Origin of the sequence: Dryocola clanedunensis subsp. sulfonylureivorans (genome assembly GCF_016756775.1) — a bacterium.
GTDB classification, from domain to species: Bacteria; Pseudomonadota; Gammaproteobacteria; order Enterobacterales; family Enterobacteriaceae; genus Dryocola; species Dryocola clanedunensis.
The window spans coordinates 57,672-115,342 of record NZ_JAERMU010000006.1 but is presented as its reverse complement, the minus strand read 5'-3'; the positions used below and the strand labels follow the sequence as shown (position 1 = coordinate 115,342).

Here is a 57,671-nt window from a genome sequence, read left to right as displayed (position 1 = left end):
CTTGGCGTTGTGCAGCGCTACCTGCGCCTGCGCGGCAAGGTTCCTGAAAATACCGACAAACTCTTTGTGACCAGCCGCGATAAGACTTTACTGGGTGAGCTGGGGCTGACCACCATTCTGCTTCACTCGCCAGAGACGCCGGTCATTAAGGTGATGGACGATAATCCAACCTGCTTTGCGCCGGAAGATGACGATGAAATTGCAGCGCGCACCTTTGAAAGGGATAACCTGATAAGCGCAGCCGTCATTGACGCGACCGGCAAACTGATGGGGCGTCTGACCATCGATGAGATTGTTGACGTAGTGTATGAGGAAACGGACAACGATCTGCGTCGCATGGGTGGCCTGAGCGCGGAAGAAGATGTTTTTGCGCCGGTAGGCAAAGCCGTGAAGGCTCGCTGGGCCTGGCTTGCGATAAATTTATGTACGGCATTCGTTGCTTCTCGCGTCATCGGTATGTTTGAACACACCATTTCGCAGCTGGTGGCTCTTGCCTCACTGATGCCTATTGTGGCCGGCATTGGCGGCAATACGGGAAATCAGACCATCACTATGATTGTCCGTGCCCTGGCACTACAACATATTCAGGCCGGAAACTACTCGTTCCTGGTTCTGCGTGAGCTGGGCGTCGCGCTGATAAACGGCATTGTCTGGGGCGGGGTAATGGGAACCGTGACCTGGCTGCTGTATGACGATCCCGCGCTGGGGGGAGTCATGACGCTTGCGATGGTGTTAAACCTGCTGGTCGCTGCCATAATGGGTGTACTGATCCCAATGATCATGACCCGACTGGGGAAAGACCCGGCGGTAGGATCGAGCGTGATGATAACAGCCCTTACCGATACCGGCGGCTTCTTTATCTTCCTGGGGCTTGCGACTATTTTTCTGCTTAAGTGAAAAAGCGCTGAATATAATCGATGGGGCTTCGGAGCCCCTTTTAAATGGTTTTTCTGCTGGTTGTTTGTCTTACCCATGCTTCATCATATTTAACATTCCCGCGCATATAGTTCCGTTCAATACATCTGGTTCTAAATTCAACAATCCCCCCAAGTTTGATACGCGTTCCAGATGTCTGTCCTTTTTTCATTTACAGGCATCTTAATACAATCAATCCATATGTGTAATAAGCTAAAATATTATAGTGCGAAAAACGTCCGTAGAAAAATGGGGGTATCATGTGAAAATATTATAAACATAACCAAGAGTACATTGCATATAAATGAAAATTAATTTTTAAAGTAATTCTTTGATATGAAAGTGGCCATCGGCGAGAGGATATTAAAATATTCGATCGCTTCAAAGTATGAGATATACCCTGCTAAAGGTAACGTACCTGCTAATCTGATTCTGGTCACAAAAAATAATATGTTCTGCGGGTGCGAGTTATTACAAGTAAAGTGCTGGAAGTTTAATGGCCGGTAGTTCCAGCCATCGTGGCGTGAATCTCTGGTAAAAATTTCTGACGGCATATCCGCAATATGTTACCTGATAGTTCCTGTTCACATATGGTTTAAGAAAAATAACTGGTATGGTCAGTCAAGCGAAACATTTCATAATATATATAGTCATTTTGAGTTGTAAATGTAATGATCCACCTTACTTAAAAGTTTACTAATATTCATCCTTGAAACCTTGCCTCCTTCTGTAGAATTAAAACCATCATCGGTGAAAATAACTGTAGCATTGCTGTAATTAGGTGAAAAAACGAAGTTATTTTCAAATGCTTTGTCAATTACTCTATTGTTGTAAATGGCAAATAATTTTTTATCATAAAAACTGGAAATGTGAACAAAAACAGTATCAACAGAAATTACAAATTCTGCGTTTTTAACTAATGTAATGGCTGAATCAAATGTACCAAAAGGATCTGTAATAAAGTGATTATTTAAACTGCTGGGTAAATTAGAAAGTTGCTCAGTTGAACCAAGAATAATTGTTATATATTTTTCATTTTTATTAATGTGATTTAATATGTCGGAGCATTGAGTCGGAGATAAGTTCCTCACTTCATTAGATGCAAATGGGCAGAGTACAACTAATTTTTTTTTACCTAATGTTTTACTAACCCATTCGGTAATTTCATACTCGATGTCTGCATCTGGTTTGAGTTGAATGCATTTTATGTTGCTATTATAATGTAATTCTTCTTCTATATATTTGAATCTAGAAGAAAAGTGACTGCGATATTCAGTGTAAGTTATGTTCTTATCATATATATGAGTGTTAAATCCAATTGTATAACTAAAGTCAGAGTTAAGAATTAATCTTATTTTAGCTGCAATTTCATGGGCATTATCATACGGATCAATGAATATATCATACCCTGTAAGATTAATTTTATTTTTTTTTAAAATGACACCATCGACTTCAATCAGTGAATCAAAAATAAAAGCGCATTTAGGTTCGGTGATTACGCTAACTTTATAACCTACGGAACGTAAACTTGAGATTAATTCTGATAATATTAAACAATCCCCTATGCCTTTCCCCATATAAATGACGACTTTTTTTGAGTTAAGGTTTAGCACATTATCTTTTCTTCTTGATTTGTAATAAATTACTTGTATGTTTAAAAACAGCATCCGAAAAAAAGCGTTCCGCCTGTGGTTTAACTTTATCAGAGTTCTCGATAATTTCATTTTCATATCTCCGTTTGGAAATCACAAACTTCACTATTATGTCATGACTAGCACACCCATTGGTGCCATTTGTCAATGCCGTTTTACTACATTTTCTTACCAGATTTCGTTTGTGTGCAGATTGACTTTTCCTGATGTCGTCCTGAGAGCTGTAATCAGCGGGTGTTAAATCTGCAACCATTTTGATGGGGTTATCCCCTGTGTTTTTCCATAAATATAATGGTCAACAAAAAAGCAGCCATAAGAGGCTGCTTTTAAAGGGGATTCTGGTCGGCACGAGAGGATTTGAACCTCCGACCCCCGACACCCCATGACGGTGCGCTACCAGGCTGCGCTACGTGCCGACAACTGGATAAAAATATTACCGCTTTTGTTGGCTATTGCAAGATGCTCCAACGCTAAGTGTTTTATAAATATACAATCAGTTCGCGATAAAGCGCTTCTCGTCGGTCAGAACCTGTAGCAGCAGCCCCAGCTGCGGCTTAGTTTCTTCGATACGCTCACCCTGCAAATCATAGATGCGGTAGTTACCGTTATTATCCAGCACCAGCGTCATCTGCGGCATGGTCACGGCCAGGCTGTTGTTATCTGCACCCACGACCCAGTTATTGCGACGGGTGGCGGCAAATAAGTCCTCACCCTGCGAGTACTCATTCGGCGGCGTTTTAACATGCAGCAGGCGTTGCATCAGGGTTGTCATCACGTCCTGGTGGTCGGTCAGTTTGCCGACGGTTTGCGCCGGCGTACCCGGCCAGTGGATGACCAAAGGTACCTGAATGCGCGAACGTGCCCAGGCGAAGGAATCCCTTTCGCTGCCAAGCGGAACACCGTGACCGGCGGTTAAGATGACTACCGTATTGTCCAGCTTGCCTGAGGCTTTCAGTCCGTCCAGCACACGCTGAATTTGTGCGTCCACATTATGTGCGGCGCGGGTATATCGACGCGTAAAGGCCTGGTTGTTGCTGTCTTCATCGATGCTGGTGCCGTTGAAGGCAATCCAGGAGAACCAGCGGTTATCTTCAGAGGCGTATTGCTTAAGCCAGTTAATCCATTGCGACGCCGTTTCGCTATCCGACTGGCTTTTGGCCGATGGCAAAGAGAAGTCAGAGAGCAGCGCCTGGCGGTACATGGATGAATTAAAACCGTCCGAGGCGAACAGGCCGAGCTGATAGCCCTGCTGGTTCAGCGCGGTAATCAGCGCCGCCGGAATGCGGGCTGAAAGCACGCCGTCCATATAGGCCGGAGAAATACCATAGAACAGGCCGAAGATGCCGTTATCCGTCCCGTTACCTGCGCTCATATGTTGAGTAAAGTTGACGTTGTTTTGCGCAAACTGATTCAGGGCAGGGAGGTCTTTTGCCATGCGGGAGGCGTTCAGGCCATCAACGGTAATCAGCAGGACGTTATGTCCGGTGCCCATATCATTAAACTGCAGATTGCTCAGTGGGTACTGCACCGACACCGCTTCCGGATTACCCTGCTCAACCAGACGACGCTGGTACTCTTTGGCGTCCAGCAGCCCGTGCTTCTCAAGGAAGCGGCGAGCGGTCATCGGGTAGGCGAGCGGCAGGTTTGCACGCTGCATGGTAATCGGGCGATAGAAATTGGCATCTGCCCAGATGTACATCATATGGCTGCTGAAAAAGGCCACAAAGAACAGGGCAACGACAGGTCTGGCAAAGTGTCTGCGGCGTCCCAGGCTGCGCAGTTTCTGCCAGCTCCAGGTCGCAAACAGCATCTCAATAAGCAGGATCACCGGCACGCTAATAAACATCAGCTGCCAGTCACGCGCCATTTCGCTCTGGTCGGGGTTAATCACCAGTTCCCAGACGACAGGGTTGAGATGGAGATGGAAACGGGTAAAGACTTCACTGTCGATGAGCAACAGCGTCAGACCTGCGGTCGCAAAGGCTGCCGACAGGAAACGCATCAGCCGCTGCGACATCACGACAAAGGTGAGCGGGAAAAGTATCAGCAGATACGCCGCAAAGACGATAAAGCTAAAGTGGCCAATAACGCTCAGATACGAATACACGCGCCCGGTGAGCGTCGTTGGCCAGTCGGCAACGAACAGATAGCGGCTACCCAGCAGCGTCGCCAGCAGGATATTAAACAGGGCGAACCAATGTCCCCAGCTGACCATCTGGGAAACTTTTTCGCGGTAGCGCTGACGGTTAGTCACCATAACTCGTAGCTACAATCCCTTAATGAGCTTTGTCTTCACTCACAGATGCCTGTAGCGCCTGCGCGAAAGACTGAGCCAGCGTGCGGCGCTGGGCCGAAGCCACGCTGGTGTTGATAAGATTGGTGACCATATTTCCCAATACCATCAGGGAAAGATCGGTTGGCGCATGGTGTTTTTCCAGTACGCCAGCCAGTTCGGCCAGCAGCTCTTCTACTTGTTCATCACTATAACGGGATATTTGTGGCATAAATTCAGAATCGGTTATGTTCAGGAAAGGGCGTTATCTTACCGTAGGAGCGCCATTTTTTCTGCATTTTTATCTTCTGTTGCACATGGCTTCCGGCAGTGGTTGAATACCGCCCGGTCTTTAAGGAGAGTTTAACATGAGTCTGGATATCAACCAGATTGCCCTGCATCAGCTTATCAAGCGCGGTGAAGAGACGCTTGAGGTGGTGCTGCGCGATTCCCTACTGGCAACAAACGGTGCCGTAGAAGAGATGATGGCTGAGCTACACCGGGTGTATAGCGCCAAAAATAAAGCTTACGGCCTGTTTAGTGATGAGAGCGAGCTGGCGGAAGCACTCCGCTCACAGCGCAGAGGGGACGAGGATTTTCTCGCCTTTAGCCGTGCCGCAACCGGCCGTCTGCGTGACGAACTGGCAAAATATCCCTTTGCGGATGGCGGTATCGTCCTGTTTTGTCACTATCGTTATCTGGCTGTGGAATACCTTCTGGTGGCGGTGCTCAACAATCTGAGCAGTATGCGCGTCAACGAAGAGTTGGATATCAGCTCCACGCATTACCTGGATATTAACCATGCCGATATCGTTGCGCGGGTCGATCTGACCGAATGGGAAACCAATCCGGAGTCCACGCGTTATCTGACCTTCCTGCGAGGTCGCGTTGGCCGCAAGGTATCCGATTTCTTTATGGATTTCCTCGGTGCCAGCGAAGGTCTGAATGCCAAAGCGCAAAACAAAGGTCTGTTACAGGCGCTGGATGACTTCACCAACGAAGCACAGCTAGATAAGAATGAACGTCAGACGGCTCGTCAGCAGGTTTATGCCTACTGTAACGAGCAGCTACAGGCAGGGGAGGAGATCGAACTTTCTTCTCTGGCAGATGAATTGCCGTGGGCTGTCGATGACAAAAACTTCCAGCAGTTCACCGCTGAAAAAGGCTATGAGCTGGAAGAGAGTTTCCCTGGGGATCGCAGCACCCTGCGCCAGCTGACAAAATACGCGGGTAGCGGCGGTGGTTTAACGATTAACTTCGATGCCATGCTGCTCGGTGAACGTATTTTCTGGGATCCGGCCACCGACACCCTGACCATCAAAGGCACCCCGCCAAACCTGCGCGATCAGCTCCAGCGCCGCAGCTCAGGCAAGTAACAGCGTTCGAATTCTGGAATCATTCCCGCATATCCTGAGGCCCGCTACCCGTAGCGGGCTTTTTTATCTGGCAGGCTAAATATCAGATCGCTATTATCATTTATACGAAATTTCGTATATCATGGAGTGATAATGCCTAAGCCAGTCAGTTTCATTGATACAAGCCTTGCAGATTTGCGGCAGTTTCCAATGGATGCAAGAAAAGAGGCCGGGTATCAGCTTGATAAAGTACAGCATGGTTTTGATCCCGATGACTGGCGGCCCTTTACCGCTGTAGGACCAGGAGTAAAGGAGATACGCATCAGGGATGAGCAGGGGATTTATCGCGTAATGTATGTCGCGAAGTTTGAAGAAGCGGTGTACGTGCTTCACTGTTTTCAGAAGAAAACTCAAACCACACGTGGCAAAGATGTTGAGCTGGCGGCGCAGCGATTTCGTGCGCTGCTTGTGGAGAGAAATAAATGAAAATTCAGACCTTCGACAGCGTCTGGGATGCCATCAGCGACACCCCCGAGCAAGCAGAAAACATGAAGGTGCGTGCGCAGCTCATGCAGGCCTTACAGAACTGGATTGAGCGTAAAGAACTTAGCCAGGCGGAGGCCGCAGAAGTGCTGGGGCTTAGCCAGCCTCGCGTATCTGAACTGATGCGTGGAAAAATACAGCTGTTCAGTGTCGACAGGCTTATTACCATCATGGCTGCCGTTGGGATGCATATTAGCAGTATTGAAATCTGCGAAACCGCAGCGGCTTAAAGCAAAAAACCCGCCGAAGCGGGTTTTTTTTCGAGCCTGATTCGCGATTAAGCGCGAACGAAGTCGATGTGAGACAGTTTTGGCTTGAACGGGTGACGCTGAACAGCCTGAACCTTCACTTTTACTTCTTTACCGTCAACAACCAGAGTCAGAACTTCTTCGTAGAAACCTGGTTTAGTTTGCAGGTTCATTACGGAGTCGTGGTCCAGTTCGATAGAGATTGCAGCTTCTTTGCCACCGTAGATGATAGCTGGGAATTTGTTTGCTGCACGCAGGCGGCGGCTCGCACCCTTGCCCTGCTCTTTGCGTTCTTCAACATTGATAGTAAACATTAAATGTTTCTCTCTAAATAAGCCTGCTACAGGCGACCCAGCAACAGGTAAGTTATCTGCTTTGCGGATGCAAAAGCGGGCGGCATTATAGCCATATCTGGCCGGATGGGCAATGCGTATCGCCACTAACCGCGCAATTCATTTGCCCGGCGGTAGCGCCCTTCGTAGTCGAATACCTTTTCCCGAACGTTCCAGAAGCTGCCGTTTTTACGGGCGACGACAAAATCAGGATGGCGCAGGAGCGCCTGCTGGGTGACAACGTCAGCCGCCGTTATCCAGCGCAAGGGGACGCCCGGCGCACGGCTGTGAGGGCGGATAAACAGCTGCTCGAAGGCCATGCGCTGGGCCGGGGTGTGCAGACGGAAGCGCTCGCTTACATCCGCTCCGTCCTCGTCGTAATAGGTGATTTTCAGCCAGTCGCCTTTCGCATCGCCGCCGTGCTGCAGCGCCATACCGCTACAGCGCAGGACCAGCGCATCTTTCAGCTTCAGCGCCGCCTTCAGCATGTCGTCCGGGTCGACAAGCACATGGTCACAGGTGTGGCAGCGGCGGGCGGCAATATCGTTTTCCGCATTGCACTGCGGGCAATTTTTGAAGCGGAAGCGGTAATCGCACTGCTCGCGATGCCCTTCGTCATCTTCAAACCAGCCCTGACAGCGGCGGCCAAAATGCTCAATGAGGGTGCCGTCGACGGTGGTTTTGCCCCAGAAAGTATTGGCAAAGCCGCAGGAGGGGCAAAAAACCTGCACCGGCACGTTGTCACTTTTCCCTTTCGCGTTGCCAACTTCCGGGGTAAAGAGATCGTGCGGGTTACCGGCATAGTCCAGAATCAGGCAGTCGGTTTTGCCAGGCGACAGGCGCAGCCCGCGCCCCACGATCTGTTGGTAAAGACTTACTGATTCCGTTGGTCGCAGAATAGCAATCAAATCCACATGGGGGGCGTCGAAGCCGGTGGTAAGCACCGCCACGTTAACCAAGTAGCGGAACTGCTGTTGTTTGAACGCTTCTATTAAGGTATCCCGAACCGGGCCGGGCGTGTCCGCGGTGATCAGTGCGGCGTCGCTTGCGGGCAGCAGGGCGGTAATTTCTTTCGCATGCTCTACGGTGGCGGCAAAAATCATCACTCCCCGGCGTTCGGCAGCAAATTCAACAATCTGGCTGATGATAAGGGGCGTGATGCGCTTCTGCTGTTTTAGCTCGCGGTTAAGATCGGCTTCGCTGAATAAGCCGTTGGACTGGGCCTGCAGGCGGCTGAAGTCGTACTGCACAACCGGCATGTCGAGCCGTTCGGGCGGCGTCAGATAACCATGTTTGATCATGTAGCGCAGCGGCAGTTCATAAATGCAGTCGCGAAACAGCGCTTTTTCATCGCCCCGTACCATGCCGTGATAATGAAAGTGATAAATCCAGCCCTTGCCCAGACGATAAGGGGTCGCGGTCAGACCGAGCAGGCGCAGCTTTGGATTGGCGGTACGCAGGTGCGAAAGGATTTGCTGATACTGGCTGTCATCGGACTCGCCGATGCGGTGGCATTCATCCACAATCAGCAGTGAAAACTCACCGTGGAACTGGTCAAGATTGCGCGCCACCGACTGGACGCTGCCAAAAACCACTTTGCCATGGCTCTCTTTTCGGGAGAGCCCGGCGGCAAAGATGTCGGCCTCAAGCCCCAGCGCGCAATACTTGGCATGGTTCTGGGCAACCAGCTCTTTAACGTGAGCAAGTACCAACACACGGCCACGGGCAATACGTGCCAGTTCGGCAATGACCAGACTTTTGCCTGCCCCCGTTGGGAGCACGATAACGGCAGGCTCAAGGTGCTTGCGAAAATGGGTGAGGGTGGCATCCACCGCTTCTTGTTGGTACGGACGTAGAGTAAAGGACATCAGAAATCTGGCTTCATTGATTGATTCATTGAATGCTTCAGCGGCGATTATGGCACGAAACGGGGTTTTAGCTTGAGAGAGTTTTCTATCCCGCTATACTGGCAAACTAATTAACAGGCAAACGATTTTGGCCTCAAAATCGGGCAGCAAGGCCCGGCCAGCGAATGATGCTGGTACCTCCATGACACAGGCAAGACTTAATGCGACTCGACAAATTTATCTCTCAGCAACTGGACGTTAGCCGTGCCATTGCTGGCCGTGAAATCCGCGCTCAACGTATCACTATCGACGGTGAAATCGTGCGTGACGCCTCTTTCAAACTGCGCCCTGAACACCAGGTTGAGTTTGACGGCAACCCGTTGAACCAGCAAAACGGCCCACGCTATTTTATGCTTAACAAACCGCAGGGTTACGTGTGCTCAACCGAAGACCCGGATCATCCAACCGTGCTGTATTTCCTGGATGTACCCGTCGCCTATAAGTTACATGCTGCGGGACGCCTGGATATCGACACCACCGGCCTGGTGCTGATGACCGATGACGGCCAGTGGTCGCACCGCATCACATCGCCGCGTCACCACTGCGAGAAAACCTATCTGGTCACGCTTGAATCTCCTGTAGCCGATGATACCGCTGAGCAATTTGCGCAGGGCGTTCAGCTACATAATGAAAAAGACCTGACAAAACCCGCTACCCTTGAAGTGATTACCCCGACCGAAGTGCGCCTGACCATCAGCGAAGGACGCTACCACCAGGTGAAGCGTATGTTTGCTGCGGTAGGAAATCGAGTGATTGGTCTGCACCGCGAGCGTATCGGCGGGATCCGTCTTGACGACGATCTGGAACCGGGTGAATACCGCCCGTTAACAGAAGAAGAGATTGCCAGCGTCGGCATGCCAAAAAGCTAAATTCGGGAGTTACCGTTGAGTATCAAGCAGAACTCGTCTGTCGGAATTGTGGTGATTCTTGGCCTGCTGGCCATGTTAATGCCGCTGTCGATTGATATGTACCTGCCGGCGCTGCCGGTTATCGCCTCTGAGTTTGGCGTGCCTGCGGGCAGCGCGCAAATGACGCTAAGTACTTACATACTTGGCTTTGCTATCGGTCAGTTGTTCTACGGCCCGATGGCGGACAGCATCGGGCGCAAGCCGGTCGTGCTGGGCGGTACGCTGGTGTTTGCCGCAGCGGCAATTGCCTGCGCGCTTTCCCAGACCATTGATCATCTGATCTTCATGCGCTTCCTGCACGGTTTATCCGCAGCGGCGGCGAGCGTGGTGATCAACGCGCTGATGCGCGATATCTATCCGAAAGAAGAGTTCTCCCGCATGATGTCGTTCGTCATGCTGATCACGACCATTGCTCCGCTGGTCGCGCCGATGGTGGGCGGTGCGGTACTGGTGTGGTTCAGCTGGCACGCTATTTTCTGGATCCTGGCTATCGCGGCGCTGCTGGCTTCGGCGATGATTTTCTTCCTCATCCACGAAACGCTGCCCGCTGAACATCGTCAGAAGTTCCACCTGCGCACCACTATCGGCAACTTCGCCACGCTGTTCCGCCACAAGCGTGTGCTGAGCTATATGCTGGCAAGCGGGTTCAGCTTCGCGGGAATGTTCTCGTTCCTGAGCGCCGGACCGTTTGTTTACATAGAGCTTAACCACGTAGCGCCGCAGCACTTTGGCTACTATTTCGCGATTAACATCGTCTTTCTGTTTGTGATGACCATCATTAACAGCCGCTTCGTACGCCGCGTCGGCGCGCTCGCGATGTTCCGCACGGGGCTTTATGTGCAGTTCGCAATGGCTATCTGGCTGGTTGTCAGCACCCAGTTTGATTTCGGTTTCTGGGCGCTGGTGCTTGGGGTGGCTGCTTTTGTTGGCTGTGTGTCGATGGTGTCGTCAAATGCGATGGCGGTCATTCTCGATGAGTTTCCCCATATGGCGGGAACGGCGTCGTCGCTGGCCGGGACATTTCGTTTTGGCATTGGTGCGTTCACCGGCGCGCTGCTGTCTGTGGCAACCTTCAGCACCGCGTGGCCGATGATCTGGTCTATCGCCGTTTGTGCCACCTGTTCGATCCTCTTCTATCTCTACGCAAGCCGTCCACGTAAGACTTTAGCTTAATCCTAAAGGGGCATATTGCATGCCCCTTTCTTAATCCAAATCAACAAAATTTCCCGCCGCAGGCCTACAATTTGTTTCTTGAATGTAAACGGTGCTGCAACAAAAAGTCATCGCTTTGTAGTTAAAAAGGTTGAGTTAGATCGCAGAAAGCGTTACATATAGCGCCGAAATGCGTGCGCTGGCGCACAAATATAGCGTTCGGACTGAAAAATTATATTAATTACTCCATCGGATGTCAGCGGTTTGCCTGGCGCCGATGCGCAATTTGGCAACAATGTGTTAACCTTTATGTAAACTATTTGAGCTCTACATTGTATGAATTTTCTGGGGACACGATTTTGAATACCTTACAGCTTTCCATCGTTCATCGCTTACCGCAGAGCTACCGCTGGTCGGCAGGTTTTGCAGGTTCAAGAGTTGAACCGATTCCGCAGCACGGTCAGAATGCTGAAAACTGCCTTATCGGCCTGAAACTGCTCAGCCAGGACGGCGAAGAAGCCTGGCCAATCATGCACAAGCTCAGCCAGGCGTTAAGCGATATCGAAGTGGTCAGCTCCGTGGTGGAATGTGAGGGCGAGCCCTGCCTGTTTGTGAACCGACAGGATGAATCTGCGGCGACCTGCCGACTGAAAAATTTTGGCGTAGCGATTGCCGAATCCTTCTCCAGCACCAATCCTTTTTGATTCGCCAGCTTCAGGCCAGCGCCAGAAGCTGGCGAGTATATTCCGCCTGCGGTGCTGCAAAGATCTCCTGACATAGCCCCTGCTCAACCACTTCCCCTTGCCTTAGTACAATGACCTGATGGCACAGAGACTTCACTACCTTCAGATCGTGGCTGATGAAAATATAGGCCAGACGGTGCTTTTCCTGTAACGACTTAAGCAGCGCCAGAATTTGCGCCTGAACGGATCGGTCTAAAGATGAGGTTGGCTCATCGAGGATGATCATCTCGGGCTGAAGAATAAGCGCCCGCGCGATGGCAATCCGCTGGCGTTGCCCACCAGAAAACTCTGCCGGGTAGCGGTGGCGCGTATCGGGATCCAGACCGACTTCAGCCATAGCCGCAATGACCCGCTTTTCACGATCCGCAGGGCTGAGGTCCGGGTGGTGAACACGTAGCCCCTCCTCGATAATTTGCAGGACGTCCAGGCGTGGATTCAGCGCTGAATTAGGATCCTGAAACACCACCTGAATACGGTGGCGCAGCGGCAGGAGCTTTTTGCGATTCAGTTCATGAAGAGGATGGCCGTCAAACCAGATAGTACCGCTGGAGTGAATGAGCCGTAGCAGCGCCATGCCGGTAGTACTTTTCCCCGATCCGGACTCACCGACAAGGCCTATGCACTCTCCCGGACGCAGCGAGAAGCTCAATCCTTTGATGCCATAATGATAGCCGATCGTTTTCTTGAGCAGGCCGCGGCGGATGGGGAAGGCAACCTCCAGCGACTCAACTTTTAGCAGCGGCGGCAGGCTTTCATCCAGAGGCCACGGCTCGCCGCTGGGTTCTGCGGCCAGCAGCTGTTGCGTATAAGCATGCTGCGGCGTTTTAAGCAGCGTAGCGGCTTTGTTTTGCTCCACGCACTTGCCGTTACGCATGACGGCGATGTTATCTGCGAGCTGCCTGACGATGCTCAAATTGTGGGTGATAAACAGCAGGCCCATATTCAGCTCCTGCTTTAACTCTTTCAGCAGCTGTAATATTTGCGCCTGAACCGTCACGTCGAGCGCGGTTGTTGGTTCGTCGGCAATCAGCAGCTCAGGGCGAGTAAGGAGCGCCATTGCTATCATCACGCGCTGACGCTCACCGCCGGAGAGCTGGTGGGGGAAATCGCCCAGACGTTTTGCAGCGTTGCGGATCCCCACCCGGTCCAGACAGGTCAACATTTCCGCCCTGGCGGCTTCGCGACGCATGCCACGGTGTAACGACAGCACTTCGTAGAGCTGTTTTTCGATGCTGTGCAGCGGGTTGAGCGAGACCATCGGCTCCTGGAAAATCATCGCGATTTTATTTCCGCGAATTCCCCGCAGCGTGCGTTCCGGCGCCTTTAACAGTTCCTGTCCTTTAAAATAGATCTCCCCGCCGGGATAGACGGCGGGCGGCGAGGGCAGCAGGCGCAGCACGGAAAGCGCCGTTACGCTTTTGCCCGAACCGGATTCACCCACCAACGCCAGCGTCTCTCCGGCCTCTATTTGCAGTGAAAGATCGTCAACCACCAGACGGGTTTCCGTCCCCTGGCTGAAGGCGATGGAGAGGTTATTGATGGAAAGCAGAGGGGGAGTCATGTCAGCGCGCCTTACTCGGGTCAAAGGCGTCACGCACCGCTTCGCCAATAAAAATCAATAACGTTAACAGGATAGACAGATACACAAAGGCGGTAACGCCCAGCCACGGTGCCTGGAGATTATTTTTTCCCTGCAACAGCAGCTCGCCGAGAGATGGCGAGCCGAGCGGCAGGCCAAAGCCCAGGAAATCCAGCGATGTCAGCGTGGTTATCGAGCCGCAGAGGATAAACGGTAAAAATGTCAGCGTGGCGACCATAGCGTTGGGTAGCATGTGGCGAGTCATGATCGCCCAATCACCCACGCCCATCGCCTGTGCCGCGCGAATATAGTCAAAATTACGGGTACGCAGGAATTCGGCCCGCACCACGCCAACCAGGCTCATCCAGCCGAACAGCACGGTAATGCCCAGCAGCCACCAGAAACTGGGCTGTATCACGCTTGATAGCAGGATGATGAGGAACAGGGTTGGCATGCCTGACCACACTTCGATAAAGCGTTGTCCCCATAAATCGACCCGTCCGCCGTAATAACCCTGCGCCGCCCCGGCCAGCACGCCAATCACGCTTGAAAAGATCGTCAGCATCAGGCCAAACAAAATGGAGATGCGCGTCCCGTACAGCAGCCGTGCCAGCACGTCGCCACCGTTTGCATCGGTACCCAGCCAGTTTTGAGCGCTCGGTGGGGAGGGGAAGGGAACGGGAGTGGCATAGTTAATGGCGTTCGCGCCAAAGCGAATCGGAGCCCAAAGCGTCCAGCCATCCCGGCTCAGATGTTCGGCAAGCCACGGATCCTGGTAATCCGCCGCGGTCGCCAGCGGACCGCCAAAGTCGCTTTCGCTGTAGTTAACCAGCGCCGGGAAAAAGAAACTATCCTGATAGTGCACCACCAGCGGCCGGTCGTTGGCCACCAGCTCGGAGCAGAGGCTCAGGGCAAACAGAATAGCGAAGATCCACAGCGACCAGTATCCCCGGCGGTTCTGGCGAAACCGCGCCCAGCGAGCCTGGTTAATCGGGCTTAAACGGCTCATCCTCGCCCCTCAAAATCGATACGCGGGTCAACAAAGGTATAGGTGATATCGCTGAGGATATTCAGCAGCAGGCCAATCAGCGTAAAAATATAGAGCGTGCCAAACATGACCGGATAATCGCGTGAAATGGTGGAGTCATAGCCCAGCAGGCCCAGGCCATTGAGTGAGAAAATGACTTCAATAAGTACCGAGCCGGTAAAGAACATGCTGATAAACGTAGCCGGGAAACCCGCTATCACCAGCAGCATGGCGTTGCGAAAGACATGGCGATAAAGAATTTTCTTTTCATCCAGTCCTTTCGCTCGCGCCGTCACCACATACTGTTTGCGGATCTCATCCAGAAACGAGTTTTTTGTCAGCATCGTGAGCGTGGCAAACCCGCCCACTACCGTTGCCAGCACCGGCAGCGTAATGTGCCACAGGTAATCGGTAATTTTCCCATACCAGGGCAGGGTGTCAAAATTGGTGGAGACCAGGCCACGCAGCGGGAACCAGTCCAGATAGCTGCCGCCTGCGAACAGCACAATCAATAAAATTGCGAACAAAAAGGCCGGAATTGCGTAGCCGATGATGATTAAGGTACTGCTCCAGCCATCGAAGTGGCTGCCGTTGCTGATGGCTTTACGGATGCCCAGCGGAATCGATACCAGATAAATAATCAGCGTACTCCACAGGCCGAGCGAAATGGAGACCGGCAGGCTTTCTTTGATGAGGTTCAGCACGGAAGCACTGCGAAACAGGCTGTCGCCAAAATCAAAGCGCACATAGTCCCAGAGCATTTTGAAGTAGCGTTCGTGAATCGGCTTATCGAAACCGTAGCGATGGGTGATTTCAGCGATGACTTCCGGATCCAGCCCGCGCGCGCCGCGATACTGATTATCGGTGGCGTTATCCACACCCACTCTGGCGTGGCCGCTGCCCATGGTATCAGCGCTGACGCCGGGTATACCGGAACCATGACCAAACTGAATCGCGGCGATGGCCTGGTCTACCGGGCCGCCGGGTGCAATTTGCACGATAAAAAAGTTGATGGTGATAATCGCCCACAGGGTTGGGATTATCAGCAGCAAACGCCTGAATAAATAGTTACCCACAATGCCCCTTATTGCCGCTGTGCCGGCAACCGCGCGGCTTTGTTAACGTCATACCACCAGGTATCGAATCCAGAGGTATACAACGGATGAATGGCTGGTTTTGAGAATTTATTCCACCAGGCAAAACGGTCCGCCGTCATGTACCACATCGGGATCATATAGAAGTTCCAGGTTAGCACACGGTCAAGCGCCCGCCCCAGCGGCAGCAGCTTTTTCTTGTCGCCCTGATTGGCAATGATCTGGTCAATGAGCTTATCGATAACCGGGCTTTTCACGCCGGGGGCGTTATAGGTGGAGTCCACGTACTCAGAGGCCCAGGAGATTTGCACGTCTGCGCTTGGATAAGGCATGGCGCTGTAGAGGGTTGGCATCATGTCATAATCCCTGTTACGCAGACGGTTGGTCAGCTGGGAGTTATCCACCTGGCGGATCTCCATCGTTATCCCGAGTCGCTCAAGATTGTGCTGGAAAGGTAATACCCACTGGGTGTTGCCCGTCGTACCAATCAACAGTTCAAAGGTGAAAGGTTTGCCGGTTTTCACGTTGATCAGTTTTTGATTTTTCAGCTCCCAGCCCGCCTCTTTTAACAGCTCCAGAGCTTTCAGGATGTTGTCACGGTCAAAGCCATCACCTCTGGATTGAGGTGGGGTGTAAACCGTGGTGAATACTTCTGGCGGGAGAGCCTTTTTCATTGGCGCAAGCAGAGTCAACTCGTCGGCATCAGGATAGCTGCGCGCCGCATACTCTGTATTCTGGAAGAAGCTGTTAGCACGGCTATAGGCACTGTAGAACAGCGCCTTGTTCATCCATTCAAAATCAAAAACCAGACCGACGGCCTCACGCACTTTACGATCGGCGAAAATTGGCCGCTGGATATTAAAAGCCAGCCAGCGGGCGTCCTGGGCCGCGTCATTTTCCACTTCTTCTTTGACGATAAAATGATTGGCGAAATTTTTGCCGGTATACCGCGTTGCCCAGTTTTTTGCAGAACTCTCCGCACGGAAATCAAACGCACCGGCTTTGAAAGCTTCAAAGGCGACATTATCGTCGAGGTAATAGTCGTAGCGAATAGAATCGAAATTCCAGCGTCCGCGGTTAACCGGCAGGTTGGTTGCCCAATAGTCCCTTACCCGCGAATAGGTGATGTACTGGCCCATGCGCCAGGCGGTGATTTTATAAGGACCGCTGGCCAGCGGTGGCCGGGAAAGGGGTTCGCTCAGTTTATGATCTTTCCAGAACTTCTCAGGAAAAACCGGCAGAGAAAACAAACCCAGCATTCGCTCTTTGCTGGGCTGAGCCAGCTCAATGCGCACGGTCAGCGGGGCAATAGCCTTCACTTTTGCCCCCTTATAAATCAGCCTGAACTGGGGGACGCCTTCGGTCATAAACTTATTAAAGGTGAAGGCAACGTCTTTGGCGGTAATAGGGGAGCCGTCATGAAAGCGAGCTTTGGGATTTATTTCTATTTCGGCCCAGGCAAAGTTATCGGGATAGCGAGCCATTTCGCCAACTAAGGGATAGTAGCTGCCGGGTTCGTCGTCAGAGGTGGTAAACAGCGGGTCGTATAGCGTTTCCGTTCGTACACCGGGATTACCGCGCAGCGCATAACGGTTGAAGTTATCGAAGGTGCCGATGGCTGAAAGCGTGATATTGCCACCCTTGGGAGCCGCCGGGTTCACGTAATCAAAATGGGTGAAGTTAACGGCGTATTTCGGCTCTCCCAGCACGGCAAAGGAGTAGCTCTCTTTGATGTTTTCCGCCAGGCTCTGGAGGGTGAACAGGCTAAGGCATAGTAAAAGGGATGCGCGTGCAAACATCAATCTGGTCAATCCTTGTTGAAGGGGGTAACCAGCATCGCTTCACTCCCGAAACGACTATCAGGTTAAAACCCACCGTTTTGTATCACCATGAGGCTAAATCATAAGTTAGACGGCAAAGATTGTGAAACTAATGTGCGTTTTTCAGCGCATCGTCATCCTGTCCTGACTGGTGCCAGCTAATAAGCTGGCGGAGCGTTAGCGGACGGCTGAAATAGTAGCCCTGTAAGAAATTGACGCCGCGATCGATGAGCCATTTCGCCTGTTCACGGGTTTCTACCCCCTCAGCGACTGTCGCCATATTCAGGCGTTTTGCCAGCGTAAGCACCGCGTCCAGCACCGGGGCGGTGACGGTCTCAAGGCCGATCGAGTTAACAAAACCCTGGTCTATTTTCAGATATTCAAGCGTGAAACGCTCCAGATAGATGAGCGCGCTATGGCCGGTGCCGAAGTCATCCACGGCCAGTTCAAAGCCCTGGTCGTGCAGCCAGGCAAAGATCCCCACGGCTTCTTTTTCTTTCAGCATATCGCGTTCGGTAATTTCAAAGACAATCTGAAAATGGTCAGGCGGCAGCGAGGCGGCAAAAGCCAGAATATCGTCTTTAAACGACGGGGCATGAAGGTGGCTGGGCGCAAGATTAATCCCAAGCTTTGCCCCGGGCGGAAAGATGTCCTGCAGCTGAGTTGCATCGCGAGCAATCAGTTCAAACAGATGACGGGTCAGTGGCACAATAAGCTGCTGGGCTTCTGCAAAGGCGATAAATGCGTCCGGGGGGATCATCCCGGCGGTGGGGTGTTCCCAACGCATCAGCGCCTCGATGCCCTGCATCTTTAGCGCTTCCGCATCCACGACGGGCTGATAAACCACGTAAAACTGTTCACGTTTGATGCCCGTCAGGATCTCTTTGCCCGGCCGCATGCGAACTGAAAGGAAATAGCTGCACATCACCCCGCTCAACAGACCGAAGATCAGCCCAGCCAGAATAGAGAGCTGAATATCCTCTGAGGGCCAGGCGGTGCCATAGATATAAATTTGAATCGGATAATTACTGAGGCTGGCGATGCGTGTCGGATCCGGGGGGAGCGTGCGCGTAAACTGTAGTTCCGGGGATAGCGTGGTCAGCACTTTGTCCCCAACCACAATCGCCATGGACATTACCTGACTCTGACGGGCGGTAAAAAGAAGGTAAGGGGTAAGATTCACATTCAGCGTGGTGAAAACACCGCGTCCATCGACAGCTGAATTTTTAAACCAGGCCGCGATGGTGGGTTTTCCCGGCATCATCGGCGTGCCGCTCATAATTGCCAGGTCGACATTCTTCGTTAAATCGATATCCGGCATCAGATCTTTCATGGTCATGTGCATCGAGCCGGTGGCCGATGAGCAGTAGGCGATGCCGTCATTAATAAGGAGAAACGCGCGGACGTTGACGTTGAAGGCGGCTCTGGAGGTCAGCTCACCGGTGACCAATTTGCAGTCCGCAACGGTTAACGCCTGAATACCGTCCGCGGTGGCATGAAGGTCCTCAAAAAAATGTCTTAGGTAGCTTCGTATATCCCGTGCCAGCACATCGTAACTGGACTCACGTTTATTATGCAGCACCAGGCTTGTGATGCCGCCAAAAAGCAAAGCGCTCAGCAGGGCAAACAAAATGCTGAATGAGGCAATTTGTCGCGGACTGGAAAAATAGCGGGCAAAGATTTTTTTTGAAGGCATCGGTGCAATGTTCCTGCTGATGCAAGAGACGCATAGTTTGTATGGGATTTTTTCTGACTATAGCGTAAAAGCCGTCATTGAGTCATATAGTTTCGCCACGGAACAATAATTTATATGAATAGTTAGAACGGGCGAGGGCGCTATTGAGTCCTGAAAGAGGCAACAAAAAACGCTGCCGGGGCAGCGTTTTTAGATTTCGTCTCGTCTGGTAGCCAAGGGATTTAACGACCAGTAAGAAAAGAGTTAACTACGGCTTAATACGCGACGTGCTTCGTTGTAACGTTTATTCCAGTAGGGTTCGTTCATATTGGAGATCATCACACCGCTGCTGGTGGATGCATGAACAAACTGGTTGTTCCCAATATAAATCCCTACGTGGCGGCCCGTAGAGCCTGCACGGAACAGCACTAAATCGCCGGTGCGAAGTTTGCTGCGTGACACAGATTTACCCGTATCCTGCTGCTCAGACGTTGAACGAGGCAACTCTAAACCAAACTGCTCACGGAAAGTTCGCTGCACGAATGCGGAACAGTCGATGCCTTTCTTAGTGCTGCCACCCAGACGGTAGCGCACGCCTTTCCAGCTAGCATATTGATCCATGAGACGTGATTTCACATCTACGTTACGGACCATCTCTTCGAATTCATCCTGAGAGGCTTGCAGTAAAAAACCATCTTCATTACTGACTGCATGCGTCTCAGAATGCATATTTGCGGTGTTTGTCGAACTACATGCTGACAGCATCACTGCCACAGCAACAGCGGGGATGGCCCGCAAGATATATCTCAAGATAGGTTGAGATTTGACCATTTTGTTTATTATCCCTTGATGTCCTTAACGATACGAATCGTTATACAAAAATACCAACGTGACGAGACTAATTAGCTAAGCGCCCTGAAACAATTATTACTGAACAGAAATGTGGCTTAACGCACATTTTAATTCACAAGGGAATAATTTAGGTTAGAGGCGCAAAACGCATTTGAGATTAACCGATCGACACAGGCATGGCGAGAGGTTTTCACCAGTTTTTTATAAGAAATTGTGATGTTATAAGAAGAAAAGTCACTTTGCATAATTGTTAGTCAAAAATGCGGTGGTTTCGAGCAAGGCCTTAGTGGCACAGGGCTGAAGGAGAGGTTAAATATTCGCCACTTTCGCGGCCCTGATTAAAAAACGCAGGGAGCCCTGTCGCTCCCTGCTAATTTACCGCAGACTATGTTTATTTACTGTTAATGACTTGTTTTATTTTTGCCTGGCAAATAGCGATCGAAGAGGTTAATTAACCCATCGCTGAGTGGGGTTAATAGCACCCACGGCAGGCCAACCAGCGCAATTGACAGCGACCCAACATACACATCGGTAAACCAGTGGGCGCCGATCATTATCCTTGGCGAGGCGAAAACCAAGAAAATAAGCAGCGCAATAATGAACGCTTTCGGACCAAAATAACGCAGCACGAAACCGGTGAACATCAGCAGCATTAAGCCGTGATCGCCCGGGAAACTGTCGTTCGAGGCATCTTTCGTCGGGAAGTGCAGCAGCTCGCTCACGCGATAAATATCGCTGAAATAAAGCGTAGGGCTCCGATGAGAGACCGGAATTAAATGCCCCAGCTGATTGATGATCACCGCACTAAGCAGCAGCACAATACCCATAATGACCAGGCGTCGGCGTCCTTTTGGCGTTTCACGCCACCAGAACCAGAGGAACAGAGCCCCCATAGCCAGCAGGGAGATGCCGTCAAACACCCGGTTGTTGGTCACCGCCAGCAGGACTGCGAAAGCATGGCTTTTAATCAGCCCGCCATTAAAGAAATGGAAAATACCGGAGTCCAGGTTGAACCAGAAACCATGATTTTCAGGGAGATACCAGCTAAAGAACAGCGTCAGTCCCAGGGCATTAAGTAACAGAATGAGTGGTAAATGTATTTTCATGATGCAGTTTTTCAAAATCTTATGTCGACACGGGAGGGTAGACTTGCGAGCTTAAACGTAGCTTCAACAGGGCGCTTTGCAAGCTGTTCCAGTCAGTATCATGGTCGTTTATTAATTCTATGCGGCTGTCCGGGGGGGCAACGTTCTGCGTTTCGATGTGTAAATCATCGCCCTGGCGGTTGATACGCACCAGGCCTTCAGCAATTCGCACCACGCCTTTTACTCTGCCGACCGGTGCCAGGCGCGCCCATTCAAGAATACCAACGGTGTCAAAAACGGTGTCAGCATCGAAAATCCAGCCGCAGGCCACGTAGCCCTGGCCGCTATTTATGCTGCGTCTCCAGCGCTGGTGTCCGGGTAAATTCAGCGCCGCGAGGCCGCGGTTCGCCGCATGAGCATGGCTATGTTCCTGACTTGCAGGAAGGCGACGCAGATTCTGCCGCGGCTTATCCAGCAGGCTGATATCTATCTGACCATTTTGCGTCGGGATGACGCTGCGCTCATCAGCAAACTGCCGTTGCCACTGTTCCAGCGCCTCTTGACTTTCATCCGTCCCCCGGTCGCGTTTATTCGCGATAATAATATCTGCGGCGGCGAGCTGATCGCGGAAGTTGTCATTATTGACGCTCCGCTCATCGAGCAGCTGGCGAGCATCAAGCAGACACAGCGTTGCCCGCAGGTCAATCCAGGGCTGGTAGACATCGGCGGTCAGCATATCGAGGATCTGTTTAGGATGGCCCAGGCCGGTTGGCTCAATCAGCAGGCGGTCTGGTTTTCCCTGGCGCAGCAGCGTATTCAGACCCACCTGCATAGGCAGACCGTTGACGCAGCACATACAACCGCCGGGGATCTCTTTGAGCAGGGCGCCGCTGTCGGCAAGCAGGGCGCCATCTATGCCTACTTCGCCAAATTCATTGACCAGTACGGCCCATTTTTCGTCACCGGGCTTATTCGCCAGCAGATGAAGAAGAGTGGTGGTTTTTCCACTGCCAAGAAAACCGGTAATCAGATTGGTTTTGGTCACAGTTGCTCCGGAGGCGTTAAGATCAGCCTGTATCCTGAACAACATTGGGGAAAAAAAGAAGTCCTAAAAGGGCCTGTAGCTAAACAAGGCCGCTTTAAGGGCATGGATCGTTAATTAAACCAGATTTGCCACGGCCTGTTTTGCACCTCTGGCCTGCAATTCGTCCCAGGCTGCACCTACGCACTGTACAAATCTTTCATCGTTGGGAAGGTCTTGACCAAAGATCTCATGAAGGGAAAGCAGGGCGGCAACACGTTCATTTTCAGAGCTTTGCTCGACAAGCCCTCTGATTTTTTGCGCCAGCGGGTCGCGAATATCGATAGCATTGCCTGCATCATCCACACCGCTGACATAACGCATCCAGCCCGCAATACCCAGTGCCAGACAGGACCACTCAGTGCCCTGTTGCAGATGCCAGCGTACGCTATCCAGCATACGCTGCGGGAGCTTCTGGCTGCCATCCATCGCTATCTGCCAGGTGCGATGCTGCAAGGCAGGGTTACTGAATCGCTCAAGAAGGCTGTTGGCATACTGCTGAAGGTCGACGCCTTTGACGCGCAGGGTGGGAGCCTGCTCTTGCATCATGAGCTGATGAGCGGCACGTTTGAAATGCTCATCGGCCATGCAGTCATTAATATGCTGATAGCCTGCCAGATAGCCGAGGTACGCCAGGAACGAGTGGCTGCCGTTAAGCATGCGCAGCTTCATCTGCTCCCAGGGCATCACGTCGTCCACCATCTCCACGCCGGCCACTTCCCACGCCGGGCGTCCGGCAACGAAATTATCTTCAATTACCCACTGGATAAACGGCTCGCCTGAAATCGCACACGGATCTTCTACGCCGAGCACGTCAGTAATCTCCTGCAAAGATTCTTCGGTAGCGGCAGGTACGATACGGTCAACCATCGTGCTAGGGAAAGTCACGTGTTCACGTATCCAGTCGGCCAGCGGCTGGCTGCGCTTTTCCGCCATGCCGATGACGGCGTTTCGCACGACGTGACCGTTGTCCGGGATGTTATCGCAGGAGAGAACGGTAAACGGAGGCAGGCCGCGTTCACGGCGGCGGTTCAGCGCCTCCACCAGAATGCCGGGGGCAGAGTGAGGTTCAGCAGGGTTTTGCAGGTCGTGCATGATGCGTTCGTTGGCGGCGTCCAGCTTGCCCGTCGCCGGATCGATGCAGTAGCCCTTTTCCGTCACGGTCAGCGAGACAATAGCGACCTGCGGCTCGCAGAATTTTTCAATAATTGCGTCCATGCCGTCGAGCTTTGCGTTCAGGCATTCGTTAACCGCGCCGACAATAATCGCCTGGTTCCCCTCCGGCCCTTTCTCCAGCACGGTATAAAGGTGATCCTGCGCGCGCAGGGCGCTCATCAACTTATCGCCGCTAAACAGGCTGATCTCGCAGATCCCCCAGTCACCGCCCCGAGCGTTAAGAACCCGGTCGGTAAGCAGCGCCTGGTGCGCCCGGTGAAACGCGCCGAAGCCGAAATGGACGATGCGGGTTTTCAGCGCCTGGCGGTCGTAGCCCGGCTGACGGACGCCTTCTGGCAGGGTGACGGAAGCGATTGTATTCATAAATGCAAATCCTGATTAACGTAATGATAACAATTGCAGTCTAAAGTTATATGACAGCAAATTAAATTGGTGTGCAGGGTTTATCCCTTTAATGTGAGCTTGATCAACCAATGTTGCCCGGTAAATTGACGATAAGCCGGATTGCGGTATGGTAGTCGTCATCATCTTTTCGTAGAATTGGTATGACAACTTTAAACTGAGGAACTGGTAATGGAACAAACCTGGCGTTGGTATGGCCCGAAAGACCCTGTATCACTGGATGATGTGCGCCAGGCGGGCGCGACTGGTGTGGTCACCGCTTTGCACCACATTCCTAACGGTGAAGTCTGGCCGGTCGAGGATATTAAACAGCGTCAGGCTGAGCTTGCGGCGAAAGGGCTGACCTGGTCCGTCGTCGAAAGTATCCCCGTTCACGAAGAGATCAAGACCCACAGCGGCGAGTACGACAAACATATCGCTAACTATCAGCAAAGCATCCGTAACCTGGCGGAATGCGGGATTGATACCGTCTGCTACAACTTTATGCCGATTCTCGACTGGACGCGTACCGATCTGGAATATGAACTGCCGGACGGTTCGCGAGCGCTGCGTTTTGACCAGATTGCCTTCGCGGCGTTTGAGCTGCACATCCTGAAGCGCAAAGGCGCCGAGGCAGACTACAGCGAAGAAGAGCAGCGTCAGGCGCAGGACTACTTCAATAACATGTCCGAAGCCGAAGTTGAGAAGCTGACCCGCAACATCATCGCGGGGCTGCCGGGAGCGGAAGAGGGCTATACGCTGGATCAATTCCGTGCGCGTCTTGCGGAATACGACGGCATTAACAAAGCACAGCTGCGCGAAAACATGGCTTACTTCCTGCGAGCGATCGTCGCCGTGGCCGATGAAGTCGGCGTACGTCTTGCCGTTCACCCCGACGATCCACCGCGTCCAATCCTCGGCCTGCCGCGCATTGTCTCTACCATCGAAGATATGCAGTGGCTGAAAGAGACCGTAGACAGCATCAACAATGGCTTCACCATGTGTACCGGCTCCTACGGCGTGCGTGCGGATAACGACCTGGTCCGCATGATAGAAACATTCGGCGACCGCATTCACTTCACCCACCTGCGCGCCACCTGCCGTGAAGATAACCCAAAAACCTTCCATGAAGGCGCGCACCTGCAGGGCGATGTGGATATGGTTGCGGTAGTGAAGGCGATTCTGACGGAGGAGCAGCGCCGTAAAGCGAGCGGTGATTTACGCCCGATTCCGATGCGCCCCGATCACGGCCACCAGATGCTGGACGATCTGCACAAGAAAACCAACCCGGGCTATTCGGCGATAGGCCGCCTGAAAGGGCTGGCAGAGGTGCGCGGCGTAGAGCTGGCGCTGAAGCAGATTATGTTCCCGGACCTGCTGAAATAAGCTGAACGGAGATAAAAAAACGCGCCTCAGGCGCGTTCAGACTGATGACAAACCTAAAGCGAATGCGTTTCGCAAAGATCTCACCGAATAAATAACAAGGAAAATCAATTCATTGATTTTCGCCTGCTTACCACAAAGAAGGAAAAACCACGCTTTTTCCTTCTTTGTCAGCAATCTAAACGCGCCTGAAGGCGCGTTTTTTTTGGTCGCAGGCCGGATAAGCCTGCGCCATCCGACATTTTAATTAATCAGCACGGCCCATAGAGCGCTTCTCAGCGATATGAATGCGGATCTTCTCGCCGGTCACCATGTATTCAGGAACCTGAATCACCAGGCCGGTGGACATAGTGGCGGGCTTGGTGCGGGAGCTTGCAGACGCGCCTTTGATGCCAGGGGCGGTTTCAACGATTTCCAGATCCACGGTCTGCGGCAGCTCCAGCGCCAGCAGCTGGCCGTCCCAGGTCAGCACCTGCATGTCAGGCATGCCGCTTTCCGGGATGAACTGCAGCTCGTCTTCGATCTGGTCTTTGGTGAAGATGTACGGCGTGTAATCTTCTTTATCCATGAACACGTATTCGTTGCCGTCGATATAAGAGAAATCAACGAAACGACGGGTCAGGGTAATGGTATCGACGATATCGTCACCTTTGAAACGCTCTTCCACCTTCTGCCCGGTACGGACGTCGGAAAAACGCATCTTATAAAGGGTAGCCGCGCCGCGTGCGCTCGGTGACTGGATATCGATATCTTTAACAATCAGCAGCTTGCCGTTGTGGTTAAGGACCATACCCTTTTTGATTTCGTTAGCTCTTGCCATCGGTGTTTCCTGTAAAATTTGAGAGGCGAAAATATTGCGACAAATTACTCGCGAGGGGCAGTTCAGGCAAGCGGATTTCATCGCTGGTGAGACAAAGTATAAATGTGCGTAGTAAAGGCGGAGCGGGGCTGCTACAGTCCGCCCACTTAGCCAGCCCACCGGAGTAATGCTGATGGACTGTCGTCCTGATTGCGGCGCCTGTTGCACCGCACCTTCCGTATCCAGCCCGATACCCGGCATGCCCAACGGCAAACCGGCAAATACTCCCTGCGTTCAGCTCGGCGACGATATGCGCTGCAAAATCTTTCTTTCGCCGCTGAGGCCAAAGGTTTGCGCCAGCCTGCAGGCCAGCCGCGAAATGTGCGGCACAACGCGGGCGCAGGCGATGGATTATCTCATCTGGCTTGAGGCCGCAACGGTCCCCTAAACGTCTTTGATGCGCAGCAGGCAGTAAGCCGTAATGACTACCATGCCCAGCGCAATAAAGAACACGGTGTGATAGCTCCAGATTTCAGCCACCACTCCGGCCATTGAGCCAGCAATAATCCAGCCCACGCGCGTGGTGTTGGTATACAGCGTAGTGGCCGCGCCCGCCTGTCCCGGCATCAAATCCTGGAAGTAGAGCATGCCAATCCCCGCCAGAATGCCGATGAAAATCGCGTTCAGCAGCTGTAGCCCCAGCAGCATCATCTCGTTGTGCAGCGTCAGCATGCCGATATAGAACAGCAGGCCAGCAACCAGCGAGATACGCATCAGGAAGCGTTTCCCAAAGCGTTTTGCGTAGTAGCCCGCAATCAGCATGGTGGGGATTTCAAGGCCCGCCGCCGTTCCCATCATCACCCCCGCCAGCTTCTCCGGCAGATGCAGTTCGTTAATGATATAGAGCGGCATATTAATGATGTACAGGCTGTTGCAGCCCCACATCATGGTGCAGGCCACGAACAGCAGCAGCGCATCGCGGCGGTTGCGGCGAGGGGCTTCCAGCTTGCCGGTCGCCGCAGCGGGCGCTTTACGCATCGACGGCAGGAATAGCCAGACCATCAGGCTGCACACCACAAAGGCAAAGGCGGCGCTCAGATACATGGTGGTGAAGCCAAAGCCCAGCGCCAGCGCGTAGGCGATTGGCGGGCCGATAACCCAGGCCAGGGAAACCTGCGCGCGTAAAATCGAGCTGAACATCACGGCTTCGCGGCCGGTGCGGTCCGCGTGCTCGCGGGCCAGGGCGAACATCTGCGGGTTCGCGGTAGAGCCGAAGCTGCTCAGGAACACCCCAACGAACAGCAAAACAAAGTAGTTGCGGTTCCACGCAAACAGCAGGCAGGCCAGCGCGCCGAGCAGGCAGCAGACAAAAATCAGCGCCTTGCGATCCCCTTTACGGTCTGAACGTCCCGCCAGGAACTGGCTGACCAGAATGCCGATAACCGCGCTGCCGGTAAAAAAGAAGCCAACCAGCGCCGGACGGACGTGGACTTCCGTCGCCAGAAACAGGCTCAGGGTAGGCGTTTGCAGCGCGCCTGCAATACCGGTTAAAAAAGCTACAATCAAGAAGGCGGATGACGTCAGATCGAGGGGCTTGCGGGCCGCGGCCACTGGGGTGTTTTGCATGGGGTCAGGGTCGTTGATGAGTGAACGCGCGGAGTTTACGCGCCTTGTGAGCGAATAAACAGCGCTTCAAATCAAAAGGGACACAAAAAGTCAAAACGGCGTTCTGATTAAGTTTTGCTAAAGCTGAAGTTTGCTGAAGCTTAAAAGAAGGCCGGGCTTTATTTCAGCTCTGACGTTTTGGTGAGCATAAAAATGTGCGTAACCTCAAAATTCCAGTAAACAAATCGCAACAGTGCTTGCCTGATTTGCGGGAAATACACACACTCATTGAAACGTTTCAGCGTCGTCTTGTTGCCATTGTCACACCAGAGGGCGCTTTTTTTCTCATAACAGCTGAATCGTTTCAATTCAGCAGAAGAGAGGATCCATGTTCCAGTTATCTGTTCAGGACATCCATCCTGGCCAAAGCGCCGGGAGTAAAGAAGAGGCCATCCGTCAGGTTGCCGCTGCACTTGTGCAGGCGGGTAACGTGGCCGAAGGCTACGTCGACGGCATGCTTGCGCGCGAGCAGCAGACCGCAACCTATCTGGGCAACGGCATCGCCATCCCGCACGGCACTACCGATACGCGCGACCTGGTGCTGAAAACCGGCGTTCAGGTCTTCCAGTTCCCGCAGGGCATTGAGTGGGCGGAAGGGCAGAAAGCCTATGTGGCAATCGGTATTGCCGCCAGCTCCGACGAACACCTGGGGCTGCTGCGCCAGCTGACGCATGTGTTAAGCGATGACGCCGTAGCTGAACAGCTGCGCACCGCTTCGACTGCAGAAGAAGTGCGTGCCCTGCTGATGGGCGAAAAACAAAGCGCCGCGCTGCTGTTTGACAACTCCCTGCTGGCGCTGGACGTCACCGCAAGCGATCTCATGACATTACAGGCGCTGAACGCTGGCCGCATCAAACAGGCTGGCGCGGCGGATGCCTCCTTTGTCAGCAACGTCGTTTCCAACAGGCCGCTGTATCTCGGTCAGGGTATCTGGCTCAGCGACAGCACCGAAGGCAACCTTGCCAGCGCGGTGGCTATCAGCCGTCCGTCCGCTGCTTTTGAAGCGGAAGGCGAGCCGGTCTCCATGCTGATGACCGTAGCCGTCGCCGACGACCAGCCGCTACAGGTACTGAATCGCCTTAGCGACCTGCTGATCAACAATAAAGCAGAGCACCTGCTGAACGCGGATGCGCCGACTTTGCTGACGCTGCTGACCAGCGATGCCGCACCGGCTGAAAACGTGCTGACGGAAGAGTTCACCATCCGCAACGAACACGGCCTGCATGCCCGTCCGGGTACGATGCTGGTGAATACCATCAAGCAGTTCAGCAGTGATATCACCGTGACCAATCTCGACGGTTCCGGTAAACCCGCTAACGGCCGCAGCCTGATGAAGGTTGTCGCGCTGGGCGTGAAAAAAGGCCACCGTCTGCGCTTTACCGCCCAGGGCGATGACGCACAGCAGGCATTACAGGCTATCGGCGAAGCTATCGCCGCCGGTCTGGGCGAGGGGGCCGCATGACCAGACGTGTCGCAACAATTACGCTGAACCCGGCCTATGACCTGGTTGGCTATACCCCGGAAGTTGAACGCGGTGAAGTGAACCTCGTTCGCACGACGGGCCTGCACGCAGCGGGAAAAGGCATCAACGTCGCCAAAGTCCTTAAAGACCTGGGCATTGACGTCACCGTGGGCGGTTTCCTGGGCAAAGATAACCAGGACGGCTTCCAGCAGCTGTTCAGCGAGCTGGGCATCGCCAACCGTTTTCAGGTGGTGCAGGGCCGTACCCGCATCAACGTCAAGCTGACCGAGAAAGACGGCGAAGTCACCGACTTTAACTTCTCCGGCTTTGAAGTGACGCCGTCCGACTGGGAGCGCTTCGTTGCCGACTCCCTGAGCTGGCTGGGCCAGTTCGATATGGTTTGCGTCAGCGGCAGCCTGCCTGCGGGCGTGACGCCGGAAGCCTTCACCGACTGGATGACCCGTCTGCGCAGCCAGTGTCCGTGCATCATCTTTGACAGCAGCCGTGAGGCGCTGGTAGCCGGGCTGAAGGCCGCTCCGTGGCTGGTCAAACCAAACCGCCGCGAGCTGGAAATCTGGGCTGGCCGCAAGCTTCCTGAAATGAAAGACGTGATCGAAGCCGCGCACGCCCTGCGCGAGCAGGGCATCGCACACGTTGTTATCTCCCTGGGTGCCGAAGGCGCGCTGTGGGTGAACGCGTCGGGCGAATGGATTGCCAAACCGCCTGCCTGCGAAGTTGTCAGCACCGTGGGCGCCGGGGATTCCATGGTTGGCGGTCTGATTTACGGCCTGCTGATGCGTGAATCCAGCGAGCATACCCTGCGCCTGGCCACAGCCGTTGCGGCGCTGGCGGTGAGCCAGAGCAACGTTGGCATTACCGATCGCACCCAGCTGGCCGCCATGATGGCCCGCGTCGATCTGCAACCTTTTAACTAACAGCAGGAGAGGAATAATGAAAACGCTGCTGATTATCGATCCTACGCTTGGCCAGGCGCGCGCTTACCTCGCGAAAACCCTGCTGAGCTCCGCGGCTGCCAAAGCGCATCTGACAATTATCGACAACCCGAACGAGGCTGAACTGGCGATCGTGGTGGGCACCTCCGTCCCTGCTGACACCGCCCTGAACGGCAAAAATGTCTTCCTGGGCGATATCGACCGTGCGGTGCTGCACCCTGAGCTGTTCTTAAGCGAAGCAAAAGGCAAAGCCAAACCGTATACCGCGCCAGCTGTCGCTGCGGCACCGGCTGCGGCTGCCAAAGGCCCGAAACGTATTGTTGCCGTCACCGCCTGCCCGACCGGCGTGGCGCACACCTTTATGGCGGCTGAAGCCATCGAAACCGAAGCGAAAAAGCGCGGCTGGTGGGTGAAGGTTGAAACGCGTGGTTCCGTCGGTGCAGGCAATGCCATCACGCCGGAAGAAGTAGCCGAGGCCGATCTGGTGATCGTGGCGGCCGACATCGAAGTGGATCTGGCGAAGTTTGCCGGTAAGCCGATGTACCGCACCTCAACCGGTCTTGCGCTGAAGAAAACGGCTCAGGAGCTGGATAAGGCGCAGACCGAAGCGACCATCTTTGAAGCCAAAGGCCAGAGCGCCGCGTCTGCAAAAGAAGGCAAGAAAGAGGGGGCCGGAGCTTACCGTCACCTGCTGACCGGCGTTTCTTACATGCTGCCGATGGTTGTTGCTGGCGGCCTGTGTATCGCGCTCTCCTTCGCCTTTGGTATCGAAGCTTTCAAAGAGCCTGGCACGCTGGCTGCCGCACTGATGCAAATTGGTGGAGGTTCCGCCTTTGCGCTGATGGTGCCGGTACTGGCGGGTTACATTGCGTTCTCCATTGCTGACCGTCCTGGCCTGACGCCGGGTCTTATCGGCGGTATGCTGGCCGTGAGCACCGGCGCGGGTTTCATCGGCGGGATCATTGCCGGTTTCCTTGCGGGCTACGTGGCGAAAGCGATCAGCACTAAGCTGAAGCTGCCGCCAAGCATGGAAGCGCTGAAGCCGATCCTGATTATTCCGCTGATTTCCAGCCTGGTGGTTGGCCTGGCGATGATCTACCTGATCGGTACGCCGGTTGCTAAAATTCTTGAAGGTCTGACCCACTGGCTGCAAACCATGGGCACCGCAAACGCGGTACTGCTTGGCGCGATCCTCGGCGGTATGATGTGCACCGATATGGGCGGCCCGGTGAACAAAGCGGCTTACGCTTTCGGTGTTGGCCTGCTGAGTACCCAGACGTACGCACCAATGGCGGCGATTATGGCTGCGGGCATGGTGCCACCGCTGGCGCTGGGCCTGGCTACGCTGGTTGCTCGCCGTAAGTTCGCTAAATCCGAGCAGGAAGGCGGTAAAGCGGCGCTGGTGCTTGGCCTGTGCTTCATTACTGAAGGGGCGATTCCGTTCGCGGCCCGTGACCCGATGCGCGTTCTGCCTTGCTGTATCGTGGGTGGCGCGGTAACAGGGGCTATCTCCATGGCGGTTGGCGCGAAGCTGATGGCACCGCACGGCGGTCTGTTCGTTCTGCTGATCCCTGGTGCGATTACGCCGGTGCTGGGTTATCTGATTGCGATTGTGGCGGGCACGTTGCTGGCAGGTTTGTCTTACGCCTTCCTGAAACGTCCGGATGCCGAGCTGGCTGCTAAAGCCGCTTAATCTCCGCATTAACAGTAAGTTGACCCCAACGCCTCCGGTTGCCACCGGGGGCGTTTTTAGTTTCCACTTCCGGCAAGCCTTGCTTACAACGTCATTTGTTACCTGAATGTTGCTAAATGAACCATATGGTTCAATTATTAAGGCTCTCCCACACGGTTGCCGAGGAAAGTATGCAGCGTTCAATTGCCACAGTTTGTCTTGCCGGTACGTTACCCGAAAAACTTCACGCCATTGCCAGAGCAGGCTTTAGCGGGGTGGAAATCTTTGAACCCGATCTCCAGGCTTATCAGGGCAGCGCTCGCGATGTAGCGAAGCTCGCCGGCAGCCTGGGCTTAGAGATTTTGTTGTACCAGCCGTTTCGTGACTTCGAAGGCATGCCGGAAGCGCTGATGGAGACAAACCTCGAGCGGGCGCGCAGAATGTTCGAGACGATGAATCAGCTGGGCTGCGAAAAGCTATTGCTGTGCAGCAACGTAGACGAGCAGTGCGACGCGAGCCGGGATAAGCAGATTAGCGACCTGGGCAGGATAGCCGAGCTTGCCCGCCAGCACGGTGTGAAAGTGGGCTATGAGGCGCTGGCCTGGGGCAGGCATGTCAACCGCTATCAGCAGTCGTGGGACCGGGTAAAAGCCGTTAACAGCGCGTCTTTGGGGATAGTGCTGGACAGCTTCCACGTGCTGGCCCTGGGGGATGAACTCAATCTGGCAAACATCCCGCTGGAGAAAATCTTTTTTGTCCAGCTGGCGGATGCGCCGCGTAAAGATCTGGATGTGCTGCAATGGAGCCGCCACTACCGCTGCGTGCCCGGCATGGGCGAGCTGCCGGTGCTGGCGTTCGCCAGAACGCTGGTGGACAAAGGCTATCGGGGGCCGTGGTCGCTGGAGATTTTTAATGATGAGTATCAGCAGGCAGAGCCGGGCAAGATCGCGAAAGCAGGATTTGAGTCGCTGCGGTGGCTGGAAGAGAATTTAAGCGAGCGTTTAGTGAAGTTTGCCTGAAAGTTACCGGCGGATGACGTTAACGCTTATCCGCCCAACGAAAATGGGTGTAGGGCGGATAAGCGCCAGCGTCATCCGCCGTAATAAAATTATGCCACAGCGGCTTCGTGCTGCTGGGCTTTCAGCCAGGCGATCTCTTCGGCCCAGATATCCGGATTGGTCGTTTCCAGAATCAGCGGGATGCCGTCGAAGCGGCTGTCGCGCATCAGCCACGCAAAAGGCGTATGGCCAATATTACCTGCGCCCAGGCTGTTGTGGCGGTCAACCCGGCTGCCGAATTCGCTTTTGGCATCGTTCAGGTGCATGCCGCGTAAATACTGGAAGCCGACGATGCGTTCGAATTCGCTGAACGTTTTCTCGCAGTCCTCTTCGGTCCGCAGATCGTAGCCCGCCGCAAACGCGTGGCAGGTGTCAATGCAGACGCCAACGCGGGATTTGTCCTCCACGCCGTCGATAATCGCCGCCAGATGCTCAAAGCGGAAGCCCAGATTGCTGCCCTGGCCCGCGGTGTTTTCGATAACCGCCACCACGTCTTTGGTTTTATCCAGCGCGATGTTGATGGACTGGGCGATTTTCGCCAGGCACTCTTCTTCAGGTATTTGCTTCAGGTGGCTGCCTGGGTGGAAGTTCAGCAGCGTCAGCCCGAGCTGTTCGCAGCGCTGCATCTCATCCAGAAAGGCCTCGCGGGATTTTTCCAGCGCCTCTTCAACCGGATGGCCCAGGTTAATCAGATAGCTGTCGTGAGGCAGGATCTGGCCCGGCCCGTAGCTGTACTTTTCGCAGGCGCGTTTGAAGTTGCTGATGACTTCATCGGTGAGCGGCGCGGCCCGCCATTGACGCTGGTTTTTAGTAAACAGGGCAAAAGCGGTAGCGTCCAGTTCGTGGGCGCGAACGGCGGCGTTTTCTAATCCGCCCGAGGCGCTGACGTGCGCTCCAATAAACTTCATCTTTGTTTCTCCTGTCAAAACCCGCTACCGGGAAAACGCAATGATAGCGGGTTAGCAGGTAAATTTCTCTCATCAGGCCATTAAATGGTGGATGCCCAGGTTAATGGCCGCACCGCCGACGATAAGCCAGATGAACAGCACCAGCGCCATCAGCAGAGGACGCACCCCGGCTTTCTTCAGTGCGCCAATGTGGGTGGTCAGGCCCAGCGCCGCCATCGCCATTGCCAGCAGGAAGGTATCCAGCGTTACCAGCGCGTTCACCAGGCTTACGGGCAGCAGGTGGAGAGAGTTGAAGATGGCGACCACGATGAACAGCACGGCGAACCACGGGATGGTGATTTTGCTCGCCTGTGCCGCACCAGCCGGAGCAAGCTGCTTAACGCGCGCCGCAAGGAAAATCAGGAACGGTGCCAGCATCATGACGCGCAGCATTTTGGCGATCACCGCCGCGTTCTCCGTTTCCGGGCTGATGGCATGGCCTGCCGCCACAACCTGCGCAACTTCATGCATGGTCGAGCCGGTATAAATCCCGAAGGTTTCAGGCGTAAACCACTGGGTGACAAACGGATAAATCATCGGGTAGATGAATATCGCCAGCGTCCCGAAGATAACCACGGTCGCTACGGCCACGGTGACTTTGCTGGCCTCCGCTTTGACTACGGGTTCGGTGGCCAGAATCGCTGCCGCACCGCAGATGCTGCTGCCCGCGCCAATCAGCCAGCTGGTTTGTTTATCCAGCCCAAACACCTTCTGTCCAAGCCAGCAGGCGAGGGTAAAGGTGCTTGTTAGGGTCAGAATGTCGATGATAATACCGCTGGCGCCGACGTCGGCGATTTGCGAAAACGTCAGGCGGAAGCCATAAAGAATAATCCCCAGGCGCAGCAGATGCTGCTTAGCGAACAGCACGCCGCCGTCGCACTGCTGCCAGATTTTTGGGTACAGGGTATTACCGACGACCATGCCGCATAAAATAGCCAGCGTCAGCGCGCCCAGCCCAAGCCCGGTAACGGACGGGATATTGCCCATCCACAGAGCAAATGCAGTAATGATACCGGTCAGCGCCAGCCCTGGCAGGAAATGCCGCAGGGTGTGACGCGGTGCGGGAATAGTGTGTGCAGTCATAGCCTTCTCCTTTGTGATGGCAAAAGGATAGGGCGGGCTGGCTTAAAAATAAAATTGATTATATATTTATAATCAATCGAAATAAGTGTTAAGGCGAAAGGCAATGCACATCACGCTGCGGCAGTTAGAAGTTTTTGCTGAGGTATTAAAAAGCGGCTCTACCACCCAGGCCTCGCAGATGCTGGCCCTGTCGCAGTCCGCCGTCAGCGCGGCGCTGGCGGATCTGGAAGGGCAGCTCGGCGTTCAGCTGTTTGACCGCGTGGGCAAGCGGCTGGTGGTGAACGAGCACGGAAGGCTGCTTTACCCGCGCGTGGTGGGCCTGCTCGAACAAGCAGGAGAAATAGAACAGCTCTTCCGCGAAGCCAACGGCGCGATTCGCGTCTACGCCAGCAGCACCATCGGCAACTATATTCTGCCGGAGATGATCGCCCGCTATCGCCGTGATTTCCCCGCGCTGCCGCTGGAGATGAGCGTCGGCAACAGCCAGGACGTGATCAATGCGGTGGCGGATTTCCGCGTCGATATCGGCCTTATCGAAGGCCCAAGCCATATGACGGAGCTGGTCACCGAGCCCTGGCTGGAGGACGAGCTGGTCGTCTTTGCGGCACCTTCAGCCCCCTTGCTGAAAGAGCCTGTAACCCTCGAGTCGCTGGCAAAGCAGCAGTGGATCCTGCGTGAGAAAGGTTCAGGCACGCGTGAAATCGTTGACTACCTGCTGCTCTCCCATCTGCCGCAGTTCCATCTGGGCATGGAGCTGGGCAACTCGGAGGCCATCAAACACGCGGTGCGCCACGGCCTTGGCATCAGCTGTTTGTCCCGCCGGGTAATCCAGGAGCAGCTGGAAACCGGCTCGCTGGTGGAGGTCGAGGTGCCATTGCCCAAACTTAAGCGCACGCTTTACCGCATTCATCATCGCCAGAAGCATATCTCGAATGCTTTGCAGCGTTTTTTGCGCTATTGCGAGGAATCGGTTTAACCCCCATCCGGTGAAGCCTCGCGCTCCTTCGTCGGCAGCGTGAAGCTGAAACAGCTGCCGTGGGGAGCGTTCGGCTGCGCCGTCAGCCTGCCCTGGTGCCGTTCGATAATGGAATGGCTGATGGTCAGCCCCATCCCCATGCCCTGCGCCTTAGTGGTGTAAAACGAATCAAAAACCCGCTCCCGGACTTCAGGAGGCAGGCCCGTGCCGTTGTCCGTAACGTGCAGGGCCACCGAGGCCTCATCAGGGTTACCGGTGACTATGCGCAGCGTGCGGGTGCGGCCGGTGACATCGGCCATCGCCTCCACGGCGTTGATCACCAGGTTGATGAGCACCTGCTGGATCTGCACGCTGTCGGCAAAAATAAAGCTCCTGTCGGCCTTCAGTTCGTACTCCACGGCCACCCTTCGTTGTTCAATTTCGCTGCGCGACAGCGTCATAATGTGGCGCACCAGGTAGTGCAGGTCGATACGGCAGAAGTGGGATTCCCGCTTGCGCGTCAGGGCCTGGATGCTGCGGATTATCTCCCCCGCGCGCTGGCCTTCCGCGACGATTTCCTCCAGTCCGGCGCGAATATTATCGTGTCTTACCGGATCGTGATTCAGCCAGCGCAGGCTGGCCCCCGCGTTCGAGACTATCGACATCAGAGGCTGATTAATCTCGTGGGCGATGGAAGAGGTAAGCTGGCCGACGGTGGTCGCGCGGGACACGCGGGCCAGCTCCGCCTGGGCCACCCTGACGGCATCTTCCGCCTGCCGCTGCGTGGTGATATCGGTGATGGTGCCGTAATATTCGTAGATCTCGGTGCCCACCCCCACCGGGCTGCCGATGCCCAGAATGTAGCGCATGCTTCCCTGGGCATTCACGATGCGGAATTCTGCCTGTAGCGTCAGCCCGTCGCGCACCCCGTCGGTGACCACTTCGCTGACGCGCAGATAGTCGTCCGGGTGGACGAAGGTCAGAAATTCCGCCATGGAAATCATCTTCTGCTTCTCCGGCAGGCCGAGGATGCGGGCATACTCTTCGGACATGAACATCAGGTCCTGCTCAATCTCCCAGCGCCAGCTGCCGGTATGGCTGATCTGCTCCCCCAGCATCAGCGAGGTCTGGCTTGCGCGCAGCTCTTTTTCCACCCGGCGGCGCTGAATGTTCTCCTCCAGCAGCTCGGCATACAGCCGGGCCGTTTCAAGAGAGACGGCGGCGTGTGCCCCGAGCAGGCTGACGACCTTAGAGTGCTCGGCGGTAAAGACCTCGGGCATCAGGCGATTTTCCAGATACAGCACCCCGACCAGGCGTGCGCCCTTAAACATCGGCACGCAGAGCACCGCTGCGCCGGAGGTCACCAGATAGGGGTCCTGCGAGAAGGGGCTGAACTCTTCGGGTTTTCCGGTGCGGATCTCCTGCCCGGTACGGATCACCGCCGCCAGCACCGACAGCGGCATATCGCTCGCCATCGGCATATCCCTGAGGATGCGCACCCGCACGCCGTCGCTGCTGGTCAGCGCGCTCGCTTCTACCTGGGGAATATTGTTGTCCAGCACGCGAATCAGCAGCCCGCGCTGTGCTCCGGCCCGCTCCAGCAGCATGGTCATCAGGATCTCAATTAATCGTTCAAGATTGATCTCCTCCGAGAGCGCGCGGGAGGCTTTGATCACGCTTTGCAGATCGCGAATCTCTTCGTTCTGGGCGAAGGCGATGGTGTCGTAGGGGGTCGCTGGCGCCACGGAAACCAGGTGGGGATAAGCCTGCATGAGCTGGTTCACCTTCGCCTGCGCGCCGATGCGCCCCCAGGCCGCCATCGCGCCGCGAAAATGCGCGTCCGCCGCCGTGTGGTAGCCGCAGCTTGAGGCAAAGCGTCCGGCAAGCTCGTGCGCCAGCGCGTTGCCGGGGTTGAATCCCGCTTCACGGGAGAGCCGCACGGCTTTTTCGTACTGTTCCAGGGCAATGCTGTTCATGCCGTCAAGACGAACAATCTCCGCGTAGACCAGCGCTTCTTTATCGGCGAACGTCTCGGGGTTAATGCGCGCCCAGAGGGCAATCTTGTGGTGGTGGGTTTCCAGCCTGCGCCGGTGTTTCGCGGTGAAGGTTTCCGGCGTCAGCTGAACGGTGAGGGTCAGGGCGCTGTAGAGGTGCAAATCCAGCTGGTGGATGTGTCCGGGAGCCGACCAGGCGAAAGAAGCGGCCTGGTCCAGCGCGGTCTGCGCCTGCGGGTAGCTGCCGGAGATGAAGTGCGCCATGCCACGGTACAGCCAGAACCAGAAGATCAGCGTCGACATCTGCTGCGGAGCCTGTTCGGGCGCCACGGGCAGCAGGCTGTCGGGCAGCGCCTCCGCGCTTTCCCAGCTGCCCACCGGCGGTTTTCTGAGGTAGTCCACGTAGTGGCGCTGAAGCAAAAGGATGCGCTCCACGTCCTGGAACTGGGTTTTGCGCACGAAGGCCAGCCCGCGCTCGATGCTGGTCAGCACGTTATCCAGGTGATCGCCACGGCTTAAAAAGTTGATCACCTGATGGCAGGCGGCAAACGAGGCGATGGTTAAATCGCCGTGGGTGACCGCCGCCGTGAAGCAGGCTTTCGCGCATTCGGTGGTATAGGAGAGCGGCTGCGTCCAGACGCTGAGCTGGTCAAGCGGCAGCAGGGTTTTGGCTTCGCAGGCGCTGAAGCCGTGGCGCTCGACTAATTCACGGGCCTGCCGGGCATACCTGAAGCCCAGCCGGTACTCGGCGTAGCGTTCGCCAATCAGCACGCCGAACCAGCCCATTGCGGAGGTTGAAGCTCCGGTCACGCCGCGCTCAAGCGTAAGGTGCAGCATCTGGCACAGCAGCATGAAGTGCAGGTGCGGGTTGCTGAAGCTGGCGAAGATGCTGGCGCTGGACAGCAGGTTCATCACCGCTTCCGTTTCGGGATGGGCCATCTCCGGCAGGTGGGCAAACACCGCCGCCGGGTTATCGCCGATGCGATTGTTGAGCGCCTCCCAGGCGGCGTTGCACCCGCTGGCATCAGGATAGCGGTCAATGGAAATCCCGGAAACGGACAGCCAGCACAGGGTGGTTTCCAGCGCCAGCTGGTTGTCGGACTGGCGCATGTGAATTTCCGCCAGCAGGTTGGCGGCGGCGACTTTCTCCGTCATCCCGCCGGGGGAGCCCAGCAGCCGGTCGCAAAGCTGGCGGGCGGCGGCGAGGTTGCCGAGTAAAAACTCGCACTCGGCTTCCTCCAGCTCCAGCCGCAGGTCGGCAGCGTTTTCGGCAGCGCCGCCCTCCAGCGCCCTTGCGGTCTGCAGATAGCGCAGCGCCGACAGGTAATCGCCGGTCCGCCTGGCCCGCTGCGCCGCCAGCATGCTCAGCTCGCGGAACATTTTGCGCTGCGCGGGCGGCTGAACGCAGTCTATCGCCGCCGACACGTGGTGGATGGCGCGGAACAGCATTTCGTTGCCCGCGGCCAGCCGGGAGGCCTCCGCCATAATGCTGGCGGTGGTGAGATGCAGACGGCCTTTTTCAGCGCTGTCCAGCAGGGCAAAAGCCGCCTCCTGCACCTTGTCGTGGGTAAAGGCCCAGCCGTCCGTCGACAGGGTAAGCAGCTGCGCCGTGACGGCAGGATGTAGCTGATAGCGGATATCGGCATCGGAGATGCTCAGCACGCGGCTGACGGTATCCAGCTCGCCCCGGCTGCCCAGGCAGGCGAGGCTTCCCAGCAGCCTGCGGGTCTCCGGCGGCATTTTCTCCAGCTGCTGAAGCACCAGGCTGACGACGTTTTCGGTGTAATGGCGCGCCCGGATCGCCGCCAGATCGTAGTGCCATTTCCCCTGGTATTTGCTGTGGGTAACCAGCCCGTCCTCCACGATACGCTTGAAGAACTCGTGCAAAAAGAGCGGATTACCGCCTGTTTTCTCATGGATCAGTCTGGCAAGGTCCGGGGTGTCCGCCGAGCGCTGCTGGAAAACGTCCGCCAGCCAGCGGGCGATGGCCTTCACCGACAGCGGGGCTGGGGCAATCGCCTTTAGCCGCTGCGCGGCGCCGGACAGCTGTTCCAGCGCGCCGGAAACTCCGCTCTTGTCGGGCGTCGCGCCGTCCCGCAGGGCTATGACCATCAGCAGCGGCAGCGCGGCGCTGTTTTTCAGGATAAACGTCAGGACGTGCAGGCTGGCGGTGTCAATCCAGTGCAGATCGTCTATCAGCAGGATCAGCGGGCAGCCCGGCGTGGCAAAGGAAGTGACCAGGTTTAGCACCATGTGATCAAATCTCGCCCTGGCATCCGTCGACAGCGGATCGGGCGCGCGGTGGGACCTCGCGTCAATCAGCAGCCCAAGCTCGGGAACAAGATTAATCGCCAGCCCTTCGTAACCTTCAAGGGCGCGCGAAAGGCGCATCTTCCATACCGCAACTTCTTCAGCGGGCAGGCCGAGCAGGGTCAGCGTCAGCGAACGGAACGCAGAAGTCAGCACGCCGTAAGGCAGCGAAGCGGAAAACTGATCGACCTTGCCTATGGCGAGCAGAGCATGCCTGTTCTGCAGCTCCTTCAGGGCCGAGGCAATCAGGGAGGATTTACCGATCCCGGACGGACCGCCGATCGCCACCAGCAGGTGATTACCGCTTTGATTAACCTCGTCGAAGGCCGCGACAAGCTCCCGCGACTGTGGATGAGCGGTGTACAGCGTGTCGGTGAGATGCACCTCAGGGGAAAGATCCTGTAAGCCCGGCGTAAAAGGCGGGATGTCGCTGTTTTCGTCGAGCGTGGCCTGACAGCGGCGCAAATCCGCCACCAGGCCATCCACGGTCTGGTAACGGTTATCCGGCGACTTGGCGAGCAGGCGCAGAATGATGCCGGAAAGCATCACCGGAATCGTATTTCTGACGAGATGCGGCGGGCGGGGTTCAGAGGCGATGTGATGATGCGCCCACTCCGCCAGTCCCCCGGCGCTTAAGTCGAAGGGCAGCGTCCCCGTCAGCAGCTCGTACAGCACAATGCCGAGGCTATAAAGATCGCTGCGGCTGTCCACCGGCCGCTGGGTGCGGTTGGTGTGCTCCGGTGACATATAGGCAAGCGTGCCGCCGGAAAAAGCGAGCCGGGCCTGTTTCAGCTCTTTCGAGGTGCCGGTGGTCAGGCCGAAGCCCGCGAGGCGGCAGGCGGCGTCGCCGTTCAGAAAGATATGGCCGGGCTTGATGTCGCCGTGAATCAGGTTGCGCATGTGCATCAGGCGCAGCGGATGGCAAATGCGGATGGCCAGCGCCAGGAAGCTGGCGATACAGCTCATCGGCTGGCCCGTCACCCGCGTCAGCGGTTCGAAGGAGAAGGTCGGATAAACCAGGGCGTAGCGGCCGCGATACTGGGTGCAGGCTGCGGGCTTTACGGCCCAGGCGCTGGACAACCAGGGGCGCAGCGCAAACTCATTTTTTAGCAGCTGCGTCGCGTCCGGCTCCGCCTCATCGCTCACGGCGGTAGCCAGAATAAAGGCTCCGTCTGAAAAGGGGTGTCTGCCGTTCATCCAGGCGATGCTGCCCTCCCTGATAAGCGGCGTAAAAATCACGTCGTCCCTGAAGGAAAATAGCTGCCCTTCCTGAAGGTCGGCAAGAACGGCACGGTCGGACGGGGTCGGCTTGTTATTCATTAGGGGGTCTCACGCGATGCGTTCTTATTATGTTTTACCGGATCTTAGCTCGTTCTGAATATGGTTCAGCAGCTGCTCAATGTCGATGGGCTTACGTAAAAAAGCAGCGGCGCCCCGATCAAGCGCGTACCGCTGCATCTGCTCGTCGCCGTGGCCGGAGATAAAAATGACCGGCGCAGCGGAGGCGGCGTGATTTTTTATATGGTTGAAGAGTTCGAAGCCGCTCATGCCTTTTAGCTTGATATCAATCACGAGCAGCGCGGCGTCCGTCAGCGCGCCGGGATCGGCCAGCAGCGCCTCGGCGGAGGCAAAGCAGACCGTTGAATAGCCGTCGGAGCGCAGCAGATTGCTCAACCCGCTGCGTACGGAAGGTTCGTCATCGACAATGGCAATACGCTGCGGCAGCGTCATCGGGTCATTCCTCTCACCGGTCATCGCTGGAGCTTGCGGCCCTCGGCGTCTGACGTGGCGACTGCGGGCGGCGGGGTGCCGCTGATTTTGGGCACGCATTCGTGGCGGAACCAGGCGAGGGTCAGCGGCTGGCGGCTGAAAAGCCTGCGGGCTATCGGGATAATTTGCTCCCCAACCAGCATGCCGAATAAGCCGAGCAGGGCGATAACCGGCGGTGCCGGTGAATGAATATCCGCCGCGGCGTAAAGCGCGCCGGCCAGCAGGCCAACGGCCAGAGAAACAAGCCATGTCTTCATCATTTACCTCTTTTCGGCGCAGGTAGCGGACGGCAGCTGACAGTTATGCTGCGCCGCCGTCTGTACCGGTCTGAGCATTTCGGAAGTCAGATGCTCACCGGCCAGCATGCCCAGCAGGCCCACCAGCGCGACGGCGGGCGGAGCCGGTGAACGGACCTTCAGCAGGGCGTACAGCAGGCCAATCACTACGCCCGCGAACAGGGACAGCAGTCCTGCACTCATCTTAATTCTCCACAGGGCAGGCTGACCGGTTTGCTGCCGGTCAGCGGAGCGGATTAGCGCGCGGCTACCGCAGCGAGAGTGGTGTGCTCACTCTTCTGGCGGGAAGGGGCTTTGTGCACCATGGTATAGGCATAATCAACGCCCATACCGTAAGCGCCGGAGTGTTCGCGAACGATGTCCATCACGGCGTTGTAGGTCTCTTTGTGCGCCCAGTCGCGCTGCCACTCCAGCATCACCTGCTGCCAGGTTACCGGGATCACGCCGGCCTGGATCATGCGCTGCATAGCGTAATCATGGGCTTCTTTGGAGGTGCCGCCGGAGGCGTCCGCCACCATGTAAATTTCATAGTCGCCTTCCAGCATGGCGCACAGGGCGAAGCTGTTGTTGCACACTTCCGTCCACAGGCCGGAAACCACGACTTTCTTCTTGCCGTTTGCCGCCAGCGCGTCGCGGACCTTCTGGTCGTCCCAGGAGTTCATTGAGGTGCGCTCAAGGATATCCTTGCCGGGGAACACGTCCAGCAGCTCGGGATAGGTATTGCCCGAGAAGCTCTCGGTTTCAACGGTGGTAATAATCGTCGGAATATTAAAGACCTTAGCGGCCTTCGCCAGGGCGACGGTGTTGTTTTTCAGCACCTGGCGGTCGATGGACTGCACGCCAAAGGCCATCTGGGGCTGCTGATCGATAAAAATCATCTGACAGTTGGCAGGCGTGAGGACTTCAAGCTTAGAGGTTGTCATAAAATTACCCGTTGGTAAGAGGTTAAAGGTATCAAAACCGCCGCGCTTCTGGCGCAGCGACAGCCGGGACAGCCGCCGGGAATGAAGGCTATCGACGGGCTGAATGGTAGGTCGGCCAGCCGGGTAAAACTATTATCTGATGGTATAACTATCCTCAGGTATAACTATACTTTGGTATAACTATCCCTTTGTATAACTAGTCTTTTCTGACCCTCATTCACATACTCACCTCCATTCACGTGGCCCGTTGCGGCCCGTATTCTTCTCCGGGAGGGCGGCTGCCCGAACCGGAAACCTGAGAGTGGAGGATGTATGGTTGCGCTGGGCAAAGCTGATTTAATTCTGGTTAACGGGCAGTTTCACACCGTCGACCGCGAAAACCCGCTGGCGGAAGCGGTGGCGATCCGCGACGGAAAGTTCATTGAAGTGGGCACCACCGCCGAGGTGATGCAGCACCACGACGAAGGGACGAAGGTAGTCGACCTGAAGGGGCACGCGGCCATTCCGGGGCTTAACGATTCGCACCTGCACCTGATTCGCGGCGGCCTGAATTACAACCTTGAGCTGCGCTGGGAGGGCGTGCCGTCGCTGGCCGACGCGCTGCGGATGCTGAAAGAGCAGGCGCTGCGCACGCCTTCACCGCAGTGGGTTCGCGTGGTGGGCGGCTGGACGGAATTCCAGTTTGCCGAACGCCGCATGCCGACGCTGGATGAAATTAACGAGGCCGCGCCGGAGACGCCCGTTTTCATTCTGCATCTCTATGACCGTGCGCTGCTGAACCGCGCGGCGCTGAAGGTTGTGGGCTACACCAAAGACACGCCTAACCCGCCGGGCGGGGAAATCCAGCGCGACGGCAACGGCAACCCGACCGGGATGCTGATTGCCCGCCCTAACGCGATGATCCTTTACTCCACCTTAGCCAAAGGGCCGAAGCTGCCGCTGGAGCAGCAGATTAACTCCACCCGCCAGTTTATGCGCGAGCTGAACCGCCTGGGGCTGACCAGCGCCATCGACGCGGGCGGCGGCTTCCAGAACTACCCGGAAGATTACGAGGTGATAGCCGAACTTCACCAGAAGAAGCAGATGACCCTGCGCATCGCCTATAACCTGTTTACCCAGCGCCCCGGCCACGAGCTGGAAGATTTCGAAAAGTGGACCGACATGCTGACGCCAGGCCAGGGCAGCGACTACTTCCGCCACAACGGCGCGGGCGAGATGCTGGTCTTTTCCGCCGCCGACTTCGAAGATTTCCTCGAGCCACGCCCGGATCTTGCGCCGGGTATGGAGGACGAGCTGGAGCGCGTAGTGCGCCATCTGGTGGAACACCGCTGGCCGTTCCGCCTGCACGCCACCTACGACGAATCCATCAGCCGCATGCTGGACGTGTTTGAAAAGGTTAACCGCGATATTCCGTTTAACGGCCTGCACTGGTTCTTTGACCACGCCGAGACCGTCACCCAGAAAAATATCGACCGTATTAAGGAGCTGGGCGGAGGGATTGCCGTCCAGCACCGCATGGCCTTCCAGGGCGAATATTTCGCCGAGCGTTACGGTATCGAAGCGACCCGCCACACGCCGCCGGTTGCCCGCATGCTGGAAACCGGCGTGCCGGTGGGGCTGGGAACGGATGCTACCCGCGTAGCAAGCTATAACCCGTGGACGGCGCTGTACTGGCTGGTGTCCGGCCGCACCGTCGGCGGCATGCAGATGTATGACGTCAACGCGCGGCTGGATCGCGAAACCGCGCTGATGCTCTGGACCCAGGGCAGCGCGTGGTTCTCCAGCGAACAGGGCAAAAAAGGGCAGATCAAAAAAGGGCAGCTGGCGGACATGGCGGTGCTCAGCCAGGACTATTTCCGCGTCCGCGAAGAAGAGATCAAAGGCATCGAATCCGTGCTGACGGTCGTTGACGGCAATATTGTCTATGCCGCAGGCGCGTTCGGGCCGCTGTCGCCGCCGTCGATTCCGGTCCTGCCGGAGTGGTCGCCGGTGGTTAACGTCCCGGGGCACTATCGCGCCGCGCCGCCTGTGGCGAGCCGGGCTGGCATGATGCCTCAGGCGCACCACTGTTCCGGCCCGTGCGGCGTGCATACTCATAATCACGATCTCGCCCGCGGCGCAGGCGTACCCGTTGCGGATGATTCTGCATTCTGGGGCGCGCTCGGCTGCAGCTGCTTTGCGTTTTAATCATGAAGAGTTCATCGAACGTCTCTTTCCCGCCCCGGATCGACCTGGGGCTGTTCTTCCTGCGCCTGGCGGGGAGCCTGCTGCTGCTTTACGTGCACGGGCTGCCGAAGGTGTTTCACTTCAGCGAAGAGCTGACGCGCATCGAGGATCCCTTTGGCATGGGGCCGTACATGAGCCTGCTGCCCGCCATCTTCGCCGAGGTCATCTGCCCGCTGTTTATTATCGTCGGCTACCGGGCGCGCCTGGCCTGCCTGCCGATCATCGCCGTGCTGCTGGTGGCGATGCTGGTGGTGCATCCCGGCTGGAGCGTTGCCGAAGGGCAGTTCGGCTGGCTGCTGCTGATCATCTTTACCACGCTTGCGCTAACCGGACCGGGAGGCTGGCGTATTGGCGCGGACAGACGACAGGAGTGGCGGTATGGCAACGGTAAATGAGGTTCACCACGTCAGCGCCGAGGCGCTGAAGGAGGCGGGTGGAGCAACCGGCTCCCCCTGGCAGCCGCTGCGCCAGCGGGTGTTCCGCATGCTGTGGATAGCCACGGTAGTCTCCAACATCGGTTCATGGATGAACGATGTGGGCATGAACTGGACGATGCTCACGCTCAGCGCCGACCCGCTGTCCGTGGCGATGATCCAGGCGGCCAGCAGCCTGCCAATGTTTCTCTTCGCGCTGCCGTCCGGGGTGATGGCGGATATTGTTGACCGACGTAAATACCTGCTGTTTTCCCAGCTGTGGACCTTAATCGCCGCCGTCGGGCTGACGCTGCTGTCGGTGGCGGGGCTGGTGACGCCTGCCGTACTGCTGATCGCCGCCTTTCTGATGAGCACCGGGGCGGCCATGAGCTCCCCGCCTTTTCAGGCGATTGTGCCGGATCTGGTGAGCAAACAGGATTTGGGCGCGGCCATCGCGCTGAACTCGCTGGGGATTAACATCAGCCGCGCCATCGGCCCGGCGCTGGGCGGGCTGATCCTCTCTTTTGCCGGAGCCTGGGTCGTGTTCGCCCTGAACGCGGTGTCGGTGCTGGGCGTGGCCTGGGTGCTGTACCGCTGGAAAACCGAACCCGCCGTCCAGCGGCTGCCCGCGGAAAATTTTTTCTCCGCCGTGCGCGCCGGGGTGCGCTACGTTCACGCCGCGCCGGTGTTGCGTAACGTGCTGGCCCGCACCGTCGCCTTTTTCCTGTTTGGCAGCGCGGGCTGGGCGCTGTTGCCGCTGGTTGCACGCCGCGAGCTGGGCCTTGGCCCCGGCGGCTACGGCATCATGCTGGCCTCTATCGGGCTGGGAGCGATTTTCGGCGCGGTGATGCTGCCGCATTTGCGCAAGCATTTTAATCCTGACCGTCTGATGGTGCTGGCAAGCCTGATGTTTGCCGCCACCATGCTCGCTCTGGCCTTCGTGCGGCATTTCTGGCTGCTTAACGCCTGCGAGTTTTTTACCGGATTTTCCTGGATTGCGGTGCTCTCGACGCTCAACCTCGGCGCCCAGCGCAGCGCGGCTAAGTGGGTGAAGGCCCGCGCGCTGGCGGTTTATCTCACCGTCTTCTTCGGGTCGATGACCCTGGGCAGCGCCCTGTGGGGCCAGATCGCCTCCCACTACGGCATCTCGGTTTCGCTTTGCGCGGCGGCCCTGGGCATGGTGCTCGGCAGCGCCACCGTCCTTCGCTGGCGGCTGAATAAAGACCCGGATCTTAATCTTGAGGCCAGCAGCGACAGCCTGGCGGCAATCGAGCTGGACGTCCGCCTGGATCGCGGTCCGGTGATGGTGAGCTACGAATATCTCATCAGGCCGGAAGACGCCCGTGGCTTTACGGTCTGCATGCAGGATATGCGCCGCGTGCGGCGGCGGGGCGGGGCGATGAGCTGGTCGGTGTATGAGGACATTCTGCAGCCGGGCATCTTCGTCGAAACCTTTCTGGTCGGCTCGTGGGTTGAGCACCTGCGCCAGGAAGAGCGCTACACCATGAACGACCGGAAAATTGAACGCCGCGTCCAGCTTTATCACCAGGGCGAAGCTCGTCCCGTGGTGCGTTATCTGGTGGCTCCGGCCTGACTCGCCGGGGCGCCGACCTGTTCACAACACACACCAACATAGGGGTACACCATGAGCACCATCAAAACCAAAGACGGCACGCAGATTTATTACAAAGACTGGGGAACGGGAAAGCCGGTGCTGTTCAGCCACGGCTGGCCGCTGGATGCGGATATGTGGGACAGCCAGCTTAACTATCTGGCCGAGCGGGGCTACCGCGTTATCGCCTTCGACCGCCGTGGCTTTGGTCGTTCAGAGCAGCCGTGGACGGGCTATGACTACGATACGTTCGCGTCTGATATTAACGACCTCATCACCCAGCTCGATCTGCGAGAGGTGACGCTGGTCGGCTTCTCCATGGGCGGCGGGGACGTGGCGCGCTATATCGGCCGCTACGGCAACGAGCGCCTTGCGGGCCTGGTACTGCTGGGGGCGGTGACGCCGGTATTTGGTAAAAGCGCCGCCAACCCGAACGGCGTTGACCTTTCGGTGTTCGAGGGTATCCGCGACGGGTTACGCAAAGACCGCGCGCAGTTTATCAGCGACTTTGCCGCGCCGTTTTACGGCACCAACGCGGGCCAGACGGTGTCCGAGGGCGTGCTGACCCAGACGCTGAATATCGCGCTTCTGGCCTCCCTGAAGGGGACGATTGACTGCGTCACGGCGTTCTCGGAAACCGACTTCCGCGACGATCTGGCTAAAGTAGACGTGCCGACGCTGGTGATCCACGGCAGCCACGATCAGATCGTGCCGTTCGAGACGACGGGCAGGGCGGCGGCCGAGGCGATTCGCGGAGCGGAGCTGAAGGTGTACGAGAATGCGCCGCACGGCTTCGCGGTGACGCACCAGGAGCAGCTAAATCAGGATCTGCTGGCCTTCCTGCAGGCGCGTTAATCAGAATGAGGGCAGGGCGCACGAGGCCCTGCTTAGCTTGCTGACAAAGAAGGAAAAAGCGTGGTTTTTCCTTCTTTGTGATTAGCAGCCGAAAATCAATGAATTGATTTTCCTGTTTATTTTCGTGGTGAGATCTATTCGTTTGTTAAACGTTTTATGTTTGTCATCAATCTGATTTAGCTCAGGAAGCTTTGGCTTTATTGATATTCAGGCGTTCGGCGTGGCGCACTAAATCAGCCAGCGAACGCACCTGCATTTTATCCATCACCCTGCGGCGATGGACCTTCACCGTGATTTCGCTTACCCCCAGCTCGGCGGCAATCTGCTTGTTCAGCAGCCCCTGAATCGTCAGCGCCAGCACCTCCTGTTCGCGCGGGGTGAGGGTCAGATGGCGCTGCTTAAGGCTGTGGAAATCCCGCAGCCGATCCGAGTTTTCCGCCGCCAGCGTAAGCGCTTCCTGCACCGCGCGGAGTAGATCGTCGGCGTTGACCGGCTTGGTCAGAAACTCACAGGCTCCGGCTTTCATCGCCTGCACCGAGAGGGGAATGGTGCCGTAGCCGGTGAGAAAGATGATCGGCATTTCCCGCCCGCAGGCCTTCAGCGCCTCTACTACCTCAAGCCCGTCCCTGTCGGGCATCTGCATATCTAAAATCACGCAGCCGGGCAGGTCGGCGAAGGGGTGGGCAAGAAAGGCGTCGGCGGAGGCGAAATCAGCGGCGCTGTAGTCCGCCGAGTCCAGCAGCCGGACAATCGATTGCCTGACCGACTGGTCATCATCAACGACATATACGATGTGGTCCATAATCTTCCTCAGTGGCCAGGCCTGGCAGGCGCTGCTGCGCAAACTGCGGGCACAGCATCAATCAGTCTGACCGCATGGGGTGACTGAAATGATTAATGTCATGAATGTATTATAATAACATAAGAATTATCATTACCAACTAAATCAGCAGGATATATCCGATCGGATTAACAGGCGTTGCTAAGTTATATCAGCGGCTTTGCTGCGATCCGCTTTTTTGCACCGGGCTCAGAATAAGCAGGAAAGGATGTCAAAAATAAGACAGCCCTGAAGCCGCGCGAGGCCGCTGTCTAAAAGATAGCCAGAAACACGGGTAAAGCCACCGATAAGTGCTTTACTTATAATCCGCCGTCGATCATGAAGCTCTCTTATAACCCGTCATTTACGCTATATGTCGCGGGTTGTTTTGCTACAATCTCGCCTCATTTTTTGGATGGACCGCAATATTCTATGGTTTCTCAAGATAAAACCACACAAGCGCCTGGCTTACGTCGTGAGCTAAAAGCGCGCCACCTGACGATGATCGCCATTGGCGGCTCCATCGGCACGGGGCTTTTTGTCGCCTCTGGGGCGACCATTTCTCAGGCGGGCCCCGGCGGCGCGCTGTTGTCCTACATGCTCATTGGCCTGATGGTCTACTTCCTGATGACCAGCCTGGGCGAACTGGCTGCCTATATGCCGGTCTCCGGCTCCTTTGCCACCTACGGCCAGCAGTACGTTGAAGAAGGCTTCGGCTTCGCGCTGGGCTGGAACTACTGGTACAACTGGGCGGTGACCATCGCCGTTGACCTCGTGGCCTCGCAGCTGGTGATGAACTACTGGTTCCCGGACACGCCGGGCTGGATCTGGAGCGCGCTGTTCCTGGGCATCATGTTCCTGCTGAACTACATCTCCGTAAAAGGTTTTGGCGAAGCGGAATACTGGTTCTCACTGATTAAAGTGACCACCGTCATCATCTTTATCGTGGTTGGCGTGCTGATGATCTTCGGCATTTTCAAAGGCGAGCAGCCTGCGGGCTGGAGCAACTGGACGATTGGCGACGGGCCGTTCGCGGGGGGCTTTTCGGCGATGATAGGCGTGGCGATGATCGTCGGCTTCTCCTTCCAGGGTACCGAGCTGATTGGCGTTGCTGCCGGTGAATCTGAAGATCCGGGTAAGAACATTCCTCGCGCGGTGCGCCAGGTGTTCTGGCGTATCCTGCTGTTCTATGTGTTTGCCATCCTGATTGTCAGCCTGATCATTCCTTATACCGATCCGAGCCTGCTGCGTAACGACGTTAAAGACATCGGCGTTAGCCCGTTCACCCTGGTCTTCCAGCATGCTGGCCTGCTGTCTGCGGCGGCGGTGATGAACGCCGTCATCCTGACTGCCGTGCTGTCTGCGGGTAACTCCGGGATGTATGCTTCTACCCGTATGCTTTACACCCTGGCGTGCGATGGCAAAGCTCCGCGCATCTTCTCTAAGCTTTCTAAAGGTGGCGTACCGCGCAACGCGCTGTATGCAACCACCGTGATTGCCGCGCTGTGCTTCCTGACCTCCATGTTCGGCAACCAGACCGTTTACCTGTGGCTGCTTAACACCTCGGGGATGACCGGCTTCATCGCCTGGCTGGGCATCGCTATCAGCCACTACCGTTTCCGTCGTGGCTATATCAAGCAGGGTTACGATCTGAAAGATCTGCCTTACGTGTCCGGGTTCTTCCCGCTGGGACCAATGTTCGCCTTTGCGCTGTGTTTAATCATCACGCTGGGTCAGAACTACGAAGCGTTCCTGGCTGATACCATTGACTGGGGCGGTGTGATGGCGACCTATATCGGTATCCCACTGTTCCTGGCCATCTGGTTCGGTTACAAAATTGCTAAGGGCACCCATTTCGTGAAGTACAGCGAAATGACCTTCCCGGCAAGCGTTAAGAAGTAGTTCAAAAAGGGCGCGATTATCGCGCCCTTAGTTTTTTATGTTGGATGACTGTCGTGCCGGATGGCGCTGCGCTTATCCGGCCTACGGAAAAGTCAGGCGTAAGTGGTTGCTCAAGGCTTCAGCCTTCACAACACAAAAAAGAACTTAAAGAGATCCTTTTCGGTTATTGATCGGGTGTACCGTCAGTCAGTGCTCCCCCGGCTTACCGTATTTTTCTTTCAGCCGGGAAACGATCCGGTCCATTGCCCCGCGTTCCCTTGCAAAGCTTTGTGCATAGCGCGCTTTTCCCTGCAGCCCCAGCATTGGCCGCCAGACCTGCGGGGGGTTATGTTCCGCCCCTTTGTTGACCGGATCGTCTGCAGCCGGCTGACAGGCCGCGACCACCTCCGCCGGCCATACCGGAATTTTACTGGTCGCCATCACCAGCCTGCGTGTAATACTGATAAGAAAAACCAAAGGAAACAATGGCAGATTAAAAATCAATCCCTGCCAGACATATTGTTTGTAGAGGTAGAATAGCCCGAACAACCAGCCTTCCTTCTGTTTTTCCACCGGCGGGCACCAGTGAATGGTATCCACCAGATCCGGGAGGTACTCATCCCTCTCTTCCATATAGCAGCGGATAAACTCCCAGTACATGGTCAGGTCTTCGGGATCCCAGTCTAAATTGATTGGAAGAGGAAATGTCCCGATGACTGCATCACCATCATCCTCTGTGATACAGCCCACAATGGTCCATTCCGTGGCTGTGAATACCTTTCCACCGGTCAGAACAAAGTGAATATCCCGCCATGGAACGGACAGCACCGTTCCACCGGACTGATAGACATACACCATCCTGTTTATACGGTTAAAGCGGATGGGATAGTAGGTACTGAAAAATGCCTCAGAGGCCATAATTCGGTATGTTACCCATGAGAGCGGAAGTGATATTAAGCACCAGATCACAATCAAATATATCCAGGTCTGAAGCGGATATCCGCCCTCCCAGAGCATGGGAACTATCAATGAGAGAAAGGTGCCAATAAATACCAGACAAAAAAAGAAAGCCCCGGCCAACGTCCATGTACCGCGCCATCTGTAATTCCGATCAACCAGCTCCAGATAGGTCGAGTTCAGCCGCACCACGCTGTCGAACCCGGAAATTCCTTTGACATCCGGGTCACCCGTTTTCTGCGAATAAATCCTGGAAATACGCTTATCACTGAGGAGGAGAAACATTTTATCGAACTGTATTGACGGATCTGCAGGCAGCCGTTTAAAGAGATTAAACATGCGTACCTCCCTGTGCGTTCAGGGCCATATAGCCGTCCTTTTCCATGTGTTCATTCGGATAAATAGCCGGGATATCTTCTTCGTCTGGCGGAATCCGCCGCATCCTGACAAAAATTCCTTCAACCCGTTTTCTCCTGCCTGCCGTATTTTTCTTTCAGCCGGGAAACGATCCGGTCCATTGCCCCGCGTTCCCTTGCAAAGCTTTGTGCATAGCGCGCTTTTCCCTGCAACCCCAGCATTGGTCGCCAGACCTGTGGGGGGTTATGTTCCGCCCCTTTGTTGACCGGATCGTCTGCAGCCGGCTGACAGGCCACGACCACCTCCGCTGGCCACACAGGAATTTTACTGGTCGCCATAATCAGCCTGCGTGTAATACTGATAAGAAAAACCAAAGGAAACAATGGCAGATTAAAAATCAATCCCTGCCAGACATATTGTTTGTAGAGGTAGAATAGCCCGAACAACCAGCCTTCCTTCTGTTTTTCCACCGGCGGGCACCAGGGAATGGTATCCACCAGATCCGGGAGGTACTCATCCCTCTCTTCCATATAACAACGGATAAATTCCCAGAACATATCCAGCGATTCCGCCCCCAGATTCAAATTTACAGGAAGAGGAAATCCCTGCGTAACCGTATCGCCGTCCTCTGCTATAAGACAACCAAAAATAGTCCACTCAGTGGAGGTAAATATCTTCCCACTAGAGAGAACAAAGCGAAGGTCCTGCCACGGAACGGATAACACTTCACCTCCGGACTGATATACATACACCATCCTATTTTTACGGTTAAAGCGGATTGGATAATAGGTACTGAAAAACAACTCAGAGATCATCATTCGGTATGTGAGTAAAGAGACCGGCAACGTAATAGCCCAGATTAAAATGGTTCCAAACCAGAAACCAAAATTGTACCCCTCCCGCACCTGCATCACTCCGATGGAGTTATAGCAAAACAAACCCAAGGACAGACAAAAAAAGATTACCCCGGCCAGCGTCCACCCTCCACGCCATCTGTAATTCCGATCAACCAGCTCCAGATAGGTCGAGTTCAGCCGCACCACGCTGTCGAACCCGGAAATTCCTTTGACATCCGGGTCACCCGTTTTCTGCGAATAAATCCTGGAAATACGCTTATCACTGAGGAAGAGAAACATTTTATCGAACTGTTTTGACGGGTCTGCAGGCAGCCGTTTAAAGGGATTAAACATGCGTACCTCTCTGTGGGTTCAGGGCCGTATAGCCGTCCTTTTCCATACGTTCATTCGGATAGATAGCCGGGATATCGCTCTCACCCGACGGTACCCGCCGCCACTGCGTACTGAGCAGCCAGTTCTGTATATCGTTCCGGGTATGACTTAGCAGCCAGGCTCCGGCACCCAGAACCAGTAGCATTCCGACAAATACCCCCGCCGGCCCCAGGAAGAACGCCGCCAGTTCCGAACCTACCAGAGTAGCTTGCGAGATTCGAATAATTGAAAGCATTGCGACCGTGATATTACGGCTACCCCCCACGGTCATCATCCCGACACCGAGGGCATTTATCAGATGCGCGATCCCGATATCTGTTTTTCCGTTTTCTAACGCCTCCTTTCCACTCAGCACCTCAGTCGTGGCGTAAAGCAATCCACCGACATACCCGGCCATCCCCCACAGAGGAGAACTGACAACCGTCATGGCACCGTTCCTGATTACCGATAAGGCCGATGGCAGCGCCAGCCGCATCAGCGGCGTCATCGCCAGCTTCAGCGCCTCCGCCGTAGAGGCCACTGCCATACCGGCGTTGGCCCCGAACACCGTCGCCGCTTTCCCTTTAACCGGCAGGCCGCTCTCTTTCACACCGTAACTCAGCACCATCCACTGGAAGTACGCCGAGAACACCGTCCCGCCAAACGTCATGCCTTTCGCCGCCATCTCCGTCGCCAGCGTGCCGGGTTTCATCCCGCTCAGCTTCGCCACCGATGAATTCAGTGAGGTCGGGAACAGCATCCGCGCCAGCTCATCCTCCGTGAGCATCGCCGTACTGAGCTTCGCCAGCCGTTCTTTGACCGGCAGTGCCGCCAGCGCTTTTGCCGCCGTCACATCCAGGATGCGCGGCAGCTGTATCTGCCCACCCGCGCTCTCCGGGAGGTCTTTCACCAGCCGCTCAGCCAGCTTACGCATTGCGCTGTACAGCTGACCGCCGCTTTTCCCGCTCATTTCCAGCATCCTGGCCATTCCGCGGGTCATCGCCCCAACAAAGTTTTTCGTCCCCGGCTGCACACTGACTGCCGAGAACGCCTTGCCCTGCATTGCCAGTATCCCGATGGCAAAGCGTACCGGCGTGCCTTTCACCATCAGGTCTACCGATTTCATCATCGCCTCAGACCACAGCAGGCTGAGCTTTTCCAGCCCCGTCAGGATGGCACCGGCATAGTTGCCGCTGTACTCCCTGGCCCCGTCTGCCAGACGATCCCAGCTCATCCCCAGCCACCAGTCCGGGCCGCCGGTTTTCAGCTGCGCCTCCACCTGTGCTATCCACGCATCGTGATTAAAAAACGCCGCCCGCTGCAGAAAGTTCTCCGGGGTCAGCGGGGTCTGGTTCAGCTGCCGGTCGATGTGGGTAATTACTCCTCCTTTGTCACTCATCCCCGCCAGCACTTTTGCTACTGCCTGGATATAGCGCCCGCCACTGTGCGCACAGGTCGGGTCAAAATGCTGCACAAAGTAATCGGCCATCACCGGACCCTGTATCCAGGTCAGATACATCCGAGTAATGGGAACCACCACAGTGTCATCGTACTCAGTCAGCCAGTCTTTCAGGGTCTGGCTGAATGCCTGCTCCTGTGTCCGGTCGATGTATTTTTCATAGCCGCTCTGCCACGCCTCATCCACCCGGTCGGCCCGGGTTGCATCGTTCAGCGTGTGCATCCGGTCAGCCACGACCGGGGCCGGGAAATGCGGTCCTGCCGGGCTGTCCCAGCCGTAGCGCATCTGCTGCTCAACATGCGCATCGCCGGTTTCTGCAGACAGATAAAAATGATTACGCATCGCCAGCTCAACGCTGCCGAGCATGGTCTGCAGCGCAATCCCCCGGCTAAGCGCCGGATTCGTGGCAATGGCCTGCTGCATTTGGTAACGTGCCAGCGCTGAAATCTCCGTCGCTACCCCGACCGGATCAGAAAGCACCAGAATCACGCCGTTATCGGCGTTCAGGGTATCGGCAGCCTGCTTCAGGTCGGTAGGGGAGTGGCTGTTGACCGTTTTGAGGGGAGACGGTGTCCAGCTTTTAAGGGTGCTGCTGCGCAGCCCTGGACTGTACTCTGCCACGCTGCTGAGCTGGCTGAACGGTAGCGCCTGCTGTCCGCTGTGGCTGGCAAGCCACGCATCCATATCAAATGGCTGCATGTACCGGCGGCGGAAAGTCGCCTCTTCATGCTGCTGGCGAACCGCCGGTGTCCACTGCTCTTCTGACCAGGCAAACCAGTACACCCCGTTCAGCATACCCGCCGGTTTCACCGGTAGCGTCACCAGCGACGCGGTGGCCAGCTCTGCCGGCTGGGTGATACAGGGTTTCATCTCGCCGTTTGCCACGCGTGGCGGTACGCTGCCATCTTCCGGCAGAGGGTAAAAATAACCGTCGCCGGTCGCGTAATAGTTAATCCAGCGCTGTGAACGTTCTACCAGAATATACAGATAGCCCTGGCGCATCAGCCGGGCGGTATAGTCTGCTCCGCCTTCCGCCACCACCGGCACAGTGATGCTACCGGGGAGTACCGGTAGCCGGTCGCCTTTTTCCATGATCGCCGGACGAACCGGTAAAACAGGTAAACCGTAACGCCGGCAGAATGTGCAACCCTTTTCGTTGCTCATAAAGAAGGATTCCTTTTCCTGTCAGAGGGAGACCCAACCGGCTGCCCGGAAAGCCTTCACCCTGTTTTTATGATGGTTATTTTCCCATCATACACTGTACGGACCGCAACCAAAATTCCCTTAAAGGAATACAAAGAGTTTTTCAAAAATCAAAGGGCGCGATTATCGCGTCCTCAGACTGATGACAAACCTATAGCGAATGCGTTTCGCAAAGATCTCACCGAATAAATAACAAGGAAAATCAATTCATTGATTTTCGCCTGCTAACCACAAAGAAGGAAAAACCACGCTTTTTCCTTCTTTGTCAGCAATCTAAGGGCGCGATTATCGCGCCCTTTTCTTTACCCCTCTCCCCATCATTCCCCTCGACTTAGTAAATTTTAACAATTCAATTGATAATCATTATCACTTAATTTATGGTGTCGCCAGAATTTTGCAGCACCGCAGCCGCCCGCCAAAGTAGCGGATGGCGCAGCAAGGAATGTGAGCGCATTCATTGTAAGCCTTTGTTGTAGTTACCTCATGGAGAGAAAGGAATGTTAAGGTTGAATCCCATCGTCCGGGGAGGACTGTGCGCGTCTGTCATCACAATGGCGCTTCCTGTTGCAGCGGCCGAGCGCGAAGAAAATCGTGAAGATACCGTTGTAGTAACCGCTTCAGCGACCGAACAAAATCTCAAAGATGCCCCCGCCAGTATCAGCGTGATCACGCAGGAAGACCTGCAAAAGAAACCGATTCAGAACCTGAAAGACGTGCTTCAGGAAGTGCCCGGCGTGCAGCTGACCAACGAGGGCGATAACCGCCAGGGCGTCAGCATTCGCGGTCTGAGCAGCAGCTATACGCTGATCCTGGTGGACGGCAAGCGGGTCAACTCCCGCAACGCCGTCTTCCGACATAACGACTTCGACCTCAACTGGATCCCGGTGGATGCCATTGAGCGCATCGAAGTGGTGCGCGGCCCGATGTCCTCCCTCTACGGTTCCGATGCGCTGGGCGGCGTGGTGAATATTATCACCCGCAAAGTAGGCAAGGCGTGGCACGGCACTGTTTCTCTGGATTCAACCATTCAGGAAGACCGCGATCGCGGTGACTCTTACAACGGCAACTTCTTCACCAGCGGCCCAATTATCGACGATCTCCTTGGCGTGAAGGTGTACGGCAACCTCGGCAAGCGCGAAAAAGATAAGCAGGAACCTTCCAGCACCAGCAAGACTGGCGAAACGCCGCGCATTGAAGGTTACACCACGCGCGGGGCCAGCACGGAGTTCACGCTGACGCCAACGGATAATCAGGAGGTTCTTTTTGGCTACGGCTTCGATCGCCAGGACCGCGATTCTGATTCGCTGGATAAAAACCGCATGGAGCGCCAGGACTACTCCATTTCTCACAATGGCCGCTGGGATTACGGCAACACCGAACTGCGCTTCTACGGCGATAAGGTCGATAACCTCAACCCCGGCAACAGCGACGCAATCACCTCCCGCAACAACAGCATTGACGGCAAGCTGACCCTGCCGCTAGGGGAAATCAACCAGCTGCTGACCTTTGGTGGGGAGTGGCGTCACGACAAGCTCAGCGATCCGGTTAATCTTACCGGCGGCAGCAGTGCTGATACCTCCGCCAGCCAGTACGCGCTGTTTGTCGAAGATGAG

Annotated in this window: 48 protein-coding genes and 1 tRNA gene (2 of these 49 cut by a window edge); 20 read left to right on the top strand and 29 right to left on the bottom strand. The window is 55.7% G+C overall.

The genetic code is table 11. The features are described from left to right. Window positions 1-897 carry the 3' portion of a magnesium transporter gene (gene mgtE, locus HYQ67_RS07720; protein ID WP_202303012.1) on the top strand. 534 nt of this gene lie to the left of the window's left edge, so 897 of the gene's 1,431 nt are visible here — the last part of the coding sequence; its start codon lies off the left edge, out of view; its stop codon occupies window positions 895-897. Window positions 898-1,565: 668 nt separating this feature from the next. On the opposite strand, the gene HYQ67_RS07715 is transcribed toward mgtE, so the two are convergent. The 5 genes from HYQ67_RS07715 to HYQ67_RS07695 all read right to left on the bottom strand — a co-directional run bounded on the left by HYQ67_RS07715 (window position 1,566) and on the right by HYQ67_RS07695 (window position 5,071). Next, the gene (locus tag HYQ67_RS07715; protein WP_202303010.1) at window positions 1,566-2,528 is read right to left on the bottom strand and encodes a glycosyltransferase family 9 protein; all 963 of its coding nucleotides are present in this window, start codon (window positions 2,526-2,528) and stop codon (window positions 1,566-1,568) included. A gap of 1 nt (window position 2,529) precedes the next feature. Beyond that, window positions 2,530-2,820, bottom strand: a complete 291-nt coding sequence (locus HYQ67_RS07710) for a hypothetical protein (protein WP_202303008.1) — start codon at window positions 2,818-2,820, stop codon at window positions 2,530-2,532. An 86-nt stretch (window positions 2,821-2,906) separates the two neighbouring features. Further along, a tRNA-Pro gene (locus tag HYQ67_RS07705) sits at window positions 2,907-2,983 on the bottom strand. 77 nt (window positions 2,984-3,060) lie between these two features. After that, window positions 3,061-4,824 (bottom strand): LPS biosynthesis-modulating metalloenzyme YejM, encoded by a 1,764-nt coding sequence (gene yejM, locus HYQ67_RS07700; RefSeq protein ID WP_202303006.1) that lies wholly within the window; start codon window positions 4,822-4,824, stop codon window positions 3,061-3,063. A 19-nt stretch (window positions 4,825-4,843) separates the two neighbouring features. Then, window positions 4,844-5,071, bottom strand: a complete 228-nt coding sequence (locus HYQ67_RS07695) for a YejL family protein (protein ID WP_202303004.1) — start codon at window positions 5,069-5,071, stop codon at window positions 4,844-4,846. A gap of 136 nt (window positions 5,072-5,207) precedes the next feature. On the opposite strand from HYQ67_RS07695, the gene yejK reads away from it, so the two are divergent. The 3 genes from yejK (at window position 5,208) to HYQ67_RS07680 (ending at window position 6,967) form a co-directional block, all read left to right on the top strand. Further along, on the top strand, window positions 5,208-6,215 hold the full coding sequence (yejK, locus tag HYQ67_RS07690) for a nucleoid-associated protein YejK (protein WP_202303002.1): 1,008 nt from the start codon (window positions 5,208-5,210) through the stop codon (window positions 6,213-6,215). Between the two features lie 132 nt (window positions 6,216-6,347). Then, window positions 6,348-6,680, top strand: a complete 333-nt coding sequence (locus tag HYQ67_RS07685) for a type II toxin-antitoxin system RelE/ParE family toxin (protein WP_202303000.1) — start codon at window positions 6,348-6,350, stop codon at window positions 6,678-6,680. Beyond that, window positions 6,677-6,967 (top strand): helix-turn-helix domain-containing protein, encoded by a 291-nt coding sequence (locus HYQ67_RS07680; protein WP_202302998.1) that lies wholly within the window; start codon window positions 6,677-6,679, stop codon window positions 6,965-6,967. Before HYQ67_RS07685 ends, HYQ67_RS07680 begins: the two co-directional genes overlap by 4 nt. A 47-nt stretch (window positions 6,968-7,014) precedes the next feature. Here the strand turns inward: HYQ67_RS07680 and rplY are convergent, their stop codons facing one another. Further along, window positions 7,015-7,299, bottom strand: coding sequence for a 50S ribosomal protein L25 (rplY, locus tag HYQ67_RS07675; RefSeq protein WP_202302996.1), 285 nt, complete (start codon window positions 7,297-7,299; stop codon window positions 7,015-7,017). 125 nt (window positions 7,300-7,424) lie between these two features. Next, window positions 7,425-9,185 (bottom strand): DNA repair helicase RadD, encoded by a 1,761-nt coding sequence (radD, locus tag HYQ67_RS07670; protein WP_202302994.1) that lies wholly within the window; start codon window positions 9,183-9,185, stop codon window positions 7,425-7,427. A 200-nt stretch (window positions 9,186-9,385) separates the two neighbouring features. On the opposite strand from radD, the gene rsuA reads away from it, so the two are divergent. The 3 genes from rsuA (at window position 9,386) to HYQ67_RS07655 (ending at window position 11,988) form a co-directional block, all read left to right on the top strand. Beyond that, the gene (gene rsuA / locus HYQ67_RS07665; RefSeq protein ID WP_202302993.1) at window positions 9,386-10,093 is read left to right on the top strand and encodes a 16S rRNA pseudouridine(516) synthase RsuA; all 708 of its coding nucleotides are present in this window, start codon (window positions 9,386-9,388) and stop codon (window positions 10,091-10,093) included. 15 nt (window positions 10,094-10,108) lie between these two features. Continuing rightward, the gene (locus HYQ67_RS07660) at window positions 10,109-11,305 is read left to right on the top strand and encodes a Bcr/CflA family multidrug efflux MFS transporter (protein WP_202302991.1); all 1,197 of its coding nucleotides are present in this window, start codon (window positions 10,109-10,111) and stop codon (window positions 11,303-11,305) included. Window positions 11,306-11,643: 338 nt separating this feature from the next. Then, a complete protein-coding gene (locus HYQ67_RS07655) occupies window positions 11,644-11,988 on the top strand; it encodes a YejG family protein (RefSeq protein ID WP_202302989.1) in 345 nt (114 codons plus the stop codon). 10 nt (window positions 11,989-11,998) lie between these two features. Here the strand turns inward: HYQ67_RS07655 and yejF are convergent, their stop codons facing one another. The 9 genes from yejF to HYQ67_RS07610 all read right to left on the bottom strand — a co-directional run bounded on the left by yejF (window position 11,999) and on the right by HYQ67_RS07610 (window position 23,779). Beyond that, window positions 11,999-13,588 carry a microcin C ABC transporter ATP-binding protein YejF gene (gene yejF / locus HYQ67_RS07650; protein ID WP_202302987.1) on the bottom strand — a complete coding sequence of 530 codons (1,590 nt, stop codon included), beginning with the start codon at window positions 13,586-13,588 and terminating at the stop codon, window positions 11,999-12,001. A 1-nt stretch (window position 13,589) separates the two neighbouring features. Continuing rightward, on the bottom strand, window positions 13,590-14,615 hold the full coding sequence (locus HYQ67_RS07645) for a microcin C ABC transporter permease (protein WP_202302986.1): 1,026 nt from the start codon (window positions 14,613-14,615) through the stop codon (window positions 13,590-13,592). Beyond that, complete coding sequence (locus HYQ67_RS07640; protein WP_202302984.1) at window positions 14,612-15,709, bottom strand: microcin C ABC transporter permease YejB; 1,098 nt, start codon at window positions 15,707-15,709, stop codon at window positions 14,612-14,614. Before HYQ67_RS07640 ends, HYQ67_RS07645 begins: the two co-directional genes overlap by 4 nt. Window positions 15,710-15,717: 8 nt before the next feature. Beyond that, window positions 15,718-17,526 carry an extracellular solute-binding protein gene (locus tag HYQ67_RS07635; protein ID WP_202302982.1) on the bottom strand — a complete coding sequence of 603 codons (1,809 nt, stop codon included), beginning with the start codon at window positions 17,524-17,526 and terminating at the stop codon, window positions 15,718-15,720. A gap of 130 nt (window positions 17,527-17,656) precedes the next feature. Further along, entirely contained in the window at window positions 17,657-19,243 is a 1,587-nt protein-coding gene (locus tag HYQ67_RS07630) for a cyclic di-GMP phosphodiesterase (protein WP_202302980.1), read from the bottom strand. Window positions 19,244-19,486: 243 nt separating this feature from the next. After that, on the bottom strand, window positions 19,487-20,053 hold the full coding sequence (gene mepS / locus HYQ67_RS07625) for a bifunctional murein DD-endopeptidase/murein LD-carboxypeptidase (protein WP_202302978.1): 567 nt from the start codon (window positions 20,051-20,053) through the stop codon (window positions 19,487-19,489). A 422-nt stretch (window positions 20,054-20,475) separates the two neighbouring features. Beyond that, the gene (locus tag HYQ67_RS07620; RefSeq protein WP_202302976.1) at window positions 20,476-21,180 is read right to left on the bottom strand and encodes a phosphatase PAP2 family protein; all 705 of its coding nucleotides are present in this window, start codon (window positions 21,178-21,180) and stop codon (window positions 20,476-20,478) included. A gap of 19 nt (window positions 21,181-21,199) precedes the next feature. Then, on the bottom strand, window positions 21,200-22,204 hold the full coding sequence (locus tag HYQ67_RS07615; RefSeq protein ID WP_202302974.1) for a GTP-binding protein: 1,005 nt from the start codon (window positions 22,202-22,204) through the stop codon (window positions 21,200-21,202). 114 nt (window positions 22,205-22,318) lie between these two features. Then, window positions 22,319-23,779, bottom strand: coding sequence for a mannitol dehydrogenase family protein (locus tag HYQ67_RS07610; protein WP_202302972.1), 1,461 nt, complete (start codon window positions 23,777-23,779; stop codon window positions 22,319-22,321). Between the two features lie 210 nt (window positions 23,780-23,989). On the opposite strand from HYQ67_RS07610, the gene uxuA reads away from it, so the two are divergent. Beyond that, window positions 23,990-25,183: a mannonate dehydratase gene (gene uxuA / locus HYQ67_RS07605; protein WP_202302970.1), complete on the top strand. Its 1,194-nt coding sequence runs from the start codon at window positions 23,990-23,992 to the stop codon at window positions 25,181-25,183. A 244-nt stretch (window positions 25,184-25,427) separates the two neighbouring features. Here the strand turns inward: uxuA and yeiP are convergent, their stop codons facing one another. After that, complete coding sequence (yeiP, locus tag HYQ67_RS07600; RefSeq protein WP_202302968.1) at window positions 25,428-26,000, bottom strand: elongation factor P-like protein YeiP; 573 nt, start codon at window positions 25,998-26,000, stop codon at window positions 25,428-25,430. 172 nt (window positions 26,001-26,172) lie between these two features. Here yeiP and HYQ67_RS07595 point away from each other — a divergent pair, with 172 nt between their 5' ends. Further along, entirely contained in the window at window positions 26,173-26,427 is a 255-nt protein-coding gene (locus HYQ67_RS07595) for a YkgJ family cysteine cluster protein (RefSeq protein ID WP_202302966.1), read from the top strand. Here HYQ67_RS07595 and setB read toward each other — a convergent pair. After that, window positions 26,424-27,605, bottom strand: coding sequence for a sugar efflux transporter SetB (gene setB, locus HYQ67_RS07590; RefSeq protein ID WP_202302964.1), 1,182 nt, complete (start codon window positions 27,603-27,605; stop codon window positions 26,424-26,426). The genes HYQ67_RS07595 and setB overlap by 4 nt on opposite strands. Before the next feature lie 367 nt (window positions 27,606-27,972). Between setB and fruB the strand changes: the two genes are divergently transcribed. The 4 genes from fruB to HYQ67_RS07570 all read left to right on the top strand — a co-directional run bounded on the left by fruB (window position 27,973) and on the right by HYQ67_RS07570 (window position 32,750). Next, window positions 27,973-29,106: a fused PTS fructose transporter subunit IIA/HPr protein gene (gene fruB / locus HYQ67_RS07585; protein ID WP_202302962.1), complete on the top strand. Its 1,134-nt coding sequence runs from the start codon at window positions 27,973-27,975 to the stop codon at window positions 29,104-29,106. Beyond that, entirely contained in the window at window positions 29,103-30,041 is a 939-nt protein-coding gene (gene fruK / locus HYQ67_RS07580) for a 1-phosphofructokinase (protein WP_202302960.1), read from the top strand. Before fruB ends, fruK begins: the two co-directional genes overlap by 4 nt. 16 nt (window positions 30,042-30,057) lie before the next feature. Next, complete coding sequence (fruA, locus tag HYQ67_RS07575; RefSeq protein WP_202302958.1) at window positions 30,058-31,752, top strand: PTS fructose transporter subunit IIBC; 1,695 nt, start codon at window positions 30,058-30,060, stop codon at window positions 31,750-31,752. A 170-nt stretch (window positions 31,753-31,922) separates the two neighbouring features. Further along, the gene (locus HYQ67_RS07570) at window positions 31,923-32,750 is read left to right on the top strand and encodes a sugar phosphate isomerase/epimerase family protein (RefSeq protein WP_202302956.1); all 828 of its coding nucleotides are present in this window, start codon (window positions 31,923-31,925) and stop codon (window positions 32,748-32,750) included. Window positions 32,751-32,839: 89 nt separating this feature from the next. Here the strand turns inward: HYQ67_RS07570 and nfo are convergent, their stop codons facing one another. Both nfo and HYQ67_RS07560 read right to left on the bottom strand, forming a co-directional pair. Continuing rightward, window positions 32,840-33,697 carry a deoxyribonuclease IV gene (gene nfo / locus HYQ67_RS07565; protein WP_202302954.1) on the bottom strand — a complete coding sequence of 286 codons (858 nt, stop codon included), beginning with the start codon at window positions 33,695-33,697 and terminating at the stop codon, window positions 32,840-32,842. 72 nt (window positions 33,698-33,769) lie between these two features. Further along, window positions 33,770-34,819, bottom strand: coding sequence for a YeiH family protein (locus HYQ67_RS07560; RefSeq protein WP_202302952.1), 1,050 nt, complete (start codon window positions 34,817-34,819; stop codon window positions 33,770-33,772). Window positions 34,820-34,922: 103 nt separating this feature from the next. Here HYQ67_RS07560 and yieE point away from each other — a divergent pair, with 103 nt between their 5' ends. Further along, window positions 34,923-35,795 (top strand): DNA-binding transcriptional regulator YeiE, encoded by an 873-nt coding sequence (yieE, locus tag HYQ67_RS07555; protein WP_202302950.1) that lies wholly within the window; start codon window positions 34,923-34,925, stop codon window positions 35,793-35,795. Here yieE and HYQ67_RS07550 read toward each other — a convergent pair. Genes HYQ67_RS07550 through HYQ67_RS07530 form a run of 5 tightly spaced genes read right to left on the bottom strand, consistent with a single transcriptional unit; the run spans window position 35,792 to window position 43,067 of the window. Beyond that, the gene (locus tag HYQ67_RS07550; RefSeq protein WP_202302948.1) at window positions 35,792-41,398 is read right to left on the bottom strand and encodes an ATP-binding sensor histidine kinase; all 5,607 of its coding nucleotides are present in this window, start codon (window positions 41,396-41,398) and stop codon (window positions 35,792-35,794) included. The two genes, yieE and HYQ67_RS07550, sit on opposite strands and share 4 nt — an antisense overlap. Before the next feature lie 27 nt (window positions 41,399-41,425). Continuing rightward, window positions 41,426-41,809, bottom strand: a complete 384-nt coding sequence (locus HYQ67_RS07545; RefSeq protein WP_202302946.1) for a response regulator — start codon at window positions 41,807-41,809, stop codon at window positions 41,426-41,428. A gap of 20 nt (window positions 41,810-41,829) precedes the next feature. After that, window positions 41,830-42,105, bottom strand: a complete 276-nt coding sequence (locus HYQ67_RS07540) for a DUF1427 family protein (protein WP_202303244.1) — start codon at window positions 42,103-42,105, stop codon at window positions 41,830-41,832. Window positions 42,106-42,108: 3 nt separating this feature from the next. Further along, window positions 42,109-42,327 (bottom strand): DUF1427 family protein, encoded by a 219-nt coding sequence (locus tag HYQ67_RS07535; RefSeq protein WP_202302944.1) that lies wholly within the window; start codon window positions 42,325-42,327, stop codon window positions 42,109-42,111. Between the two features lie 53 nt (window positions 42,328-42,380). After that, on the bottom strand, window positions 42,381-43,067 hold the full coding sequence (locus HYQ67_RS07530) for a hydrolase (RefSeq protein WP_202302942.1): 687 nt from the start codon (window positions 43,065-43,067) through the stop codon (window positions 42,381-42,383). Window positions 43,068-43,379: 312 nt separating this feature from the next. Between HYQ67_RS07530 and HYQ67_RS07525 the strand changes: the two genes are divergently transcribed. Genes HYQ67_RS07525 through HYQ67_RS07510 form a run of 4 tightly spaced genes read left to right on the top strand, consistent with a single transcriptional unit; the run spans window position 43,380 to window position 48,173 of the window. Beyond that, window positions 43,380-45,254: an amidohydrolase gene (locus HYQ67_RS07525; RefSeq protein WP_202302940.1), complete on the top strand. Its 1,875-nt coding sequence runs from the start codon at window positions 43,380-43,382 to the stop codon at window positions 45,252-45,254. Window positions 45,255-45,256: 2 nt separating this feature from the next. After that, window positions 45,257-45,688: a DoxX family protein gene (locus HYQ67_RS07520; RefSeq protein ID WP_202302938.1), complete on the top strand. Its 432-nt coding sequence runs from the start codon at window positions 45,257-45,259 to the stop codon at window positions 45,686-45,688. Beyond that, entirely contained in the window at window positions 45,672-47,300 is a 1,629-nt protein-coding gene (locus HYQ67_RS07515) for an MFS transporter (RefSeq protein WP_202302936.1), read from the top strand. The genes HYQ67_RS07520 and HYQ67_RS07515 overlap by 17 nt, the downstream gene beginning before the upstream one ends. A 51-nt stretch (window positions 47,301-47,351) precedes the next feature. Then, a complete protein-coding gene (locus HYQ67_RS07510) occupies window positions 47,352-48,173 on the top strand; it encodes an alpha/beta fold hydrolase (RefSeq protein ID WP_202302934.1) in 822 nt (273 codons plus the stop codon). Between the two features lie 181 nt (window positions 48,174-48,354). Here the strand turns inward: HYQ67_RS07510 and HYQ67_RS07505 are convergent, their stop codons facing one another. Next, window positions 48,355-48,975, bottom strand: a complete 621-nt coding sequence (locus HYQ67_RS07505) for a response regulator transcription factor (protein ID WP_202302932.1) — start codon at window positions 48,973-48,975, stop codon at window positions 48,355-48,357. A 450-nt stretch (window positions 48,976-49,425) separates the two neighbouring features. On the opposite strand from HYQ67_RS07505, the gene HYQ67_RS07500 reads away from it, so the two are divergent. Then, entirely contained in the window at window positions 49,426-50,895 is a 1,470-nt protein-coding gene (locus tag HYQ67_RS07500) for an amino acid permease (RefSeq protein ID WP_202302930.1), read from the top strand. 186 nt (window positions 50,896-51,081) lie between these two features. On the opposite strand, the gene HYQ67_RS07495 is transcribed toward HYQ67_RS07500, so the two are convergent. The 3 genes from HYQ67_RS07495 to HYQ67_RS07485 form a co-directional block, all read right to left on the bottom strand. Beyond that, entirely contained in the window at window positions 51,082-52,170 is a 1,089-nt protein-coding gene (locus HYQ67_RS07495; RefSeq protein WP_202302928.1) for a DUF6708 domain-containing protein, read from the bottom strand. A gap of 119 nt (window positions 52,171-52,289) precedes the next feature. After that, window positions 52,290-53,378 (bottom strand): DUF6708 domain-containing protein, encoded by a 1,089-nt coding sequence (locus tag HYQ67_RS07490; protein WP_202302926.1) that lies wholly within the window; start codon window positions 53,376-53,378, stop codon window positions 52,290-52,292. After that, on the bottom strand, window positions 53,371-56,019 hold the full coding sequence (locus HYQ67_RS07485; protein WP_202302924.1) for a T6SS effector BTH_I2691 family protein: 2,649 nt from the start codon (window positions 56,017-56,019) through the stop codon (window positions 53,371-53,373). The genes HYQ67_RS07490 and HYQ67_RS07485 overlap by 8 nt, the downstream gene beginning before the upstream one ends. Window positions 56,020-56,555: 536 nt before the next feature. On the opposite strand from HYQ67_RS07485, the gene cirA reads away from it, so the two are divergent. Then, on the top strand, window positions 56,556-57,671 hold the 5' portion of the coding sequence (gene cirA / locus HYQ67_RS07480; protein ID WP_202302922.1) for a catecholate siderophore receptor CirA. The gene runs 867 nt beyond the window's last position; the window shows 1,116 of its 1,983 coding nt (coding positions 1-1,116); it begins with the start codon at window positions 56,556-56,558; its stop codon lies off the right edge, out of view.

Coding starts and splice junctions, on each gene's coding strand:
- HYQ67_RS07710 (WP_202303008.1), bottom strand. CDS start 2,820: ATGGTTGCAGATTTAACACCCGCTGATTACAGCTCTCAGGACGACATC.
- yejM (WP_202303006.1), bottom strand. CDS start 4,824: ATGGTGACTAACCGTCAGCGCTACCGCGAAAAAGTTTCCCAGATGGTC.
- HYQ67_RS07695 (WP_202303004.1), bottom strand. CDS start 5,071: ATGCCACAAATATCCCGTTATAGTGATGAACAAGTAGAAGAGCTGCTG.
- yejK (WP_202303002.1), top strand. CDS start 5,208: ATGAGTCTGGATATCAACCAGATTGCCCTGCATCAGCTTATCAAGCGC.
- HYQ67_RS07685 (WP_202303000.1), top strand. CDS start 6,348: ATGCCTAAGCCAGTCAGTTTCATTGATACAAGCCTTGCAGATTTGCGG.
- HYQ67_RS07680 (WP_202302998.1), top strand. CDS start 6,677: ATGAAAATTCAGACCTTCGACAGCGTCTGGGATGCCATCAGCGACACC.
- rplY (WP_202302996.1), bottom strand. CDS start 7,299: ATGTTTACTATCAATGTTGAAGAACGCAAAGAGCAGGGCAAGGGTGCG.
- radD (WP_202302994.1), bottom strand. CDS start 9,185: ATGTCCTTTACTCTACGTCCGTACCAACAAGAAGCGGTGGATGCCACC.
- rsuA (WP_202302993.1), top strand. CDS start 9,386: ATGCGACTCGACAAATTTATCTCTCAGCAACTGGACGTTAGCCGTGCC.
- yejF (WP_202302987.1), bottom strand. CDS start 13,588: ATGACTCCCCCTCTGCTTTCCATCAATAACCTCTCCATCGCCTTCAGC.
- HYQ67_RS07645 (WP_202302986.1), bottom strand. CDS start 14,615: ATGAGCCGTTTAAGCCCGATTAACCAGGCTCGCTGGGCGCGGTTTCGC.
- HYQ67_RS07635 (WP_202302982.1), bottom strand. CDS start 17,526: ATGTTTGCACGCGCATCCCTTTTACTATGCCTTAGCCTGTTCACCCTC.
- HYQ67_RS07630 (WP_202302980.1), bottom strand. CDS start 19,243: ATGCCTTCAAAAAAAATCTTTGCCCGCTATTTTTCCAGTCCGCGACAA.
- mepS (WP_202302978.1), bottom strand. CDS start 20,053: ATGGTCAAATCTCAACCTATCTTGAGATATATCTTGCGGGCCATCCCC.
- HYQ67_RS07620 (WP_202302976.1), bottom strand. CDS start 21,180: ATGAAAATACATTTACCACTCATTCTGTTACTTAATGCCCTGGGACTG.
- HYQ67_RS07610 (WP_202302972.1), bottom strand. CDS start 23,779: ATGAATACAATCGCTTCCGTCACCCTGCCAGAAGGCGTCCGTCAGCCG.
- uxuA (WP_202302970.1), top strand. CDS start 23,990: ATGGAACAAACCTGGCGTTGGTATGGCCCGAAAGACCCTGTATCACTG.
- yeiP (WP_202302968.1), bottom strand. CDS start 26,000: ATGGCAAGAGCTAACGAAATCAAAAAGGGTATGGTCCTTAACCACAAC.
- HYQ67_RS07595 (WP_202302966.1), top strand. CDS start 26,173: ATGGACTGTCGTCCTGATTGCGGCGCCTGTTGCACCGCACCTTCCGTA.
- setB (WP_202302964.1), bottom strand. CDS start 27,605: ATGCAAAACACCCCAGTGGCCGCGGCCCGCAAGCCCCTCGATCTGACG.
- fruB (WP_202302962.1), top strand. CDS start 27,973: ATGTTCCAGTTATCTGTTCAGGACATCCATCCTGGCCAAAGCGCCGGG.
- fruK (WP_202302960.1), top strand. CDS start 29,103: ATGACCAGACGTGTCGCAACAATTACGCTGAACCCGGCCTATGACCTG.
- fruA (WP_202302958.1), top strand. CDS start 30,058: ATGAAAACGCTGCTGATTATCGATCCTACGCTTGGCCAGGCGCGCGCT.
- HYQ67_RS07570 (WP_202302956.1), top strand. CDS start 31,923: ATGCAGCGTTCAATTGCCACAGTTTGTCTTGCCGGTACGTTACCCGAA.
- nfo (WP_202302954.1), bottom strand. CDS start 33,697: ATGAAGTTTATTGGAGCGCACGTCAGCGCCTCGGGCGGATTAGAAAAC.
- HYQ67_RS07560 (WP_202302952.1), bottom strand. CDS start 34,819: ATGACTGCACACACTATTCCCGCACCGCGTCACACCCTGCGGCATTTC.
- yieE (WP_202302950.1), top strand. CDS start 34,923: ATGCACATCACGCTGCGGCAGTTAGAAGTTTTTGCTGAGGTATTAAAA.
- HYQ67_RS07550 (WP_202302948.1), bottom strand. CDS start 41,398: ATGAATAACAAGCCGACCCCGTCCGACCGTGCCGTTCTTGCCGACCTT.
- HYQ67_RS07545 (WP_202302946.1), bottom strand. CDS start 41,809: ATGACGCTGCCGCAGCGTATTGCCATTGTCGATGACGAACCTTCCGTA.
- HYQ67_RS07540 (WP_202303244.1), bottom strand. CDS start 42,105: ATGAAGACATGGCTTGTTTCTCTGGCCGTTGGCCTGCTGGCCGGCGCG.
- HYQ67_RS07535 (WP_202302944.1), bottom strand. CDS start 42,327: ATGAGTGCAGGACTGCTGTCCCTGTTCGCGGGCGTAGTGATTGGCCTG.
- HYQ67_RS07530 (WP_202302942.1), bottom strand. CDS start 43,067: ATGACAACCTCTAAGCTTGAAGTCCTCACGCCTGCCAACTGTCAGATG.
- HYQ67_RS07525 (WP_202302940.1), top strand. CDS start 43,380: ATGGTTGCGCTGGGCAAAGCTGATTTAATTCTGGTTAACGGGCAGTTT.
- HYQ67_RS07520 (WP_202302938.1), top strand. CDS start 45,257: ATGAAGAGTTCATCGAACGTCTCTTTCCCGCCCCGGATCGACCTGGGG.
- HYQ67_RS07515 (WP_202302936.1), top strand. CDS start 45,672: ATGGCAACGGTAAATGAGGTTCACCACGTCAGCGCCGAGGCGCTGAAG.
- HYQ67_RS07510 (WP_202302934.1), top strand. CDS start 47,352: ATGAGCACCATCAAAACCAAAGACGGCACGCAGATTTATTACAAAGAC.
- HYQ67_RS07505 (WP_202302932.1), bottom strand. CDS start 48,975: ATGGACCACATCGTATATGTCGTTGATGATGACCAGTCGGTCAGGCAA.
- HYQ67_RS07500 (WP_202302930.1), top strand. CDS start 49,426: ATGGTTTCTCAAGATAAAACCACACAAGCGCCTGGCTTACGTCGTGAG.
- HYQ67_RS07495 (WP_202302928.1), bottom strand. CDS start 52,170: ATGTTTAATCTCTTTAAACGGCTGCCTGCAGATCCGTCAATACAGTTC.
- HYQ67_RS07490 (WP_202302926.1), bottom strand. CDS start 53,378: ATGTTTAATCCCTTTAAACGGCTGCCTGCAGACCCGTCAAAACAGTTC.
- HYQ67_RS07485 (WP_202302924.1), bottom strand. CDS start 56,019: ATGAGCAACGAAAAGGGTTGCACATTCTGCCGGCGTTACGGTTTACCT.